This is a genomic window from Halomonas garicola, from assembly GCF_055382465.1.
The window spans coordinates 2,763,687-2,820,043 of the sequence record NZ_AP043931.1 but is presented as its reverse complement, the minus strand read 5'-3'; the positions used below and the strand labels follow the sequence as shown (position 1 = coordinate 2,820,043).

Genomic DNA, 56,357 nt, shown 5'->3' with positions numbered 1-56,357 from the left:
GGCCATGTCATCCCCAACGCCTGGATGGGGCGGGTGCTGCATCACAAGCTTGCCGGGATCGAGCTTGACTGGCACTGCCCGGCGACGGTGGAGCACATAGCGCCGACGTCCGCGGGCCACCGGCTGGCGCTGTCGGACGGCAGCACGCTGACTGCCGGGCTGACGGTGCTGGCCGACGGCGGGCGCTCGGGGCTGAAGGAGCAGCTGGGTATTCCCAGCCGCGCGGCGGACTATGATCAAACGGCTTTGATTGCCAACGTGGCGATAAGCGAGCCCCACCGCGGCGTGGCCTACGAGCGCTTTACCGCCGAGGGGCCGATGGCGCTGCTGCCGCTGCCGGGCAACGCCATGGAGCTGGTGTGGACGCACCCGGCCGGTGAGGAAAAGGCGCGCATGACGCTGCCTGACGGCGACTTTCTCGCCGCGCTGCAGCGGGCGTTCGGCGACCGCGCCGGGCGTTTTACCCGGGTGGGCAAGCGCTATGTCTACCCGCTGTCCCTGGTGACCGCGGAAGAAACCGTGCGCCCGGGGCTTGCGGTGCTGGGCAACGCCGCCCACGCGCTGCACCCGGTGGCCGGCCAGGGCTTCAACCTGGCGCTGCGGGGGGTGGTGGACCTGGTGGAAACCCTGACCGACAGCCTGGCGGCGGGGGCCGCGATAGGCGACATGGCGACCCTTGGCGCCTTTGATCGTAAGCGCGCCCGGGACCGGCGCGACGTGGTGCGCTTCAGCGACGGGCTGATCCGCCTGTTTGGCGCGCGGTTTCCGCTGCTGCCCCAGGCCCGGGCGGCAGGGCTCATCGGCCTCAACCTGGCCGGGCCGCTGCGGCGCGATATGGCCCGCCGGGCCATGGGGCTTGAGCGCTGATTTTCCTCCGCGCCCGGAGGCGGGCGCCCTGATGACGAGGCAACGCAAGTGACGACAACGGAAACAACTACGGCAAACGGGCCGCCGGCGACGACGTTCGATGCTTTGATCGTGGGCAACGGCATGGTGGGAACGGCGCTGTGTGCGCTGCTGGCGGACGCCGGCATGCGCGTCGGGCTGGTCGAGGCGCAGCCCCGGCCTCTGATTCTGGATACGCTCGGCGAGGCGCCGGCGCCTCGGGTCAGTGCGCTGTCGCCGGTCTCCGTGCGGCTGCTGGAGCACTTGGGCGCCTGGCCGGCGATGGCCCAGAGACGGGTGACGCCCTATCGCCACATGCGCGTCTGGGACGCCGACGGTAGCGGGGAAATCGCCTTCAGCGCCGACGAGGCCGGCGTGGCCGCGCTTGGCTACATTGTCGAAAACAACCTGACCACGGCGGCGTTGAACGCCCGGGTGCTCGACCACCTCGGCGTCACGACGTTTTACGGCAAGCGCGTCGCCGCGCTGCAGACCTCCGCGACCGGGCGCTGGCTAAAGCTTGACGACGGGCGCACGCTTGGCGCCCCGCTGGTGATTGCCGCCGACGGCGCGCGCTCGGCGCTGCGCGACATGGCGGAAATCGACGTCGTCGAAGACGACATGCACCAGCACGCGGTGGTCACCACGGTGCGCTGCGAGCGCCCCCACGGGGCAACGGCGCGGCAGGCGTTCGTCAACGGCCAGCCGCTGGCGTTTTTGCCGCTGACGGTGGCGGGCGACGAGCGCTACTGCTCGATTGTCTGGTCGGTGGCGCCCGAGCGGGCCCGGGAGCTTGAAGCGATGACGCCCGAAGCGCTGGGCGAGACGCTGGGGGCAGCGCTTGAGCATCGCCTGGGCGAGGTCGAGGTTTGCGACAGGGCGTATCGGCTGCCGCTGGTGCAGCGCCATGCCCGGCGCTATACGGCGCCCAACTTTGCCCTGGTGGGCGACGCCGCGCACAGCATCCACCCGCTGGCGGGGCAGGGGGTCAACCTGGGGCTGATGGACGCCGCCGTGCTCGCCGAAGAGGTGGTCGCCGCCTTCAAGCGCGGCGCGCCCTGGGGAGACGCCCGGCTGCTCAAGCGCTTCGAGCGCCGCCGCCGGGCGGATAACGCCGCGATGCTTAAGCTGATGAAGGGCTTCAAGACCCTGTTCGACACGCGCCACCCCGGCGTGCTGCTGGCGCGCAACGTCGGCATGAGCAGCCTTGATCGGCTGGTGCCGCTGAAGCGGACAATCATGCGCCAGGCGACCGGCGAGCGTGGCCGCCTGCCCGCGAGCTGCCGTTAGCGCCCCCGGCGGTCGACGACGTTGAGCGCCTTGAGCAGGTTGAGCGCCTCGCTCAGCTGGTAGTCGTCGCGCAGGCGCGACGAGCTGGCGGCGTCGGCTCCGCCGGCGCCGCCCGGGGCGTCCAGGTGGCCTTCGAGATCGGCTTCGCGCAGCTCGAAGGTGCTGTCGGCGATTTCCAGCCGCCCGCGCACCACCTTGACGTCGGGCTCGATGCCCTGGGCCTGGATCGAGCGGCCGTTGGGCGTGTAGTAAAGCGCGGTGGTGAGCTTGAGGCCTTCGTTCTCGCCAAGCGGCATGACCTGTTGCACTGAGCCCTTGCCGAAGCTTTCGGTGCCCATGATCACGCCGCGGCGCTGGTCCTGAAGGGCGCCGGCGACGATTTCCGCGGCCGAGGCGCTGCCGCCGTTGATCAGCACCACCAGCGAGACGTCGCCGGCGGGCGTGCTCGGGTTGGCGGAGAACGACATCTCGCTATTGTCCAGGCGGCCCTCGGTGTACACCACCCGGCCGTGATTGAGAAACAGGTCGGCGACGTCGACCGCGCTTTGCAGCACGCCGCCGGGGTTGTTGCGCAGGTCCAGCACCAGGCCGTCCAGGGTACGGCCGTCGCTTTGCTCCTGCATGTCGTCGATGGCCTGGAGCGCCTGTTCGGCGGTGCGCGTTTGGAATTGGCTGATGCGCAGGTAGCCGTAGCCCGACGCCAGCAGCTCGTGCTTGACGCTTTCCGTGCGGATATTTTCCCGAGTCAGGGTGAGCTGGCGCGGGCTGTCTTCGCCCTCGCGCAGCACGGTAATCTCGAGCTCGGTATCGGGTTCGCCGCGCATCAGATTAACCGCCTCGTGCAGGGAAAGGCCGTCGGTAGAGGTGCCGTCGATGCGCATGATCACGTCCCGGGACTCAAGCCCCGCCCGGGAGGCCGGGGTGTCGTCGATGGGCGTGATCACCGTGAGCCGGTCGTCCTCCATGCCGACTTCGATGCCGATACCGCCAAATTCGCCCTCGGTGGTTTCGCGCAGGCTTTTGTACTGCTCTTCGTCGAGGTAGGTGGAGTGCGGATCCAGCTCGTTGAGCATGCCGCGCATGGCGTTGCGCAACAGGGTGCGATCGTCGATGTCTTTGACGTAGGCGCGCTTGATGTGCTCGAACACTTCGGCAAAGGTCTGGATGTCTTCCAGCGGCAGCGCATCGCTCCCGGGATCCGCCTCCGGCGTGGCGGCGGCTGCCGGCGGCAGGGCCAGCATGGCGGCAGGCAGCACGGCGGCCAGAAAGCGCCGGGAAGTGAGCAGTAGCGGGAAGGCAAATGGCGTCATGGTGGCTCCGCAGGGCGAAAGGCGGCGGGGCGCCGCCGGAAAAACGTCAGTGGCGCAAGCTTATCCCCTCAGCGACGTGCAATCCAACGCCCGGGGTCGATGGGCTTGCCGCTGCGGCGGACTTCAAAGTATAGCGCGGCCCGGGGCTGGCCGCCGGTATTGCCCACTCGGCCGATGGTCTGGCCGCTTTCCACCCGGGCGCCGGGCTGTCGGTCAAACCGCTGAAGGTGGGCGTAAAGCGTCATGATGTGATCGCCGTGGTCGATGATCAGCAGGTTGCCAAAGCCGCGCATCCAGTCGGCGAATACCACCCGGCCGGCGTGGACGGCCTTGACCTCCTTGCCGGCTGCCGCGCCGATGATGATGCCGTTGTGGTGCACGCCGTCCCGGCGCTTGAAGCCCGTACGCAGCGTGCCCTGAACGGGCCAGGGGAGATCGCCCCGGGTCTCGGTCATCTGGGTGCTGGGCGTGGGGCTCGATAACCTGGCCATCTGCTCGCGGATCTCGCGCAGGCGCGCTTCGGCCTCTTCGCGGTCGCCCTTGAGCTTGGCCAGATGGTGGCTCTGGCTTTCTTCGCGCCGGCCGATGTCGGCCAGAAGCTCGCGGCGTTTGGCGGTGCGCTTGGCAAGGGTCGCGCTTTCTTCTTTCAGGTCGGCGTTGACCGCCTCCAGGCGCCGTTGGCGCTGGTCAAGCTCGGCGGCGTTTTCGCTCAGCGCCTCGTCCAGCCGGGCGATGTCGGCGAGGCGCTTTTTTCTCGCCTGGCTCAGGCGGTTGAGGTAGGCCTGCATGCGGTCAACCTTGGCCGGGTCGCCCTGGTTGAGCAGCAGCTTTAGCTGCGGCGCGTCGCCCAGGCGGTATAGCGCGGCCAGCTGCTCGCCAAGCGCCTCCACCTGGGCCTGGCGGGTGGTTTCCAGGCGTTGACGCCGTTTTTTCAGCGCCCGGTTTTCCTCGGTCAGGCGGCGCCGTTTGGCCTGGACGTCATCCAGCCGTTCGTGGATATCGGCAAGCGCTTCTTCTACTTCGCGCAGCTTGTCTTCGGCGTCGCTGCGCGCCTCGCCGGTCGCGCCAAGGCGCTTTGATGCCGTCTGGATTTCCTCGCCCAGGGCGTCGAGCTTTTCCCGGGCGGCGGCTTCGTCGGGGCGCCCGTGAGCCGGCAGGGCGAGCGCTAACAGCAGCGCCAGCGCGCCGATGGCGTAGCGCCGCCGGGTCGGCCGAAAGGGCACTCAGCTTAGCCGAATCAGCGATTTACCGGTCATCGCCGGGGGAATCTCCTGATTCATCAGGGTCAGCAGGGTCGGCGCCAGGTCGCATAGCCGGCCGTCTTCCAGCTCGCCCTGGCGCTTGCCTACGTACACCAGCGGCACGGGGAAGGTAGTGTGGGCGGTCTGGGGCGCGCCGGTGACCGGGTGCACCATCTGCTCGGCGTTGCCGTGGTCGGCGGTGACCAGGCAGGCGCCGCCGGCACGCTCGATGGCCTCGACCACGCGACCCACGCAGCGGTCGACGGTTTCGATGGCCTGGACGGCGGCCTGGTAGTCGCCGGTGTGGCCCACCATGTCGCCGTTGGCGTAGTTGCAGATGATCAGGTCATAGCTGTCGTCGTCGATGGCGCCGATCAGGCTGTCGGTGACCTCAAAGGCGCTCATTTCCGGCTTTTCGTCGTAGGTGCGCACGTCCTGGGGCGAGGGCTTTAGAATGCGGGTTTCGCCGTCGAACTCCTCTTCGCGGCCGCCGGAGAAGAAAAACGTTACGTGGGGGTATTTTTCCGTCTCGGCGATGCGCAGCTGCCTGAGGCCGCGCCGGGAGACCACTTCGCCCAGGGTGTCGGCCAGGTGGTCCGGGGGGAAGGCGATCGGGGCGGGGATGTCGTCGGCGTATTCGGTCATCATCACCAGGCCTTCGCCGGCGAGCACCGGGCGCGAGGTGCGCGCAAAGCCGTCAAAGTCGGGGTCGGCAAAGGCTCGCGCGAGCTCCCGGGCGCGGTCGGCGCGAAAGTTGGCAAAGATCGCCGCGTCGCCGTCCTCGATCACTACCGGAGCGCCGTGGACCCGCATGCTGGTGGCGGCGACGAACTCGTCGGTTTCGCCCCGGGCGTAGGCCTCGCGCAGGGCGGTTTCGGCGCCGATGGCGGTAAAGTCGGCCTTGCCCTCGGTGAGCAGCTCGTAGGCCTGGGCCACGCGCTCCCAGCGGTTGTCGCGGTCAAGCGCGTAAAAGCGCCCGATGACAGAGGCGATAAAGCCGTTGTCGGGGCCGACCAGCTCGGAAAGCCGGGCGTTGGCCCGCTCGAGCGAGGCCATGGCGCTTTGCGGCGGCATGTCGCGGCCGTCGAGGAAAGCGTGAAGATAAATGCGCTGAGCGCCGCGGCGGGCGGCAAGCTCGGCAAGCGCGATGATGTGGTCTTCGTGGCTGTGCACGCCGCCGGGAGAGAGTAGCCCCATGAGGTGAACGGCCCGGCCGTGCTCGACGGCGTCGTCGATGGGGGTGGTCAGCGCCGTGTTGAGGTCAAGGTCGCCGTTTTCCACGGCCTGGGTGATCCGGGTAAAATCCTGAAACACGATGCGCCCGGCGCCGAGGTTCATGTGGCCGACCTCGGAGTTGCCCATCTGGCCGTCGGGAAGCCCGACGTGGTGGCCGTCGGTGTGAACGAAGGCCCGGGGGCGATCGGCCCAGAGGCGGTCCATGTTCGGCGTGTGCGCGCCGGCAATGGCGTTGTGCCGGCTGTCCGGGTTGTGGCCGTAGCCGTCGAGGATGATCAGCGCCACCGGGCGCGGCGTGGGGGTAGTGTCCATGAAGACCTCTCGTCATTAGGCCGAGCGCAGGCGTGGCTCAACGTCGCGGCGGATGCAAGTTGTTCGCATCATAACGCAGGGGGGTCGCTGTCGTCATGGCGGGGCCTGCTCGTGTTGCTTCGGGGTGTGTATACTGGGGCGCTTGTCGGCAGCAAGGTCGCTGCCGGCGGTGATTTTTTTACTGTTTGTTGACCCACTATTGACCTAGAGATTGAGCGCGCGATGTCGGAGATAATCGAACGGCTACTGGAGTTTTCCCAAAACCACTTGCTGCTGGTGGGGGCCTTTTTACTGGTGTTGCTGGCCTGGGTTTTTTACGAAACGCGCCGCGCCGCCGGCAACGGCGTGACCTCCAGCGAGGCCACGCAGCTGATCAATCGCGAAGATGCCGTAGTGCTGGATATTCGCGAAGACAAGGAATTCAAGGCCGGCCATATTGCCGGGGCCCAGCATATTCCCCAGAGCAAGCTGGATGACCGTATGAACGAACTGGGCAAGGCCAAGAACAAGCCGGTGATCATCGTTTGCAAGCACGGCCAGAGCTCGGGCGTGGCTCAGGCCAAGCTTGCCAAGGCCGGCTTCGAGCGAGCGTTGAAGCTCAACGGCGGCATAGGGCAGTGGCAGGCCGACGGCCTCCCGGTAGTGAAAAAATAAGCGCATCGGCGCCGGCGTGGCCGGCACGACCTTCGTAGAACGACCCTTTCAGGAGTTTCACATGGCGGAAGACACCAACCCCCAACAGGCCGGCGCGGCGGACGACAACAAGCAGAAGCTTACGTTTTCGCTGCAGCGCATTTACGTCAAGGACATTTCCTTCGAGGCGCCCAACTCGCCCGAGGTGTTCAAGCAGCCGTTCAAGCCCAAGGTCAATCTGGACCTGAATACCACCAGCGCGCAGACTGCCGACGACCAGTACGAGGTCACCATCAAGGTGACCGCCCAGGTCAACGACAGCGAAACCGGCACCACCTCGTTTCTGGCCGAGATCGAGCAGGCCGGGCTGTTCCGCATTGCCGGCATTGAAGGCGAGCAGCTGGACCAGACCCTGGGCGCCTTTTGCCCCAACCTTCTCTTCCCCTATGCTCGTGAGTGCGTGGACAACCTCGTCAATCGCGGCGGGTTCCCTCCGCTGATGCTTGCCCCGGTCAACTTTGACGCCATGTACGCCCAGCGCAAGCAGCGCGAGGCCCAGGCACAAAGCGCCGAGTAGGCCGTGCAGGCTGCCGACTGGTACGCCGCCAACGGCCGGATGCCGCGCCTTTACGTGCCGGCGGTGCTTGAGCCCGGGGCTGACGTCACGCTGCCCGAGGGCCCGGCGCGCCATCTGACCCGGGTGCTGCGCCTGGGCCTGGATGCGCCGCTGGTGCTGTTCGACGGTGCGGGGGTGGAAGCCGGCGTGCGGCTGATCGAGGTTACGCGCAAGCAGGCCCGGGTGCGCGTGGAGGCCGTGTGGCCGGGGGCGGGCGAGTCGCCGCTGGCCGTGCATCTGGGCCAGGCGATCTCCAAGGGCGACCGCATGGACTACGCGATCCAGAAAGCCGTCGAGCTTGGCGTCGCGGCGATTACCCCGCTTTATACCCCCCGGGGCGACGTGCGCCTGAAGGGCGAGCGCGAAGCCAAAAAGCTCGCCCACTGGCAGGCCGTGGCCGCCAGCGCCTGCGAGCAGTGCGGGCGGGCGACGCTGCCGCCGGTACACCCGCCCCAGCGCCTGGGCGACTGGCTTAAGGCGCGCGACGAGCCGCTGCGGCTGATGCTGCACCCGGCAACGGACAGCGCGCTTGAGGCCGCTGTTGCCCCCGCGACGGCGGCGCTGCTGATCGGCCCCGAGGGCGGGCTTTCGGCCGAGGACGTCGCGGCGGCAGAGGCGGCGAAGTTTGCCCCGCTGACGCTTGGACCGCGCATTCTGCGTACCGAAACCGCCCCCGTGGCCGCGCTTACGCTGTTGCAGTACCGCTTCGGCGACCTTTGAGAAGGACGTTTTTGCTATGCCCAACGAGACTCCTGGCCCCGCTTATAGCGCGACGGATACCGCCGCCCGCATTGGCGAGGTGGCGTATCTGCCGGTGACGGCGGTCACCCACGTCGGCGCGTTTTTGCGCTGGGGGCAGCCCAAGGACGTGCTGCTGCCGTTTAGCGAGCAGCTGTTCCGCCCTGACCCGGGCAAGCGCGTGCTGGTCATGCTGTATGAGGATGATCAGGGGCGGCCGGTGGCGTCCATGCGCCTCGAGCGCTTTCTGAGCGACGACGCCTGGGCGCTTCAGAGCGGCGAGGCGGTGACCCTGGTGGTGGCCGAGCGCACCGACCTGGGGATGAAGGTGGTGGTCAACCACCGCTACTGGGGCCTGATCTACGCCGACGACGTCAGCCAGCCCCTGCGCCGGGGTCAAACGCTGCCCGGCTTCGTCAAGCAGCGCCGGGACGACGGCCGTGTGGATATTTCCCTGCTGCCCCCGGGCAGCGCGCGGCTGGACGTGGTCGGCGACAGGGTGCTCAAGGCGCTGCGCGAAAGCGGGGGCTATCTGCCGCTGGGCGATAAAAGCGCCGCGGCGGACATCAAGGCGCGGCTGGGGGTGAGCAAAAGCGCCTACAAGCAGGCCATCGGGCGGCTGTACAAACGCCAGCTGATCACCCTTGAGCCCCATGCCGTGCGTCTGGTGCCCGGCGCGCTGGACTGATCCGGCCGCCGCTTGGTGCCGCGCGCGGCGTCAGGCATACTGCAGGCCTGTCATTTACCCACGGGCGCGCCGGCCCGGCGCGCTCTATCCCGAATGGTTGTTGCGATGAGCCAGTCAAACCTGCATCTGGGTGTGGTGATGGATCCCATCATCGACGTTGCCTACAAGAAAGATACCACCATGGCCATTCTGTGGGCCGCCCAGGACCGTGGTTATCAGCTGCACTACATGGAGCAGGAAGACCTGTTTCTCAACGCCGGGCAGGCCTACGCGCGGATGCGGCCGCTGACGGTGCATCGCGACCCCGACCACTGGTTTGATCTGGGCGAAGCCGATTCCCGGCCGCTGGCCGAGCTCGACGTCATTTTCATGCGCAAGGATCCCCCGGTCGACGCCGACTTCACCCACGCGGTGCATTTGCTGGGCTTTGCCGAGCGCGAAGGCGTGCTGATCGTCAATCCCACCCAGGCGATTTTGACCTGCAACGAGAAGCTGTTTGCCCAGCAGTTTCCCCAGTGCTGCGCGCCGACGCTGGTTTCCGCCCGGGACAACGTCCTGCGGGCGTTTCACGCCGAGCACGGCGACGTCATCTTCAAGCCGCTCGACGGCATGGGCGGCAGCGGGATTTTCCACATCGCGCCGGACGGCCGTAATCTGGGCTCGGTGATCGAGCAGCTGACCCTGGACGGCACGCGCCAGGTCATGGCCCAGCGTTACCTGTCTGCGATCAAGGACGGCGACACGCGCATTCTATTGATCGACGGCGAGCCGGTGCCCTACGGCCTGGCGCGCCTGCCTCTGGCGGGGGAAACCCGGGGCAACCTGGCCGCCGGCGGGCGCGGCGAAAGCCGTGAGCTGACCGACCGCGACCGCTGGCTGGTCGATCAGGTCAAGCCCGCGATTAAAAAGCTGGGGCTGCTGTTTGTCGGCCTCGACGTCATCGGCGACTACATCACCGAAATCAACGTCACCAGCCCCACCTGCGTGCGCGAAATCGACAATCAGCGCGGCACCCGCATCGCCGATCAGCTGCTGGATGCGGTAGCCCGGCGTCTGGACGCGATGCGCTGAGACCACCGCCCGGTCATCGACAAACGTTTAGCCGCCGGCGCCCCCGGCGGCACTAGGAGATCCATGCAAAGCCTGAAGAATCATTTCCTGTTGGCCATGCCGCATATGGACGAGTCCCACTTCGCCGGCAGTCTGGTGTATCTCTGCGACCACGACGACAACGGCAGCATGGGGGTCATCGCCAACCGGCCGCTGGATATCACCCTCGACGCGCTGTTCGAGCAGCTGGAGCTGGGCGGCGGCCAGAGCCTGCATCGCAGCGCGCCGGTGTACTACGGCGGCCCCATGCACAAGGACCGCGGTTTCATCCTTCACCGCGGCAAAAGCGATGACTGGGACTCGAGCGTTCAGGTGACCGACGAGCTGGCGCTGACGACCTCCATGGACATGCTGCAGGCGCTGGCCAATAACGAAGGCCCCGAGCGCTTCATTGTCTGCCTGGGCTGCTCCGGCTGGGACGTGGGCCAGCTGGAAGACGAGATCAAGGATAATGCCTGGCTGATCGTCGAGGGGGAGTCCAGCGTGCTGTTCGAAACGCCGCCGGCCGAACGCCTGGGCGCCGCCGCCGGCATCCTCGGCGTCGATCTTAACCTGATGACCCCCGATGCCGGGCACGCCTGATGGCCGCTGAAGGCCAGCGGCTGGTGCTGGCGTTTGATTTTGGCGCCCGGCGGATTGGCGTAGCGGTCGGCAACGAAATGCTGCAAAGCGCCCGGGAGCTTGAGCCGCTTGTCGCCCGGGACGGGATTCCCGACTGGAACCGGGTATCCCGTCTGCTGGACGAATGGCAGCCCGACCTTCTGGTGGTTGGCCTACCGCTGCACATGGACGGCAGCGAGTCCGAGATGAGCGCACGCGCGCGCAAGTTTGGCAACCGGCTTCACGGCCGCTACGGCAAGCCCTGCCGGATGGTGGACGAGCGCGGCTCAACCCGGGAGGCCAAGCAGATTGCCCGGGAGGCCGGCCACAAGGGCGACTATCGTCACGACAGCGTCGATGGCATTGCCGCCGTGCTGATTCTGGAAGGCTGGTTTGCCCACCGGGAAGGGTTGCCCGGCGGGCGCGTGTCCGACTAACCCTCGCCCCAGGCGGTTCAGTCGTCCCGGGTGCCCAGCCGCTCGGGCACAAACCAGCGCACCGGGCGCATGTCCTTTTCAATCAAGTCTTCTACCTGCAGCAGCGTGGCAAAAATTGCCATGCGCATGGGGATGCCGTTGTCGGTCTGGCGAAAAATGGCAAGCCTGGGGTCGCCGTTCAGGTCCACGTCCAGGTCGTTGGCATCGGGGCGGCTGTCCCGAGGCAGCGGGTGCATGACGATAGTATCCGCGGTGCAGCGCTGATCCATGAAGCCCTTGTTGACCACGAAGTCGGCGGACACGCCGTCGAAGGCCTCGCTCAGCTCGCTGGTAAAACGCTCCTTTTGAATGCGCGTGGTGTACACCACGTCCAGGTCGCCAAAGTCGCTGGCCAGGCTGTCGCGCTGCTCCACCTGATGCCCGCGGGAGGCCACCAGTTCCACTAGTGCCGGGGGCATGGCAAGCCCGGGCGGGGCGACCAGGGTGATACGCATCGGCGGGTACAGCGACAAAAGCTTGATCAGCGAATGCACCGTGCGGCCGTGGAGCAGGTCCCCGGTGAGTAGGATATGCGCGCCCGAAAGCGATTTCCCCCGCCGGGTAAACTCCTTGTCGATGGTGTAAAGATCGAGAAGCGCCTGGCTGGGGTGCTCCCCCGGCCCGTCGCCGCCGTTGACTACGGGCACGTTGGTGGCGTTGGCAAACTCGGCCACCGAGCCCTGCTCGGGGTGGCGCATCACGATAGCGTCGCAGTAGCCGCTCATGACCCGACTGGTGTCGTACAGCGACTCGCCCTTGGCCATGGACGAGAAGGTAAAGCCGGTGGTGTCGCAGACGCTGCCGCCCAGGCGGCAGAACGCGGCGTTGAAGCTGACGCGGGTGCGGGTGCTGGCCTCGAAAAAGAGGTTGCCCAGCACCGCCCCTTCCAGTATCCGGGTGACCTGGCGGCGGCTGGCGATGGGCTCCATGCGGCCGGCCACCTGCAGCAGATGGTCGACGCGGCCGCGGTCCAGCGAGTCAATGGAAAGCAGGTGCGGGTTCATCAAGGGGCTCCCTAAGTAAGGCAGGCAAGCGGTAGCCTGGGTTAAGCTAGCGCAGTGTATGAATAACGGTGGGCCCAGTTTACTCGCAAGCGCTCCCCAAGCCGATATGCTTTTTCGCGCCTCGCCGATGGCGGCTTTTTGATTTCTTTTTGGCACCCCCTTGCGTAAGCTCTCCTCAGGCCGTACAGTACGCATCCGCTGCCGGCGACGCCAAGCGTCACCGGCGGTGATAGGGCCCAAAAAAGGCCTTGTTTGTCAGTCAGTTACGCGGTTTAATTCAAGCCGTTGACAAGCGCTTCAAGGCGTGTAAAATACGCCTTCCTCGCAGCCGCCGCGGCAGGTCATCGCCGGCGAGTGGTGTTAGCGAGACGCTCTTTAACAAGTTGATCAGGTAATTCATGTGGGCGCTTGCCTGGGTGGGTGACAAATCACCTACTATCAAGGCAAGCGACTCGTCAGAATTTGGAAATCTCGATTTCTGGATTTTTTGAGAACGTTTGAAACCTTGAGCCAAGTTTGATCCGCTTTTTCCAATGCCCTCGGGCAGCGGAAAGCAAGGATCACAATGATCGTAAACCGAAGAGTTTGATCATGGCTCAGATTGAACGCTGGCGGCAGGCTTAACACATGCAAGTCGAGCGGAAACGACAGGAGCTTGCTTCTGGGCGTCGAGCGGCGGACGGGTGAGTAACGCATAGGAATCTGCCCGGTCGTGGGGGATAACCTGGGGAAACTCAGGCTAATACCGCATACGTCCTACGGGAGAAAGGGGGCCTTGGCTCCCGCGATCGGATGAGCCTATGTCGGATTAGCTGGTTGGTAGGGTAACGGCCTACCAAGGCAACGATCCGTAGCTGGTTTGAGAGGATGATCAGCCACACCGGGACTGAGACACGGCCCGGACTCCTACGGGAGGCAGCAGTGGGGAATATTGGACAATGGGCGGAAGCCTGATCCAGCCATGCCGCGTGTGTGAAGAAGGCCCTCGGGTTGTAAAGCACTTTCAGTGAGGAAGAACGCTGTCGGGTTAATACCCCGGCAGGGAGACATCACTCACAGAAGAAGCACCGGCTAACTCCGTGCCAGCAGCCGCGGTAATACGGAGGGTGCAAGCGTTAATCGGAATTACTGGGCGTAAAGCGCGCGTAGGCGGCGCGATCAGCCGGTTGTGAAAGCCCCGGGCTCAACCTGGGAATCGCATCCGGAACTGTCGCGCTAGAGTGCAGGAGAGGAAGGTGGAATTCCCGGTGTAGCGGTGAAATGCGTAGATATCGGGAGGAATACCAGTGGCGAAGGCGGCCTTCTGGACTGACACTGACGCTGAGGTGCGAAAGCATGGGTAGCAAACAGGATTAGATACCCTGGTAGTCCATGCCGTAAACGATGTCGACCAGCCGTTGGGGTCCTTGAGACCCTTGTGGCGAAGTTAACGCGATAAGTCGACCGCCTGGGGAGTACGGCCGCAAGGTTAAAACTCAAATGAATTGACGGGGGCCCGCACAAGCGGTGGAGCATGTGGTTTAATTCGATGCAACGCGAAGAACCTTACCTACCCTTGACATCCTGCGAACCCGAGAGAGATCTCGGGGTGCCTTCGGGAGCGCAGTGACAGGTGCTGCATGGCTGTCGTCAGCTCGTGTTGTGAAATGTTGGGTTAAGTCCCGTAACGAGCGAAACCCTTGTCCCTATTTGCCAGCACGTAATGGTGGGAACTCTAGGGAGACTGCCGGTGACAAACCGGAGGAAGGTGGGGACGACGTCAAGTCATCATGGCCCTTACGGGTAGGGCTACACACGTGCTACAATGGCCGGCACAAAGGGCTGCTAACTTGCGAGAGTGAGCGAATCCCATAAAGCCGGTCTCAGTCCGGATCGGAGTCTGCAACTCGACTCCGTGAAGTCGGAATCGCTAGTAATCGTGCATCAGAATGGCACGGTGAATACGTTCCCGGGCCTTGTACACACCGCCCGTCACACCATGGAAGTGGACTGCACCAGAAGTGGTTAGCCTAACTTCGGAAGGCGATCACCACGGTGTGGTTCATGACTGGGGTGAAGTCGTAACAAGGTAGCCGTAGGGGAACCTGCGGCTGGATCACCTCCTTAACCGATGCGTCTACCCGCCCGGCAAGTGCCCACAATGAATTACCTGATCAAACTTATCGAGCAAACGGTAGTTTTTTGACCGTTCTTGTGGCGATGCTTCGTCGTCATGAAAGCGGTGAAAAGACCGGAACTGTAGCTCAGTTGAATTGAGTCGCAGTTGCACGGTACCGGGTCTGTAGCTCAGTTGGTTAGAGCGCACCCCTGATAAGGGTGAGGTCGGCAGTTCGAGTCTGCCCAGACCCACCAAATTTTCGTAATGCGGCGTTAAAGCACAGCTCGTATAGCAGGCTATACGTCGCTGCACTTTGCCTAGCCTTACAAAAATTCTGGTGAAAACAGTGTGGTAGCAAAATAGCAAGACGATTTGGGGCCTTAGCTCAGCTGGGAGAGCGCCTGCCTTGCACGCAGGAGGTCAGCGGTTCGATCCCGCTAGGCTCCACCAATACGCCCGCCGGGTTGACTGACCGTTTGTTGTTCCGTGACCACTGATAAGAACCGGCCGCAGGGCCGTGCTTATCACTGTTCATTGAACAGTCGCTCTTTAACAAGATATATCATGCTGATAAAACGATCTTCCTTGGGAAGATCATGTGATACGTCTCAAGCGTATCCGGCAATATCGTTGTCATTGCGACCCCGACTCCTTCGGGTTATAGGGTCAAGCAATGAAGCGCACACGGTGGATGCCTAGGCAGCCAGAGGCGATGAAAGACGTGGAAGCCTGCGATAAGCGTCGGCGAGGTGGCAAACACCCTTTGACCCGGCGATCTCTGAATGGGACAACCCACTCATCACAAGATGAGTATCGTATCCTGAATCCATAGGGATACGAGGCGAACCGGGGGAACTGAAACATCTCAGTACCCCGAGGAACAGAAATCAACCGAGATTCCCCCAGTAGCGGCGAGCGAACGGGGAGTAGCCCTTAAGCGCGTGACCGATTAGACGAAGGCCCTGGGAAGGGCCGCCATAGTGGGTGATAGCCCCGTAGTCGAAAATCCGATCGCGTGAAATCGAGTAGGTCGGGGCACGAGAAACCTTGACTGAAGACGGGGGGACCATCCTCCAAGGCTAAATACTCCTGGCTGACCGATAGTGAACCAGTACCGTGAGGGAAAGGCGAAAAGAACCCCAGTGAGGGGAGTGAAATAGATCCTGAAACCGTGTGCGTACAAGCAGTGGGAGCCCCATCACTAAGCTTCTTCGTGATGAGCTCATCATTAATCACATCCGCTTGAGGGTTAACGTTGCCTGCAACGTTAACCCAAAAATCAAGCAGAGGTGGCTTAGTGATGGGGTGACCGCGTACCTTTTGTATAATGGGTCAGCGACTTATTTTCCGTAGCGAGCTTAACCGTGTAGGGGAGGCGTAGCGAAAGCGAGTCTTAACAGGGCGACAAGTTGCGGGGAATAGACCCGAAACCGGGCGATCTACCCATGGCCAGAGTGAAGGTTGAGTAACATCAACTGGAGGCTCGAACCCACGTATGTTGAAAAATGCGGGGATGAGCTGTGGGTCGGAGTGAAAGGCTAATCAAGCCCGGAGATAGCTGGTTCTCCTCGAAAGCTATTTAGGTAGCGCCTCACGTATCACCACCGGGGGTAGAGCACTGTTTCGGCTAGGGGGTCATCCCGACTTACCAACCCGAGGCAAACTCCGAATACCGGTGAGTGCCAGCGTGGGAGACACACAGTGGGTGCTAACGTCCATTGTGGAAAGGGCAACAACCCAGACCGTCAGCTAAGGTCCCCAAATTCTGGTTAAGTGGGAAACGATGTGGGAAGGTTTAGACAGCTAGGAGGTTGGCTTAGAAGCAGCCATCCTTGAAAGAAAGCGTAATAGCTCACTAGTCGAATCGGCCTGCGCGGAAGATGTAACGGGGCTAAACCAGATACCGAAGCTACGGACATGCCTGCATCACTCAAGACTATTCGCTTGGCGTCGCCTGCGACGTCCAAGCGCTCCCCGAACAGTGAGTCGGCGAGCGATAAACGAGTGGTTTTCAGGATGCAGGTATGTGGTAGAGGAGCGTCGTGTAAGCCGATGAAGGGAGGCTGAGAGGCCTGCTGGAGGTATCACGAGTGCGAATGCTGACATGAGTAACGATAAAGGGCGTGAAAAACGCCCTCGCCGGAAGACCAAGGGTTTCTGTTCGACGCTAATCGGAGCAGAGTGAGTCGGCCCCTAAGGCGAGGCCGAAAGGCGTAGTCGATGGGAAACGGGTCAATATTCCCGTACCTCACAGTATTGCGATGGGGGGACGAAGAAGGCTAGGTGAGCCAGGCGACGGTCGTCCTGGTGAAAGTCCGTAGGCTGAACCATCAGGGAAATCCGGTGGTTCAAGGCCGAGAGACGAGACGAACAGCCCACGGGCTGGAAGTCATCGATGCCACGCTTCCAGGAAAAGCCTCTAAGCCTCAGATACTGCGAGACCGTACCCCAAACCAACACAGGTGGTCAGGGTGAGAATCCCCAGGCGCTTGAGAAAACTCGGGTGAAGGAACTAGGCAAAATGGTGCCGTAACTTCGGGAGAAGGCACGCCGCCGGTACGTGAACCCCCACGCGGGGGGAGCGGAAGGCGGTCGAAGATACCAGGTGGCTACAACTGTTTACTAAAAACACAGCACTCTGCTAACGCGCAAGCGGACGTATAGGGTGTGACGCCTGCCCGGTGCCGGAAGGTTAAGTGATGGCGTTAGCTTCGGCGAAGCGCTTGATCGAAGCCCCGGTAAACGGCGGCCGTAACTATAACGGTCCTAAGGTAGCGAAATTCCTTGTCGGGTAAGTTCCGACCTGCACGAATGGCGTAATGATGGCCACGCTGTCTCCACCCGAGACTCAGTGAAATTGAAATCGCCGTGAAGATGCGGTGTACCCGCGGCTAGACGGAAAGACCCCGTGAACCTTTACTATAGCTTCACACTGGACGCCGATGTTGCTTGTGTAGGATAGCTGGGAGGCTTGGAACCCCGGTCGCCAGACCGGGGGGAGCCACCCTTGAAATACCAGCCTGGCATCATTGGCGTTCTCACTCCGATCCGTGATCCGGATCGAGGACCGTGTGTGGTGGGTAGTTTGACTGGGGCGGTCTCCTCCCAAAGCGTAACGGAGGAGCACGAAGGTACCCTCAGCACGGTTGGACATCGTGCAGTGAGTGCAAGAGCACAAGGGTGCTTGACTGCGAGACAGACACGTCGAGCAGGTGCGAAAGCAGGTTCTAGTGATCCGGTGGTTCTGTATGGAAGGGCCATCGCTCAACGGATAAAAGGTACTCCGGGGATAACAGGCTGATACCGCCCAAGAGTTCACATCGACGGCGGTGTTTGGCACCTCGATGTCGGCTCATCACATCCTGGGGCTGAAGTCGGTCCCAAGGGTATGGCTGTTCGCCATTTAAAGTGGTACGCGAGCTGGGTTTAGAACGTCGTGAGACAGTTCGGTCCCTATCTGCCGTGGGCGCAGGATGTTTGCGAAGGGCTGCTCCTAGTACGAGAGGACCGGAGTGGACGCACCTCTGGTGTTCCGGTTGTCACGCCAGTGGCATTGCCGGGTAGCTAAGTGCGGACGGGATAACCGCTGAAAGCATCTAAGCGGGAAGCCCCCTTCAAGATGAGACATCCCCGAGGCCTTGAGCCTCCTGAAGGGCCCAGCAAGACGAGCTGGTTGATAGGCCGGGTGTGGAAGCGCTGCAAGGCGTTGAGCTAACCGGTACTAATGTGCCCGTGAGGCTTGACCCTATAACACCCAAGGGGTCGGGTCGCAGGACAACGATGAAGATGTCAAACAAGACAGACGGATACGCGAGACGATCACGAACAGCATGATATATCACCGGTTACGCCTGACGGCCATAGCGAGCGGGAACCACCTGATCCCTTGCCGAACTCAGCAGTGAAACCGCTCAGCGCCGATGGTAGTGTGGGGCCTCCCCATGCGAGAGTAGGACATCGTCAGGCACCAATACGCAAAGAACCCGGCCAAGCGCCGGGTTTTTTGTGTGCGGCTGTGTCATGGCGAGGCGTTTTGACGTCGTGGCGATCTCAGGCTCGCGGTGATGCATAGGGCATACGGCGGCACGCCAAGGCGCCCGAGGTGTAATATGGGGAGCTTAGGGGCTTACCCCTGACTAACACGCGACGTTTACGGAGACGGGCTCAATGACGATGATGTGCTGGGAGAGGCTGCTGTCCCCCCGGCGTTTGCACGACAAGCGGCTTGATATTTCACACGAGATCGGGCGCACGCCGTTTCACAAGGACCACGATCGGATTGTCTTCTCCGGCTCTTTCCGCCGCCTGGGACGCAAGACTCAGGTGCATCCGCTCACCGAAAACGACCATATCCACACCCGGTTGACCCATTCGCTTGAAGTCGGCTGCGTTGGCCGTTCGCTGGGCATGATCGTGGGGGAGCTGCTGCATGATCGCCTGCCTGACGCCATCACCCCGGCGGACCTGGGGGTGATTGTACAAACCGCCTGCCTGGGCCATGACATCGGCAATCCGCCTTTTGGTCACGCCGGCGAGTACGCCATACGCGACTGGTTCAAGCGGGCGGCCAAGGCCGGCTTGCTCGAGGGCCTGACCCCCGCCGAGCGCGACGACCTCCTTACCTACGAAGGCAACGCCCAGGGCTTTCGGGTGATTACCCAGATTGAATACAACCAGTTTAACGGCGGCATGCGCATGACCGCCGCGACGCTGGGAACGCTGCTGAAATACCCCTGGGCGGTTACCCATAAAAGCACCGGCGGCAAGTTCGGCGCCTATCAGTCAGAGCTTTCCCTGCTGCGCGAGGTAGCGGAAAGCCTGGGACTGCTCGCCCACGGGCAGGATCGCTGGTGTCGGCATCCGCTGGCGTGGCTGGTGGAGGCCGCCGACGATATCTGCTATGCCCTGCTGGATCTGGAAGACGGCCTGGAAATGGGTATTCTGCGCTACGAAGAAGTGGCGGATATTTTGCAGCGCATTGCCGGTGAGACGCCGCCCGAATATGCCGAAATGCAGCAGCGCGGCGCCTCCCAGCGTCGCCGCATTGCCCTGTTGCGGGGGGCGGCCATGGAGCGCGCGGTCAACGAGGTTGGCGAGGTATTCGTGCGCCACGAGCCGTCGCTGCTGAAAGGCGCTCTGGACCGCGATCTGCTGTCCCTGTGCCATGCGGACCTGAGCGGTGGGGTGGGCGCGGCCAAGGCGCTTGCCCGGGAGCGCATTTTCCAGAACGAACGCAAGGCCAAGCTGGAGATCGGCGCCTATACGACGCTGGGTATCTTGCTGGAGGCGTTCATCGGGGCAGCCCATGAGCTGCATCACGACGGCGAGCTGTCCTTTAAGCACCAGCGTGTTCTGGCCCTGATCGGGGAAAATACGCCGCAACAGGAGTGGCCGCTGTATGCCAGCTACCGTCGTATGCTGGACTTTATCGGCGGCATGACCGACCACTATGCGGTGGATTTGGCCCAGGAAATGGGCGGCAGGCTCAAGGGTGACGGCTGAGTCAGGCGGAGGGCTGACGCAGGTGCCTGTCCGACTGCTGTGAGCGCTCGAGCAGCAGGTAGATCACTTTGTCGTGGACGGCCCTGTCAAGCTCGCCAAGCGTCATATCGGCAAGCCCGGTGGCCAGCCTTTCGCCGCTGACGACCGTGATGTCGCTGGCGGCCTCCCGGGTGTCGATCTCCCAGCCCGGGAGTACCAGAATGCCGCGCACGGGCACCGCTATACCGCACTGGCGCTCCAGCCAGTCGCTCAGCCAGCTGACGGCCTGACGAGTCTTGTACAGCGGCCGACGCTCCTGCCAGTGAGGAAAGCGCAGCCGCTCTTGCTCCACATACACCCAGTTCAGCGCGCGGCTGTCGACCCCCAGAGCCCGGGCGCGGGTTTCCACGACAAAAACCCCGCTGGGCGTGACGACCACGTGGTCAATGGTAAAGCGCCCGGCGGGCACGTCGTGAAACACCGCGTAGGGGTGCGCTTCGGGGTGAACCAGCCGCTCCAGCTCCTGGCCGACGGCAAGCTCGCAGGCAAGGCCCAGCTTGAGGCGGCGAATGCGCTGGTAGTCGCGTACCAGCAATAGGGAAAAAATCAGCACCAGCGCCGTGCTCAGCAGGCCGTAGAGCGCCCACTCGACCCAGAACTGCCGCTGGGTAAAGAGCATGCGACCCATGCCGTAGACCAGCGGCGCCAGGCTAACCAGCGGGCCCAGCGAGCCGTTGAGAAAGAGCGTGGAAAAGGCCTGGTCCAGCCGCGTGCGCAGCGCCTGGCCCGGCCCGCGCAGGAGGTCAGCATCAAACGGCGAGCGCACGCTGGCGTCGTGCAGGCTGCGCAGGGCCAGCACCACGGCGCCGAGGGCAGCCATGGGAAAGAGAAAGATGAGCGGTAACAGGTATTCCAGCCAGACCATGAGGGACCTTTGCCGTGGTGTTATAGGGCGCTGCGGCTTGCCCGTGGCTTAGCCGCCGGCGTGTTTGACCGTATAGTCCAGCTCGACCAGCGCCTGGTAAAGCGTATCGCGGTGATCGCCCTGTATTTCGATGACGCCGTTTTTCACCGCACCGCCGGTACCGCAGCGCTTTTTCAGCCGCTTGGCCAGCTGTTTCAGCTCGTCGGCGGGCAGCTTGATCCCGCTCAGAGTCGTGACCCCCTTGCCTTTGCGCCCGCTGGTTTCGCGGCGGATACGCACCGTGCCGTCCAGCGCCGCGAGGCGCTGCTCGTCGGCCACTGCTTCGCAGCGGCATTGGTCCAGGGCTTCGCGGCAGTGAGGGCAGGTGTCGCCCTGTTCGGTAGAGTAAACCAGCCCGCCGAGCTGGTCGCGCAGCGATGCCATTAGCGTCCTCCTGTGGCTGCCTTGGGTAGTGGCGTTGCGGGCGTGTCATCAGCCGCCGGGGCAGGGTGGCGCGCCCGGGTCAGCTGCTCCACCACGTCGGGGAGCTCTTTCATGTGGCGTATCATAATGGCATTTGCCGGCGTCGTCTCGATCCGTGGAAAGCGATTGAGGTGAATCACCGTCATGCCGGCGGCAAGCGCGGCCTGAACGCCGACCAGGGCATCGTCAATGGCGATGCAGTCGCCGGGGGCAAACCCCATGGCGCGTGCGGCATGAAGGTGCAGGCAGGGCTCGGGTTTCCAGCAGTTGACGCTATAGCCGCTGAACAGGGCGGTCTGAAAGTAGCCGTCAAGCCGGGTGGTGGCAAGGGCCGTGCGAATTTTTGCCGCCGCGCCGTTGGACACCACCGCTCGGGGGTAGGCGATGAGCTGCTCGAGCGCTTCCCGAGTACCGGCAATGGGCACAAGCTCGGTGGCAAGGCGTTGGGCCAGCTTGACCCGCATGGCTTTGTCTATGCGCTTGAGCTTACGGGCAGGTACGTGACCGTGCTGCTTCTGCAGCTGTTTGATGATATGGCGAAAGCGTACGCCGCGGTACTTGGTCAGATAATCGGCGGTGGTAAATGGCAATCCTGCCGCGTTGAGACCGGCGGCCATTTCTTCTGCCAGCAGCGGTTCGCTATCGACCAGGGTACCGTCGCAATCAAACAGTAAAAGAGGCAGAAACATGGTGAATCCTTGCAGCGGATGACGCCTCAGTGTGGCACAAAGCCCCTGACCCGGCTACTGGCTCATGGCTCGCTCGGGCGCGATGAGGTCGCGGCGCTGCACCATGAAAAAGGCGGCCCGGTGGCCGCCTCTTGTGCGCATGCTGCTTGCCCAGCCGGGTTTGTCGGCGGGCTGCGTTGGCTAGGGTTACTTGACCTTGGGCGCCATCTCGCCGCGTTCGTAGCGCTGGTACATGTCTTCCAGGCTGATCGGCTTGATTTTGCTGGCGTTGCCCGCGGCGCCAAAGGATTCGTAGCGGTTAATGCACACGTCGCGCATGGCGCCGATGGTTTCCTTGAGGAACTTGCGCGGATCGAATTCGGCCGGATTCTGCGCCAGGAAACGACGCACCGCGCCGGTGGACGCCAGGCGCAGGTCGGTGTCGACGTTGACCTTGCGCACGCCGTGCTTGATGCCTTCGACGATTTCCGCGACCGGCACGCCATAGGTTTCGGGGATGTCGCCGCCGTACTGGTTGATCACGTCGAGCCACTCCTGGGGCACCGAGGAGGAGCCGTGCATCACCAGGTGGGTATCGGGGATCCGCGCGTGGATCTCCTTGATGCGCTGGATGGAGAGCGTATCGCCGGTGGGCGGCTGGGTGAACTTGTAGGCGCCGTGGCTGGTGCCGATGGCAATGGCCAGGGCATCAACGTGGGTGGCCTTGACGAATTCGGCCGCTTCTTCGGGGTCGGTGAGAAGCTGCTCGCGGTCGAGCTTGCCCTCGGCGCCAATGCCGTCTTCCTCGCCGGCCATGCCGGTTTCCAGGCTGCCCAGGCAGCCAAGCTCGCCTTCCACGGAAACGCCGCAGGCGTGGGCCATTTCCACGGTGCGCCGGGTGACGTCGACGTTGTAGTCGTAGTCCATCGGCGTCTTGCCGTCTTCCCCCAGGGAGCCGTCCATCATTACCGAGGAAAAGCCCAGCTGGATGGAGCGCTGGCACACCGCAGGGCTAGTGCCGTGGTCCTGGTGCATGGCCACCGGAATATGCGGAAACTCTTCCACCGCCGCCAGGATCAGGTGGCGCAGAAAGGGCGCGCCGGCGTATTTGCGCGCGCCGGCGGACGCCTGGATGATCACCGGCGAGTCGGTCTGGTCGGCGGCTTCCATGATGGCGCGCATTTGCTCGAGGTTGTTGACGTTGAATGCGGGGATGCCGTAGCCGTGTTCGGCGGCGTGGTCCAGCATCTGGCGCATGCTGATTAGTGCCATGAAGTCACCTTAGTATCGGTAGCGGGGATGAAATGTACACCGGGCTTCGCCTGGAAGCGTAGAAAGCGGGTGTCGTATACACTGATTGAGATCATGTCTCCACAAGGCGCCTGTTACAAGCGCCGGGCCTATCTCGCCGCCGCTTCCAGCGCGCTGACGGCAGGCAGCGTTTTGCCTTCGACGTATTCCAGAAAGGCGCCGCCGCCGGTGGAGATATACGACACCTGATCGGCGATGGCGTACTTATCGATGGCGGCCAAGGTATCACCGCCGCCGGCAATCGAGAAAGCGCTGCTTTCGGCAATGGCCCGTGCCAGGCGCCGGGTGCCTTCGCCGAACTGGTCGATTTCGAACACGCCTACGGGCCCGTTCCACAGCACGGTACCGGCTTCCTTGAGCAGGCCGGCAAGGCTCTCGGCGCTGTCCGGGCCGATGTCGAGGATCAGCTCGTCGTCGGCGACTTGATCCACCGGCTTGACCGTGGCTGCGGCGGACTCGGACACTTCGGTAGCCACCACGACGTCGGTGGGCAGGGGAATATCGACCTTGTCCATCAGGGCTTTGGCCTGATCGACGAGGTCTGCCTCGTGGAGCGACTTGCCGACGTTATGGCCGGCGGCGGCGATAAAGGTGTTGGCGATGCCGCCGCCGACGATCAGCTGGTCGCACTTGTCGGCAAGGGCAGTGAGGACCTCGAGCTTGGTCGAGACCTTGGCGCCGCCGACGATCGCCGCCATGGGGCGCGCCGGCGCGGCAAGCGCGGTTTCCAGCGCGGCAAGCTCGGCGGCGAGCAGCGGGCCGGCGCAGGCCGCCTTGGCAAATCGCGCGACGCCGTGGGTCGAGGCCTGAGCGCGATGCGCGGTGCCGAAGGCGTCCATGACGAAGACGTCGCACAGCGCGGCGTAGCGGCGGGCAAGTGCTTCGTCGTCCTTTTTCTCGCCGGCGTTGAAGCGCACGTTTTCCAGCAGGGCCACTTCGCCGTTGGCAAGCTCGGGGGCGCTGTCCAGGTAGTCGGTGACCAGCGTAATCGGACGCTCAAGCAGCTCGCCCAGGCGCCTGGCCACCGGCGCCAGGGAGAATTCGTCCGCCGGCTCGCCCTCGACGGGGCGCCCCAAGTGGCTCATCAACAGCACCTGGGCGCCGGCCTCAACGGCTGCGCGGATGGTCGGCAGCGCCGCGCGCAGGCGGGCGTCGCTTGTTACCCGGCCCTGCTTGATAGGCACGTTCAGGTCTTCACGGATCAGTACGCGCCGGCCGCGAAGGGAAAGGTCGTTCATGGTCTGCACGTTCATGGCAAAACGTCCTCGTCGTCTCTAGTCAGTCGTTGGGGCATGGAAGGTCAAGTCGTCGTGACGCAGCCGCGCTAGCCGCTGGGTGATATCCAGCATGCGGTTGGCAAAGCCCCACTCGTTGTCGAACCAGCATAAAAGCTTGACCAGCCGCGCCCCGGCGACCCGGGTCTGGGTAGCGTCGATGACCCCCGAGCGCGGGTCGTGGTTGAAGTCGCTGGAGGCGGTGGGCTCTTCGGTATAGCCCAGCACGCCGTCGAGCCGGCTGGTCACGGCCGTTTGCAGCAGCGCGTTGACCGCGGCGGCATCGGTATCGCGGCGCATCGTCAGCGCCAGGTCCATGGCCGACACGTTGATGGTGGGCACCCGCACGTGCAGGCACTCAAAACGCCCGGCAAGGCTCGGCATCAGCCGGCTGATGCCCCGGGCCAGGCCGGTATCCACGGGGACAATGGACTGCATCGCCGAGCGCGTCAGGCGCAGGTCGGTCTGATGGTAGGCGTCGATCACCGGCTGATCGTTCATCGCCGAGTGAATGGTGGTGGTCACGCCGTGCTCCACGCCCAGCGCTTCGTCAAGCACCGTCAAAAGCGGCACCAGGCAGTTGGTGGTGCAGGAGGCGGCGGAGATCACCGGCTGGTCAAGCGTCAGCGAGTCCTGGTTGATTCCCCATACCACGGTTGCGTCGACGTCGCTTTCCGCCGGCTGGGAAAACAGCAGCTGTTTGGCCCCGGCGTCGATGTGCTGCATAGCGGTGGCGCGATCCTTGAAGCTGCCCGAACACTCCACCACCAGGTCCACGTCGAGCTTGCGCCAGGGAAGCCGGGTAGGGTCCGGCTCGCTAAGCAGGCGGATGCGCCGGCCGTTGACGATCAGGTCGCCGTTGTCGCTTTCCACCGTCCCCGGAAAGCGCCCGTGGGTGGTATCAAAGCGCGTCAGGTAGCTGATGGTAGCGGCGTCCGAGAGCTCGTTGATGGCGACGATATCGATGGGTATCGGGTCGATATGGGTCGGGTCGGTGCTGGCCGTCTCGCGCTCTACCAGCGCGCGCAGCACGCACTGGCCGATGCGGCCGTAGCCGTTGATGGCAATGCGGTACCGGTAAGCCTCGTCCGCCATGGTGTGATGTCCTCCGCAATGCTGAAGTGAGATGCGCGGCCGCCGGCAGCCGGGCTCAGGGGGCTATTGGCGTCAGCTTAACAGCTGCCAGGCCAGCGGCAGCAAAAGCGCGGTGAAGATCCCCGTCAGGCTCATCCCAAGCGAGGCAAAGGCGCCGGCGGTGGAGCCGATTTCAAAGGCGCGTACCGTGCCCAGCGCGTGGCCGTTGACGCCCAGGGCAAAGCCGATCAGGCGCTCGTCGGTAATGCCCATCAGCCTGGCAACCAGGCTGACAAAGGCAATGGCGGCCACGCCGGTGATCAGCAGCGCCCCCAGCAGCAGCGAGACGTTGCCGCCGATCTGCTCGGCAATGCCCATGGCGATGGGGGCGGTAACCGACTTGGCGGCAAGCGAGGCGATGATCTCGCCAGGCGCGCCCATGAGCCAGGCGATGCCCAGCGCGTAGACAATGGCCATGACGGCGGACACCGGCAGGCACACGGCCAACGGGCGCCACAGCTGGCGAATGCGGGGCAGCAGTTGGTATAGCGGCATGCCCAGCGCCACGGTCGCCGGGCCCAGCAGCACGGTAAGCCAGCGGGCGCCGTCCTGGTAGGCCGTGTAATCCATCCCGGTGAGCACCAGCGCTCCGGTCAGCAGAACGGTGGCGAGCAGAATGGCCGGTAGCCAGGGCGGCCGGCCAAGGCGCTTGAGCAGCGCCATGGCGACCAGGTAGGCAGCCAGCGTAAGCGCCACGGCGAACAGCGGCGTGGCGGTCAGTCGCTGCAGCAGTGCCTCACTCAGCATGGTCATCCTGCATCAGGCGCTTCAATAGCCAAAGCGTAGTAAACACGCTGAGCAGGGTGCCCACGACCAGGCTTAGCATGATCGCGGTCCACTGCCCGGCCAGCTCGTCGATCATGAAAAACACGCCGGTCACGCCGGGCATGATCAGCATCGCCAGCATGGCGATCAGCGGCTGGGCGGCGGCGGCCACGCTGTCCGGCACGCCGCCGTTTATCGCCAGGGCGCCGCACAGCAACAGCATGCCGATTACGCCGGAGGAAATGGGGATGCCGGTGTAGTAGACGATCAGCTCACCGGCAAGCCAGCACAGCAGCAGCCACAAAAAACCGTTCAGCGCAGGCATGAGGTCACCGACAAAGGCATTGACTCCAGCAGCTCTCGGGCCTGCTCGACCACGTGATCGACGGTAAAGCCGAAGTGCTTGAACAGATCCTCCGCCGGGGCGGATTCGCCGTAGGTGGTCATGCCGATCACCCGGCCCTCAAGGCCTACGTACTTGTACCAGTAGTCGGCGTGGGCGGCTTCCACGGCAATGCGCCGGGTAACCGCTGCCGGCAGCACGCTGTCGCGGTATTCGGCGCTCTGGTCATCGAAGCGCTGGGTGGACGGCATGGAGACCACGCGCACGGCGGTGCCGCCGGCTTCAAGCTCGGCGGCGGCGTCCATGGCCAGGCCGACCTCGGAGCCGGTGGCGATCAGAATCAGCTCCGGTGCGGCCTCGCTGCCTTTAAGCGAACTGTCTTTGAGGACACTATCCTTAAGAACGTAGCCGCCGCGCTGAATGTTGGCCAGCTGGGCCCGGGTGCGCGGCTGGTGGACGAGGTTCTGGCGCGAGAACACCAGCGCGGTGGGGCCGGAAGTGTGCTTGATCGCGGCGTCCCAGGCAGCGGCGGTTTCCACCGCGTCGCAGGGGCGCCAGGCACAAAGATTGGGAATGGTGCGCAAGCCGGTCAGCTGTTCGACGGGCTGGTGGGTGGGGCCGTCTTCGCCAAGGCCGATGGAGTCGTGGGTGAAGACGTAGATGGCCTGCTGGTTCATGATCGCCGACATGCGGATGGCGTTGCGCATGTAGTCCATAAAGGTCAAGAACGTCGCGCCGTAGGGCACAAAGCCGCCGTGCAGGGCGATGCCGTTCATGATCGCGGCCATGCCGAATTCGCGCACGCCGTAGTGCAGGTAGCTGCCGCCGGGCGCGTCGGGCGTGATGGTCCTGGCGCCGTCCCAGAATGTCAGGTTCGACGGCGCCAGATCGGCGCTGCCGCCGAGCAGTTCGGGCAGCTGGGGACCAAGCTCGTTGAGCACGGCAAGCGATGCCTTGCGCGACGCGGTGGTCTTGGCCTCCTGCTGGGCCTTTTCCACCAGCGCCAGGCTGGTGAGCGTGCGCGGCAGCTCGCCCTTCAGGCGGCGCTTAAGCTCGGCGGCGTCCTCGGGGAAGGCGTCGGCGTAGCGCGCAAAGCGTGCGTCCCACTCGGCCTGGCGCGCCTTGCCCGCCTCCCGAGCGTCCCAGCCGACGTAGATGTCTTCGGGAACGTGGAAGGGGGCGTGATGCCAGCCCAGCTGCTCCCGGGCGGCGGCGACTTCGTCGTCGCCGAGCGCGGCCCCGTGGGAGGACGCCTTGCCCTGCTTGTTGGGCGCGCCAAAGCCGATCACGGTCTTGCACACGATCAGGCTGGGCTTATCGTCCTGGGTCAGGGCAAGCTCAATGGCTGCCTTGATCTCGTCGGGCTTGTGGCCGTCGACGTTGGCCACTACGTGCCAGCCGTAGGCGTCAAAGCGCTTGGCGGTATCCTCGGTAAACCAGCCGTCGACCTCGCCGTCGATGGAAATGCCGTTATCGTCGTAAAACGCCACCAGCTTGCCCAGCTTCTGGGTGCCGGCAAGGGAGGCCACCTCGTGGGAGATGCCTTCCATCAGACAGCCGTCGCCGAGAAAGCACCAGGTGCGGTGATCGACGATCGCGTGGCCCGGGCGGTTGAACTGGCCGGCCAGCGTTTTCTCGGCAAGCGCCATGCCCACGGCGTTGGCCAGCCCCTGGCCCAGCGGGCCGGTGGTGGTTTCGATCCCCGGGGCGTAGCCGTGCTCCGGGTGGCCGGCGGTAGCGGCGTGGAGCTGGCGGAAGTTTTGCAGCTGCTCGAGGCCGAGGTCGTAGCCCGTAAGGTGCAAAAGCGAGTACAGCAGCATCGAGCCGTGGCCGTTGGAGAGCACAAAGCGATCGCGGTCGGCCCACTGGGGGGCCTCAGGGCTGTGCTTGAGGTAGTCATTCCACAGCACTTCGGCGATGTCAGCCATGCCCATGGGCGCGCCGGGGTGGCCGGAATTGGCCTTTTGTACGGCGTCCATGGAAAGCGCGCGAACGGCATTGGCCAGCTCAAATCGGGACGGCATGGGGTGCTCCTCGCCTGCAAACGGAAATCAAAGCCGTTATTATCGCTGACTTCGCCCATGGCGGCAAATCCTAGGAAGCCGTGCGGGCAGGGTGTAAACTCCAGCCCTTTGGCAACAATTTTCACTCCTGCCACCAGAACAGAGGGTCGAGAGCGCGATGAGCGAATATTCCCTGTTTACTTCCGAGTCGGTTTCCGAAGGTCACCCCGACAAGATCGCCGACCAGATTTCCGATGCGGTGCTGGATGCCATTATTGCCCGCGATAAACAGGCGCGCACAGCGTGTGAAACCCTGGTCAAGACCGGCGTGGCGATCATTGCCGGGGAAGTGACCACGTCTGCCTGGATTGATCTTGACGCGCTGGTGCGCGAGGTGATCAACGGCATCGGCTATACCTCCTCGGAAGTCGGTTTTGACGGCGATACCTGCGGCATCATCAACCTCATTGGCAAGCAAAGCGTGGACATTGCCCAGGGCGTGGACCGCGTCAAGCCCGAAGACCAGGGCGCCGGCGACCAGGGGCTGATGTTTGGTTACGCCACCAACGAAACCGACGATTACATGCCCGCGCCGGTGTACTACGCGCATCGGCTGGTGCAAAAGCAGTCCGAGCTTCGCCGCGAGGGGCTTTTGCCCTGGCTGCGCCCGGATGCCAAGAGCCAGCTGACGTTCCGCTACGACGCGCACGGCAAGCCCTGCGGCGTCGATGCCGTGGTGCTTTCGACCCAGCACGACCCCGATATCGATCAGGAAGAGCTGCGCAAGATCGTCAGGCGCGAAATCATCGAAGCGGTGATCCCCGCCGAATGGCTGGACGAGGCTACCCAGTATCACATCAACCCCACCGGCAAGTTTGTCATCGGCGGGCCGGTAGGCGACTGCGGGCTCACCGGGCGCAAGATCATCGTCGATACTTACGGCGGCATGGCGCGCCACGGGGGCGGCGCGTTTTCGGGCAAGGACCCGTCCAAGGTCGACCGCAGCGCCGCCTACGCCGGGCGCTACGTGGCCAAGAACATCGTTGCCGCGGGGCTTGCCGACAAGTGCGAAATCCAAATTTCCTACGCCATCGGCGTGGCCGAGCCGACGTCGGTGTCGGTCGATACCTTCGGCACCGGCAAGGTGAGCGAGGCCGCTATTGTGCGCCTGGTGCGCGAGCACTTCGATCTGCGCCCCTACGCCATTACCCGGATGCTCGACCTTGAGCACCCCATGTATCAGCTCACCGCCGCCTACGGCCACTTCGGCCGGAAACCGTTCGAGCACAGCTACCGCTGGACCGACGACCGGGGCCAGGAGCACGTGGAAACCTTCACCGCTTTCCCCTGGGAGAAAACCGACCGCGTTGATGCCCTGCGTCAGGCCGCCGGTATGGCGTAGCCTCGCCTCGCCGAATAATCGTGCGGTGTGACATTTCAATGTGTCAGCACCGTGCCAGGTAGCCCATCGTTTAAAGGCCCCGGTATACCGGGGCCTTTTTATGTTGCAGAGTGTCACGGTAACGTTAAAACGGCTGCCTTACCGGGCAGCGACGTGGGCAAATCGCCATAACAAGAGGAGAGGTACGATGACCAAGCGTATTTGGGTACAGGCGGCGGCGCTGGGACTATCCGGCGCCTTGCTGGCAGGCTGCGGTGACGATGCCGAAGAGACGGCCCAGGAGAGCGACACGAGCACGCAGCAGCCGGCCGGCGACGCCGGGACCAAGAAAGCCGAGGTGGAAACGCCGGAAGACGCTAGCGACCAGGCGGACGATGCCCAGGGCGGCGATGACCAGACCGATACCGACGATACCGACCAGGCCAAGGATACCGACCAGGCCAAGGATACCGACCAGGCCGACGATGCCGATCAAACCAGCGATGCGGCCGCCAACGGCGAGCCGGTGAGCCTGATCTTCGGCACCGGCGGCACCGGCGGCACCTACTACCCCATCGGCGGCGCGCTCAAGGGCGTGTTTGAGCAAAGCGACCTGGTGGAAAACGTTCAGGTGGTCTCCACCGGCGCCTCCGTGCAGAACATCAACAATATCAGCGACGGCCTGAACCATATCGCGATTGTGATGAGCGACGTGGCCTTTGATGCGGTCAACGGTGACAACCAGTTCGACGGCGAGCCGGCGGATATCAGCGCGCTGGCGGGGCTCTACCCCAACGTGGTGCAGATCGTTGCCACCGAGGACAGCGATATCGAGAGCATCGCCGACCTCGAAGGCAAGCGCGTTGGCGTAGGCAAGGTGGGCTCGGGCGTTGAGCAGAGCGCAACCAAGGTCATCGAGTCCGCGGGCATGAGCTACGACGACCTGGCCCAGATTAGCCATACCGGCTACGCCGACAGCGTGACCGGCATGAGCAACGGTAACCTGGACGCCGCCTTCTTCACCTCGGGCGTGCCCAACTCGAGCATTACCGGACTTCAGCAGAACACCGATATCACCTTCGTCCCGGTCGACGGCGAGGTGGCCGATAAGCTGCTGGAGCAGTACCCCTACTACGAGTCCTACACCGTGCCGGCCGGCGCCCCGGAGCGCTACGACCTCGATGAGGAAGTGGACACCGTGGCGATCCGCAACATGCTGATCGTGGGTAGCGACATGCGCGACGACGTCGCCGAAGAGCTGACCCAGCGCTTCTACGACTACCTCAACTCCGACAAGGTCTCGGTGAGCGCGCTCAAGCAGATTGATACCGATACCATGAATGAGGACCTGGTCGTACCGGTGCATCCCGGCGCCGAATCGGTGTACGAGTCCGTGTCCGGCGGCGCGACGGACGACGAGGATAGCCAGCCGGCAGATGCCGATAACAACAGCGACGATGCACAGCCCGACGACGCCGAGGCGGAAAAAGAGAGTGCCGACAGCCAGTCGTCCTGATGTAGCCTCTGACATCCGTTTTGGATGGCATCCATGGCGCCGCGCGTAGCGCCCGGCGCCATCGGGATCACCCTTGTCGCGGCGGCCATAATGGCCGCCGCGCTTGCGTGGCCGCTCCCCTGGCTAACGGTGCACGACGGGGGTGATCTGCGCTATGCCTTCCCCGGCGGTGAGGGCGCGCGCTTTACCCTGCGCTGGATGCACTCGGTGGAGAAGGAAGACTGGGAGGAGTGGTTCGAGGTAGGGAAGAGCGGCGCCATCATGCTCACCGGCACGCGCTTCAAAACCTTCGGCGCCGGCGTGCCGGCCGCGGCGGGCACGGCCACCAGGCTTGATAACGGCTGGGTGGTGATGACCGGCATTGATCGCGCGGTAGACCCTTTGGCCGTGCAGGCGGCCGCCGCCGAGCGCTACCGCATGCGCTATCATCTCGGCCCGTTCGAACCGACCTTTGCGCTGTCCCGGGCCGAGCCTCCCCCGGTACTGACGTTCAGCGTTAAGCGCGCGCCGCTGTGGCGGGTGCTGCCGGCGCTGGTGCGACCCTGGCGGCTGGCCTATTCTTTTGAGCGGGATACCGGGGCCAACAGCCAATAATCATCAATGCAAGAGATCAAGGCAAGAGAGAGGGGCGCTATGTCCGACGACAAGCACGCATCATCGGGGCAGGCCCCGGCCGGCGCAGCCGACGATCCGGCGGTGAAGGAAGCGCTGGAAAAATACGACCGCGAAAGCCTGGTGCGCGACAGGCTGCCAAGTGCCGTGATCAAGGGCGTCACGGTAGTGGCGGTGCTGCTGGCGCTGTTTCACCTCTACACTTCCTTTTCCGGTCCGCTGGTCGACGTCGCCCAGCGCAGCATCCACCTCTATACTCTGCTGGGGCTGACTTTCGTCCTCTACCCGCTGACCCGCACCGGCGCGCGGGATCGCGTGCCCTGGGGCGACGCCGCGCTGGCGATTTTGGCCTTCGGCGTGGGCGTTTACATGCTGGCGGTGGCCGACCGCGTTATCGCCTCGGCCGGGCGCATCAACGATACCGATATGCTGGTGGGCATACTGGCGGTGGCCCTGGTGCTGGACGCCACCCGGCGGGCCACCGGCTGGGGGCTGACGCTGCTGGCCACGCTGTTTCTGGCCTACGGCTTTTACGCCAAGCTGTCGTTCTACCCCGCGCTTGACGCCACTATCGTGCTGGCCACCTGCCGCCAGATCGTCTCGCACCTGGTGTTTATCACCGAGGGGCTTTTGGGTACCGCTACCGGCGTCTCGGCGAGCTACATCATCCTGTTTATCCTCTTCGGCGCCTTTCTCGGCAAGTCGGGGCTGGGGCAGCTGTTCAACGACCTGGCGCTGGCCGTGGCCGGGCATACCCGGGGCGGGCCGGCCAAGGTCGCGGTCATTGCCAGCGGCTTTCTCGGCTCGATCAACGGCTCGGCGATTGCCAACGTGGTGACCACCGGCGCCTTTACCATTCCGCTGATGAAGCGCACCGGCTACAAGCCCAACTTTGCCGGCGCCGTCGAGGCCTCGGCGAGCGTCGGCGGGCAGATACTCCCGCCGATCATGGGGGCGGCAGCCTTCATCATGGCCGAGGTGCTGTCGGTGCCGTATACCCAGGTGATTCTGGCCGGCATTATCCCCGCGCTGCTGTTCTATCTGGGCGTGCTGTTTCAGGTACACCTGCGCGCGCTGCGCGACGGCCTGGAAGGCATCGATCGCGCCAGGCTCACGCCGCTCAAGGCCGTACTGCTCAAGCGCGGGCACCTGCTGATTCCCATGGCGGTGCTGCTGTGGCTGCTGTTCGAGGGCCGCGCGCCGTTTTTCGCCGCCTTCTGGTCCATCGCCGCCACCGTGCTGATCTGCGGTACCTGGCGGGTCACCCTGGGCACCAGCGCCATTCTCGCGCTGCTGATTGTCGAGCCCCAGTGGCAGGCGCTGCTGGCGGGCAACGCGATGCCCGGGCTGCCCGCCAGCCGGCTGATGCTGTTTGGCATCGTTGCCCTGCCGGTGGCGATTAACGCGCTGCGGGCGAAGCTTGGCCTGGTAGCGGAAAAGATGGACGTCGCCGACTGCCGGGACGCCATGCACGACGGCGTGCGCAACGCCATTCCCGTGGCCATTGCCTGCGGCGCGGTGGGCATTATCGTCGGCGTGGCCACGCTCACCGGCATCGCCCTGGAGGTGGCCGATGCGGTGGTGACGCTTGGCCAGCAGATTCCCTACCCCACGGTGCAGCTGCTGGTGACGCTTGCGCTCACCATGCTCGCCTCGATTGTGCTGGGTATGGGGCTGCCGAGCATCCCTACCTACATCATCACCAGCACCATGGCGGCGCCGATCCTGCTCAACCTGCCGCTGTTTCGTGAGCTGGCCGGCAGCAGCGACACCGCGATCTTTGTGGCGCACATGTTCGTGTTCTACTTCGGCATCTTTGCCAACCTCACGCCGCCGGTGGCGCTTGCCGCCTATGCCGGCGCCGGTATCAGCGGCGGCTCGCCCAACGCCACCGGCTTTCAGGCCATGCGCCTGGCCGTTGCCGGGTTCGTGGTGCCCTACATGTTCGTGTTTGCCCACAGCATGCTGATGATCGACGCCACCGTCGGCGACATTCTGCTGGTGGTGGTCACCGGCGTGGTCGGCGTACTGCTGCTGGCCGTGGCGGTGGAAGGCTATCTGCGCCGGCCGCTCAACGTCTTCTGGCGCCTGCTGGCCGGGGTCGGGGCGCTGACGCTGATTTTCCCCGGATTGATCAGCGACCTTATCGGCGCGCTGATTGCCGCCGGGCTGTTGTTGCTGGCCAGAAAGGAAGCCGAGTAATGCCGCGGGGGCGGTGGGAGGCGCCGGCGATAGTAATAGCGGCGGCGCTGGCGCTGTGGGCCGGGCCGGCGGCGGCAAGCTGCCCGAGCTGGAGCGAGGCGCGGCTGGGTCAGGAAGTCCGGGCCCTGGAGGCGCGGCTGGCCGAGTGGGACCGCGCCTACTATCAAGGCGGACGCTCGCCCGTTGACGACGAGCTGTACGACCAGGCGGCCGCGCGGCTGGAAGCCTGGCGGACCTGCGCGGGAACGCCCCGGCGCCATGCCCCTGAACTCAGCGCGAGCGCCGGCCCACCGGCGGGTAAAAACAGCGTGCGCCGTCACCCGGTAGCCCAGACCGGGCTCGAGAAGCTTGATGAAGCCGGCGTCGAGCGCTGGGCCAGCCGCCGGGACGACCTCTGGGTGCAGCCCAAGGTGGACGGCGTGGCGGTCACGCTGCGCTACGCGGACGGCAGGCTTGTTGACGCCGTGAGCCGCGGCGACGGCGAGCGCGGCCAGGACTGGACGGCCCGGGCCCGCCAGCTGCCGGCCGTGCCCGATACCCTTCCCGAGCCGGCGTCGGCGGTGCTCCAGGGCGAGCTTTACTGGCGCCTTGCCGACCACGTTCAGGCTAAGCCCCGAAAGCCCCTCGCGCGCAACAAGGTGGCCGGCGTTATGCGCCAGGCCGCGCCTTCCCGGGCCGAGCTTGGACGCGTGGGCCTCTTTGTCTGGGGCTGGCCCGACGGCCCCGCGACCATGCCCGAGCGCCTTGAAGGACTTGGCGCGTTGGGGTTTGCCACCGCCGACTATACGCACAGGCTCGATGATCGCCGCGGCGCTGCCCATTGGCGGGAGCACTGGTATACCGCGCCGCTGCCTTTCGCCACCGACGGCGTGGTGCTCAAGCAGGGCAAGCGGCCCGGCGGGGCGCACTGGCGCCCACGCCCGCCGGACTGGACGGTGGCGTGGAAGTACCCCGAGCAGCGGGCGCTTGCCGGGGTGCGCGGGGTCGAGTTTCGCATCGGCCGCACCGGGCGGGTGACGCCGCTTTTGCACCTTGACCCGGTGCGCCTGGACGGCCGGCGCATCAGCCGGGTGTCGCTTGGCTCGCTCGAGCGCTGGCGGCGCTTTGACGTCCGCGCCGGCGACCAGATTGCCGTGGCACTGGGCGGGCTGACGATTCCGGCGTTCGAGCAGGTGGTCTGGCAGGCCGTCGAGCGCGAGCCGCTGACGGTGCCCGCGGCAGACGATTACCATCGCCTCAGCTGTTTTTCGCTGTCGGCGCCAAGTGAGCGACGTCCGCTGGGCTGCGAGGGCCAGCTCCTCGCCAGGCTCGACTGGCTGGGCGACGCGCTTCGCATGCGCGGCGTAGGCGAGGGCACCTGGCAGTCGCTGATGGACGCAGGCGCGGTGGCTGGGCTACTGGACTGGCTAACGCTTGACCGGGCCCGGCTGGAGCGGGTGCCGGGGATCGGCGCGGCCAGGGCGCAACTCCTCACGCAGCGCTTTACCGCGGCGCGAGCGCAGCCGTTTTCCGCCTGGCTCGAGGCGCTGGGGGCGCCGACGGGTAGCGAAAAGGCAAGCGGCGACTGGGCCGCGCTTGCCGGCTACAGCCGGCAGCAGTGGCGGGCGCTACCCGGCGTCGGCGCCACCCGCGCCGAAGCGCTGACGGCGTTTTTCCGCGCGCCCGGGGTGCAGGCGCTGGCCGACCGTTTGCGAGCGGCCGGCGTCGACGGGTTTTAGGCTGCTCAGGCGCGCCCCGGTATCAGCCGGCGGCCCCGGGTCGGGCGCATGCCGGGGAAGCGCTGTTCGAGCTGGCGCAGCACCAGCGTCAGCACCACCGTCATGGCCAGGTAGATGCCGGCGATGAGCATCAGCGGCTCGTAGACCAGAAACATCTCGTCGCGGATGATGTTGGCCGCCTGGAGCAGGTCCATCATGGCGATGGTTGACACCAGCGGTATCGATTTGAGCAGCAGGACCATCTCACCGGTGAGGGTGGGCAGGCAGGTCTGGATGGCCCGGGGCAGCCACAGGCGGAAGAAGACCTGAACCGGCGAGAGACCAAAGGCGCGGCCGGCCTCGCGCTCGCCGGCGGGCACGCTGAGCAGAGCGCCGCGGATTACCTCGCCGGAATAGGCGCCGACGCTGAGGATGAAGGTGAGCGCGCCGTAAAAGAAGGGGTCGCGCAGCACCGGCCAGATCAGGCTTTCCTGGATACCGGGGATGCCTTCGAGCAGGCGCCCTACGCCGTAGTAGAAAAAGAACAGCTGCACGAGCAGCGGCGTGCCTCGCATCACCGTGGTGAAACCGTGGATCACCCAGGCTAGCGGCCGCGGTCCCTTGAGCCGCGCCATGGCTAGGGCGACGGCCAGCGCCAGGCCGCCAACGGCGGACACGGCGATGAGCAGCAGGGTATTGATAAAGCCTTCCATGAGATAGGACTGATAGAAAGGGTCGTTCAGCCAGGAAAAATCCATGTCAGCCCTCCTCGTTGGCCGGCTGGCCGCGACGGACGTAGCGCTCCAGGCGCGCGAACAGCGCGGTGGAGGTGAGCGTCATGGCCAGGTAGATGACGCCAGCCACGGAGTAGAACAGAAATTGGGCGCGGGTGCTGGCGGCGGCCTGCTGGACGGTGAAGAACAGCTCGCTGAAGCCGATCACGCTGATCAGGGCGGTGTCCTTGATCAGGATCAGCCAGAGGTTCGACATGCCGGGAATGGCGTTGGGCAGCATGCCCGGGATGACAATGCGGTGAAAGCGCGTCCAGGCGGAGAAGCCGAAGGCATCGGCGGCTTCCAGCTGCCCCTTGGGGATGGCCAGAATGGCGCCGCGCAGCACCTCGGTCATGTAGGCGCCCTGGACAAAGGCCAGCACGCCCACGGCGGTGACAAAGCCGCTGATGGCGACCTGGCCGGGCAGGCCCAGCGCCTGGGTCAGGGCGGTCAGCGCCTGAGAGCCGGCATAATAAAGCAGGATGATCAGCAAAAGCTCGGGGATGGCGCGCACCGCGGTGGAGTAAGCGGTCGCCAGGCCGCGCAGCGGCGCCCAGGGGCTGAGCCGCGCGCTGGCGCCTATCAGGCCCAGCACCAGGCCAATGGCGTAGGACAGCACGGCGATTTCCAGCGTCGTCAGCGCACCCTCGGCGATGGGGCCGGCCCAGTCGAGCAGCCCCTCTTGGGAAACGTCGTTCATGGCAGTGTGAGGTCCCTGTTGAGGCAAAAGGGGAGGCGCCGCTGGCGCCTCCCGGGGAGCGTCGTTAAGGACGGGGGTCAGGTGCAGATATCGGTATCGAAATACTCGTTGGAAAGGCGGGTGCAGGTGCCGTTTTCCAGCACCTCGGCGATCGCTTCGTTGAGCTCGGCTTCCAGGGCGTCGTCGTCCTGGCGCAGGCCGATGCCAACGCCGTCGCCGTAGGCCGGGTGATGCGGCGCGGTGCCCTTGATCTCGAAGCCTTCGGCGGCGTCGCGCTCGACCAGCTCAAGCATGGCGATCTGGTCGGCGAGTATCACGTCCAGACGTCCGGAGAGCAGGTCGCGGTTGACCTGCTCGGCCTGGTCGTAAAGGCGCACTTGGGCGCCGCTGTCGCGCAGGGCGCGGCGGGTGTAGGTGGCGTTGGTCGTGGCGCTCTGTACGCCCAGCACCTGGCCGTCGAGGTCGTCCGGCGGGGTGAGCGTCATATCCTTGGCGGCCACGTAGGCGCCCGGCGTGAAGTAGTAGGGGTCGCTGAAGTCGATGACCCGCTGGCGGGCCTCGGTAATCGACATGGAGTTCATGATCATGTCAATGCGGCCGGCCTTGAGCGACGGGATAATCCCGCTCCAGCCGGTGGGCTTGATCTCGCATTCCCGTTCCATGGCCTCGCAGAAGGCCAGGCCCAGCTCGACTTCAAAGCCGGACCAGCCGCCGTCGGCGGAGGTGTAGGTAAAGGGCGGGTAGGGCTCGGCCGAAATGCCGATTTTCAGCGGCTCGTCTGCCGGGGTAATAGTGGAAAAGGTCAGCAGGGCAAGGGCGGCGGCGGTCAGTAGATTGTTTTTCATGGTGATCTCCGTAACGAGGGTAGAAGCAGGAGCGGTGACGGCGTCAGGCCGCCGGCGCGACGAAGCGGCGGCAGCGCTCGTTGTCATTGCTCTCGAAGACGACCCGGGGAGTGCCGGCAACGCCGACCACGCCGCGGTCGAGGAACACGATCTGGTCGGATACCTCCCGGGCAAAGGCCATCTCGTGGGTCACCAGCACCATGGTGCGCCCTTCATCGGCGAGGCTGCGGATGACGCTGAGCACCTCGCTGACCCGCTCGGGGTCGAGCGCCGAGGTGGGCTCGTCGAACAGCAGAACCTTGGGCTCCATGGCCAGTGCCCGGGCGATGGCCACGCGCTGCTGCTGGCCGCCGGAGAGAAAGGCGGGATAGCTATCGCGCTTATCGGCCATGCCGACCCGCTTCAGATAGTGGTCGGCGCGCTCGACGGCGCGCTTGCGCGACAGCTTCTGGACGCGCATGGGCGCTTCGATGATATTGCCCAGCACCGTGAGGTGCGGCCAGAGGTTGAACTGCTGAAACACCATGCTGACTCTGGCGCGCAGCCGCTGCAGCTGGCGCCGGTCCAGGCCGACAATGTCGCCCTGGCGATTGCGGTCGAAGCGAATCGTTTCATCCGCAATCGTCAGTTCGCCTTGCACGGGGCGTTCGAGCAGGTTCAGGCAGCGCAGCAGGGTGCTCTTGCCCGAGCCACTGGCGCCGATAATGGAGGTGACGCTGCCCTCGCTGACCTCAAGGGAGACGTCGCGGAGTACCTCAAGATCGCCGAAGCGCTTGACGAGGTGGCGGGCTTCCACCGCCAAAGCGGTGGAAGAAGACGAAGTAGCGTTAGACGATGTCGTCATAGGCAACTCATTGGACGGGGGAAAGAGAGGCAGCCTCGGCCCGGGCCGCCGTGGCGGTCTGTGCCAGGCGCCGGCTGGCCGCGCGCAGTTGCGCTTCGTCGACGGTCAGGCTGAGGCGCACAAAGCCCGCGGCGGAGGGGCCAAAGGCCTCGCCGGAGAGGACCGACACGCCCTGCTCGTCGAGCAGACGGTCGGCGAAGGCCTGGGACGAAAGCCCCGTGGCGCGCACGTCGACCATCATGAACATGCCGGCCGCGGGCTTGACAACCTCGACTGCCGGGCAGTCGCCGAGGGCGTCGCAGACGGCGTCGCGGCGGGCGCGGTAGGCCTCGCGCATGGCGTCGAGCTGGGGCGGCTGTTGCTCGAGGGCGCTGCAGGCGGCGTCCTGGACGAAATCCGGGCAGCCGTAGAGCATGCACAGCGCCAGGTGGCTCAGATGGCCGATCAGAGCTTCGGGGCCGAGGACCCAGCCCAGCCGCCAGCCGGTCATGGCGTGGGACTTGGAGAGGCTGTTGACGACCACGGTGCGCTCGGCCATGTCGGGCAGGCCTGCCGCGCAGAGGTGATCGCCTTCAAAGATCAGCTCGGCGTACACCTCGTCGGAGATCAGCCAGAGGTCGTGGCGGCGGCAGAGCGTCGCCACGGCCTCCCACTGCTCGGCGTCGATCAGCTGGCCGGTGGGGTTGTGGGGGCTGTTAAGCATGATCGCCCGGGTGCGCGGGGTGATGGCTGCTTCGATGTCGGCGGGTTCCAGGCGAAAGCCGCTATCGCCGGACAGGGGAATGCGCACCATGGTCGCGCCGGTGGACTCAAGCACCGCTTCGTAGGTGACATAGCTCGGCTCGGCGACGATGACTTCGTCGCCGGGGTCGAGCAGGCACTGGGCGGCGGCGTAAAGGCCGCACTGGGCGCCGGCCATGATGATCAGGTTGTCCGGCGAAATATCTACCCCGCCCGCCTGATAGCGGCGCGCAATTGCCTCGCGCAGGGCCAGTTTGCCCTGGACGTCGGGGTAGTGGGTGGCCCCGGCGCGCAGGCTTTCCACGGCGCTTTCGACGATCGGCGCCGGGGTATCGAAGTCCGGATCGCCGACGGAGAGCACGGTGATGTCTTCGCCGTCGGCCTGGCGGGCCAGCGCGCGGTTGTGAATGTCCCAGGCCGCCGCGCCTTCGCCGGCGATGCGCTCGGTGAGTCGGGAATATCGCATGTTAGCCCTCAGTGTTCAGGAGAGGTGTCGTTGTCGTCGGGCAGGCGGCGGCGTTCGGCCTGCCAGGCGCACGCGGTGCCGTGGGGGCTCTCGGCCCAGGCTTCGTACTGGCGGGCGACTTTTTCGGCAAGCTCGGGGGAAGCCAGCCGCAGCGGGCGCCCCGTGGCCTGGGCGGCCAGCTGGGTCTGGCAGCTGCGCTCCAGGTCGCGCATGCGCAAAAACGCCTCGCCGACGCTGCTCCCGCAGGTCAAAAGGCCGTGCTGGCGCAGGACCATTGCCGAGTGGTCGCCGAGATCGGCGGTCAGCCGCTGGCGTTCGTCGAGATCCAGGGAGATGGCTTCGTAGTCGTGGTAGGCCAGGCGGTGGTGAAACTGCAGCGACCACTGATTCAGCGGCAGCAGGCCTTCCTCAAGGCACGAAAGCGCCACGCCGGCAACGGTGTGGGTGTGCAGCACGCAGGCGACTTCGGGGCGCGCCGCGTGGACGGCGCTATGGATGGTGAAGCCGGCCGGATTGATGCCCAGCCCCGCAGGGTCGTCGAGCACCTTGCCCTCGGCGTCCACGGTCACCAGGCTGTCGGCGCGGATCTCTTCGAAGCGCAGGCCGAAGGGGTTGAGCAGGAAGCGCTCGCCGGGCAGGCGAGCGGAGATGTGGGTCGAAATGCCGTCGTCCATGCCGTCCAGGGCGATGAGGCGGTAGGCGGCGGCCAGGTCATGGCGGATCGCTGCTTCGGACTCGGGGGGTGCGTTCACAGGCTCTCCTTGACCGCTGCCAGGCCGTCTTCGCCGTCCCGGGTGGTGACGCCTTCGAGGAAGGTGGCAACGCGCTCGGGGTGGTCGGCCAGCCAGTCGTGGGCCACGGTTTCAAGGTCGCCTTTTTCCAGACCGAAGGCGCGGATGAACTCGCTCTGCTCGTCGGCGGAGAGAACGAACTGGTCGAGGAGCTTGAGCATGTTGGGGTTGGCGTCGGCGTAGCGTTGGGTGACGATGGTCTTGACGGCGCTGCTGCCGTTATCGTCGCCGTAGACGCCCTCGGGGTCCTCGAGAATCACGGTGTCGTACTCCGGCACCATCCAGTGCGGCGTCCAGCCGTAGAAGATGATCCAGCGCTCTTGCCTGGCCGCGCCCTCGACCTCGCTGAGCATGCCGGGCGTCGAGGAAGGCTTGCCCTCCCAGTCGCCGAGCCCGTAGACGTCGGCGTCGATGGCGTCGTTGAGCATGTCGGTGACCGTGGAGCCGTTTTCGATGCTGTAGACGCTGTGCTCAAAGCGTTCGGCAACGTCGGGGTCGGCCAGCTGCTCGGCGCTGGTGATGCCGGCATCGGCGACGTAGCCCGGCACCGCAAAGCCCATCCGCGCGCCGTTGACGTTGTTGCCCAGATCGACAACGGCGCCGCTTTCCATGGCGGCGTCGTAGCTTTCCTGCTGGGCGGGCACCCAGCCGGCGAGAAAGGCGTCGCTGTCGCCGTTTTCCAGGGTGGAGTAGCCCACCGTCGAGCTGAGCTGCTGCTTTTCGGTGGTGTAGCCAAGCGGCTCGATAAGCTGGGAGAGAATCTCGCTCTTGACGGTGACCCCTGGCCAGGGCGGAACCACCAGGCGCAGGCTGTCGTCTTCATCGGTGGCGAGGGCGGAGCCGGACAGGCTCAGCCCGGCGATCAGGGTCAGGGTCGTGGCGGTGCGTTGTAGTGTCGTATTCATGCGTCAGACGCCTCCTTATCAGGGGTGAAAATCGGACGATGTCGAGCGCGGTGTCAGAGCGACGCGGCCCAGGCGGCTGCATCGATCTCGATCAGCAGCGGTGAATCGGCCTCGCTGAGCCGGCCAAGCGCCGCGTGCAGGCTTGTCGGGCTGCCGGCATGAGTATGGCGGCAGCCGTAGGACAAGGCGAGAGCCGAGAAGTCCGGCGCGGTCAGGTCGACGCCGAGGTGCGGGACCTCGCTGAGCGACATGTAGCGGCGGATTTCCTCGTAGCCGTCGTTGTTCCAGATGAGCACGGCCACCGGCCGGCCGAGATCCCGGGCGGTGCCCAGCTCGCCGAGCACAAACTGCAGCCCGCCGTCGCCGACCAGTGCGACCACCGGCAGATCGGGCTGCGCCAGAGCGGCGCCCAGGGCAGCGGGCAGGCCGTAGCCGAGCGTGCCAAAGCCGGTGGCGGCGTTGAACCAGCGCCGCGGGGCGGGCATCGAGGCGAGGAAGTTGCCGGCGTAGACCGGGCCGGTGGAATCGCCCACCAGGATGGCCTCGGGCAGCGCGTCGTGAAGCGTGGTGAACAGCGGCGCGTAGGGCGCCAGCTGCGGATCATCCGCCAGCGCCAGGTGGCGACGCAGGGTGGCGGCGCGCCCGGCGCCGTCGCGCGCGGCGCTCGCCGGCAGATGCTCGGCGAGCCCGCGCATGGCCTCGCCGGCGTCGGCCTGGATGGCGAGATCGGCGGCCTGGTTGCGGCCCAGCTGCTCGGCGTCGATATCGACCCGGATCAGCCTGCCGTCGAGGTGAAAGTCGTCTTCGGCGTCCAGCTCGTAGTCGGTTTCGCCGATCTCGGTGCCCAGCGCCAGCACCACGTCGGCCCCGGCGGCGAGGCAGCGCGCGGCGGGCAGGCTCATGGTGGCGCCCAGGTCCAGCGGATGCTCCCGACCGAGTACGCCCTTGGCGTTAATGGTGGTAAAGGTCGGCGCGTCGAGCTGCTCGACCAGCGCCCGGGCCGCCTCGGGGTAGGCAGCGGTACCGCCGCCGAGCAGCACCAGCGGGCGCTCGGCGCCGCCGAGCCAGTCGCCGGCAAGCTCAAGCGCGGCGGGAGCCGGCGCGGGAGGAAAGACCTGCGCCGGCCGCGTGGGCTCCGCCGGCGCCGGGGCGTCGATGACGTCAAGGGGGATCTCGATGTGCACCGGCCCCGGGCGCGCGCTGCTGAAAATCGCAAAGGCGCGCGCCAGCACCTCGGGCAGCGCCGCCGGGTCGTTGAGGCTGTGGCTGAGCCGGCTGACCCCGGCGAGCGTCTCGCTCTGGTGGGGCATTTCGTGCAGCCGGCCCTGGCCGCGGCCCAGCGTCGGGCGGTGGTTGGCGCTGGAGATGACCAGCATGGGCACCGAGTCGGCCAGCGCCTGGCCCATGGCGGTGGCGATGTTGGTCATGCCCGGGCCGGTGACGATGAAGCAGGCAGCGGGCCTGCCGCTGGCGCGGGCGTAGCCGTCGGCCATGAAGCCCGCGCCCTGCTCGTGGCGCGGGGTATGGTGGTCAAGCTGACTCTGCCCCAGGGCGCGGTACAGCTCGATGGTGTGAACGCCGGGAATGCCGAACGCGGTGTCGACCCCGTAGGATTCGAGCTGCTGGATCAGTAGCCGGGCACAGTTCATGAGCTTGCCTTCGCGTCGGTCACCGCCGGCAGGCCGCCGAAGGGCTCGCGACTCAGCACGCGCTCGACCATGGGCACGAAGTGCTCCAGGGGCAGGGTGTCGTAGTTGGGGTCGAAGCTGGCCTGATCCCAGCGGTCGCAGAAGCGCACCGTGCGCGCGTAGGCCGGGTGATCGCGGAACTGCTCCCGGGCGTGGCGATCGAGGCCGAAAAAGTGGAGGTAGTGGTAGCCCTGGAAAAGCTCGTGGTGGCGGATCATCCAGGCGTTGAGCGGATCGATGAAGGGCTCGAGGATCCCCGCGGCGATCTCGGCGTGGTTGGCCGGCGAGAGGTCGTCGCCGATATCGTGCAGCAGCGCGCAGACGATCATCTCTTCGTCGGCGCCGTCGCGCAGCGCCCGAGTGGCGGTCTGCAGGCTGTGCTCAAAGCGGTCGACCGGGTAGCCGTGGTTATCGCCGGACAGGCGGTGCAGGTGCGCAAGCACCCGCTGCGGGGCGTCGGCGACGTAGTCGCGAAAATGATCGTCGATCAGCGCCCACTCGTCGCGGCTGGCTTCGCCGAAGTGGCGGAACTGGGCCTGGGAAGGATTCTGTTCCTGGCTCATGCAACCTCCTCGCTTGCGGAATGGGTTAGCTGGCGGCGCAGCACCAGGCGACGGCTGGCGGTGCTGTCGCGGTCTACGTAGCCCTGGCGCATGTGGCGGACGCCGCCGGCCAGCTCGTAGGCGCGCCGGCCGTGGAAGAGGCGGTAGTTGTCCATGACCAGCATCTGGCCGGGGTTGAGCTTGAGGTGCACGGTCAGCTCGTCGCCGGTGATCAGCTCATAAAACTCCCGCCGCGCGGCGTAGTAGGCCTCGAGCTCGTCGGCGGGCAGCGCCGGCACCCGCTCGGTGCGGTTGGAGTAGCGCACCCGGACGGTTTCGCCCCGGCTGTTGAGCTCGATCAGCGGCCCTTCGCTTTCCAGGTGGGTGGTGTCGTCCTGGTAGCGGAAGGTGGGCCAGACCCGGGTCAGGGCGTCAAAGGCGTCCGGGTTGCGCTCGCGGAGCACCTCGGCCGCGCGATAGCCGTCGACCAGGGTGTTGTCGCCGCCGTCGGCGGCGTTGGTCAGGCAGTGCAGCCAGATGTAGCCGGGAATCGGATCGCGGTAGGGGTTGTCGGTGTGGGGCTCCAGGCCGCGCTGGGTCATGGTCAGGTCGTAGGCGTTGGCCACCGACTTGACGTCGGCAATGCCGCCCCAGTTGGTGCGGCGCAGCGGGCCGACGCGCTCGATCAGCGCCTGCATGCCGTCCTCGGTGGTGGGGACGTTGGACACCAGCACGAAGCCGTAGCGGTGCAGCCCCTCGAGCATGTCGAGCAGCGCGCTGTCATCGTCCAGGGCGGCGTTGAAATCGGCCTGGGGTGCTTGCTCGAGGGTGGCGTCCCAGAGCGGCTTTTCCGCCTTCTCCGAGGATGTCTTGAGCAGCGCGTCCAGATCGAACTCGGCCTGATGGCCGTCGCTGAAGCGTACCGAAAGCTGCTTGCCGTCGACGTCGGCCTGCTCGATGCGCAGGTCCAGCGGCAGAGCGGCGGCCTCGATCAGGCGCTGGCCGGTGCGGGGATCCAGGGTGTCCTCGGCAGGGCTGCGCTCGCGCAGCCAGAGAGCTGTGAGCTCCCGGGGCTGGTCCTGGTAGTCAACGACCAGACGATGATTGTCGGCAACGGTTTTGACGTGAGTCATGGCGGCATCTCCACAAGCGTGCTACGGGTGACGGGCATCTACCCTAGTCCGGGGCGGCGGATATGACTTGATAAAAATAGACTTTTTGTTGATCATTTTAGCCATGAGCGACAACTTCGACCCCGTTTGGCCTTATCCGCGCCCCGACTCGCCGCCGCTTCTCGACCCCGAACAGGCCGAGTACACCCTGGATGTCTGGGTGGTGCCCAGCTTCTCGATGCTGACGCTGTTCTGTCTGTTGGAACCATTGCGGGTGGCCAATCGCTTCGGCAGCGATCTCTTTGCCTGGCGGCTGCGCTCGCTGGACGGCGAAGGCGTGGTGGCCAGCAACGGCGTGCGCATCGAGGTGGACGGCGAGCTGGACGGCGTGGCCGACGATGCCAGCCTGATGGTGGTGTCCTCCTATCAGCCGGAGGCCGCCGTCAGCGCCCCGGATCGTGCGGTGCTGCGCCGGGTCGCGGCCCACGGCGGCTGGCTCGGCGGGCTGGATACAGCACCTTTCATCCTCGCGCGCGCCGGGGTGCTGGAAGGCTATCAGGTAGCGCTGCACTGGGAGAGCGTGCCCGCCTTTCGCCGGGAGTTTCCCCAGCTTGAGGTCAGCTCGTCGTACTACGAGCTCAACGCCAGGCGACTGACCGGCGGCGGCGGCGTGGCAAGCATCGACATGATGCTCGCCTGGATCGGGCTTGCCTACGGGCCGGCTCTGGCCGACGCCGTCGGCCGCCAGCTGATCTATCAGCGCCACGAGCGCTCGCCGGTGGATCTTGACGTGCGCTATGCGCATCTGCCGCGCAGCGTGGTCAAGAGCCTGACGGTGATGGAGGCCAACATGGCCCGAACGCTGCCGATCCCCGAGATCTGCCGGCTGGTGGGCCAGTCCCAGCGCCAGCTGACGCGCCAGTTCCGGGCCCATTTCGGCGAGACGCCCAAGCAGTGCTACCTGGGGATGCGGCTGGACCGCGCCCAGCAGCTGCTCGCCGGCAGCGGCTGCCGGACAACAGAAGCCGCCGTAGCCACCGGTTTTCAGCACCTGGCGCACTTTTCGCGCGCCTACCGCGCCCGCTTTGCCGAATCCCCCCGGGAAACTGCGGCCCGGGCGGTGGAATAAGCGGCGTCAGTCCTCGCCGGCGGATCGCCGAGGCAGCAGCTGCCTTGAGGCGGCGCGCTGACTATGCCTCCCCGGGCCGATCCGCCTCCAGGGTACGGCGCAGGGTGTCCAGTCTGTCACGCTGCCACCGATCATGGTCGTGCAGCATGTCGGCGCCAAACCGGTGAGCCTGCTGCGAGGATAGGGTTTCCGCGAAGCGGCGGATATCCAGGTCCTCCAGCGGGAAGCGCTGGTGTAATGGGACCCACGCCGCGCCGTCGCGAAGCTTCAGGGCCGGGTTGAGCACGTAGTGGCCGCGTTTCACTCGCAGGAACAGCTTGCGATTGTAGCGGTCTTCGCGCCGGATCTCGTTCTTGGCGAGGATGCTGGAGAGATATTGTCGGCGCTTGCGGCGCGGCGGCAGGACCCGGTCGGGAAGCCGGGCCACCCAGGCCTCGATATCCTGGGCGGTGTAGCCTTGGTGCCATACCATGGCCGGGCCGAGATGGCGATAGAACATGGCCTGAAGCAGTTCGAGAAGGAAGGTCTCCATGAGCCGGCGATCGAGCTTCACCAGGCGCTCGTCGACCTGCACGCTGAGGCTCGTCGGCGCCAGCAGGGGATAGAGACCGGCCAGGCGCTGGCGGGCGAAGGCGTCGTCGAGCACCGCCTGTTCCAGGGCGAAGTGCAGGGCGGTGAAGCCGTTGTTGGCGGTCAGCGTGGGGTCGGCGCCGCGCTCGATCAGCTGCTCCACCAGGGCGGCGTTGCCCAGCCGCGCCGCGAGCATCAGGGGCGTGAGGCCGAAACGGGTGCGATGGTCCACGCCGTAGCGCTGGGTATCCCGGAACACCGCCGTGGGATGCTTCATCTCGTAGCTCATGAAATGGTTACGATGGAGCTGGCGCACCGCCTTGTTCTCGGTATCCAGGGCGGGCTTGAAGCCGGCCTCGGCGAGGGCGTTCAGAGTGGGACGGTGATGGTGGAGCAGGGCGTATTCGAAGACCTCGAGGCGCGCCTTCTTGCCGCCTTCGGCGAGCACCCGGTCGCGTAGCGCCTCGAAGCCGGCATGGTCCAGCACCGTCCAGGGCACCGGCTGTTCCTCCAGTATCCGCTCGCGAATTGCCTGGGCCTGCTCGTCCTTGCCCTGGAGCTCGAGGCGCCTGGCCTCGTGCTGCCAATCCTCGAGGGAGGAGTCGTCCTGCTCCAGCTGAAGTTCGCCCTCCAGGCTTTCTACCTGCAACAGCCGTAGCAGCGGATGGTCGAGCCGCGTCTCCACCAGGTAAACGTGGCGCACCGCCCGGGTCACCGCCACGTAGAGGGCATTAATGAAGAACTTGTAGATCTCCAGCGATTTGTCGCGCTTGTCCTTGGCGCGGCGGTAGCTGAGCTCCTCGCGTTCCAGCGCCTCGGGGTCCACGCCCCTGGCGATCTCCTGAAACATGTCCGCATCGTCGCTGACCACGTTGTAAAGGATGACGCTGTCGTATTCGAGTCCCTTGGCCTCCTGGATCGAGAAGACCAGCGGGGTGCGGAACCAGCGCCGGGCCTCCGCCTTCTGCGCCGGATGCAGCACCACCACCGCGAACCGCGTGGAGCGGGCGGTGCGGCTATCGAGCTCGCGCTTGAGCGCCTCCCGGTTCTCCAGCAGCTGTACCTGCCCCGACTGCTCGACGGCGCTGCGCACCAGGTAGTTGCTCTCGCGATCCACCGAGCCGAAGCGCGCATGCTTGAGCTTGAGGATGCGGTTGGCCAGCGCCGTGACCAGCGGCGCGTTGCGATAGTTGGCGTGCAGGATGCGCACCACCTCGCCGTGGCCGGTCAGATCGCGCTCGTGGAAGAACAGCGACTTGACGCTGGCCCAGGAGAAGAAATTGGGATGCACGATCTGGTTGGCGTCGCCGCTGAGCAGGAACTGACCGGGCTCGCGCAGGGTTTTCAGGATCAGGTAGAGCTGAACGTTGGTGATATCCTGCACCTCATCGACCACCACGAAGTCATAGCCGGGCTGCACCAGGGCGAGGTGATCGTGGGCGACCAGGTTGGGGTCATAGAGCCCTTGTTCCTCGAGAAAGGCGAGGTAGCGCTCGAAGAGGTCATAGACCCGGGGCCGCTCGGCCTCGGGGAAGATCGACTGCTTGACGCCGAGTTCCAGGTACTCCTCCCGCGATCGCCAGCCGCTCTCGGTCACCGGCCCGGTGATCACGCCGCGGATCTCCTCGTGGAGCTTGTGCGGGTCGCTCAGGCCGCTGCCCTGGCGGTGGCGCTGGAACCAGGCCTGGAAGTCGCGGTTCTCGACCTGCCGCCCCTGCGGCACCTGGATGCTTTCCAGCAGCTCCTGGAACGACAGGAAGTCCACCGACTGGTCGGGGTTGTCGTAGCCGTGGGCGTAGTAGAGATCCCGGGCGCTGGTCACCAGATAGGATGAAAGGCTGACATAGAGCACCTCACCGATGGCCTCCTTGAGCTTCTCGAGGATCAGCGCCGTCTTGCCGCTGCCGGCGGAGCCGACCACCACCAGCGGCGGCGACGAGGCGAAGATATCCTCCTGCTCGTCGTCGAAGGTCAGGATCTTGTCGAGCAGGTGGAAGCGCTCGCGGGTCGGGTGCAAGTAGCCCAGGGCCTCAACGTCCGCCTCGTCCGGGGCGTCAAGGCGCGGAATCTTGTCCTCGTCGATCACCGCGTCGCCGGCCAGGAAGCGCGATCGATCGTAGGCGTGATTGCGCAGGTATTCGAGTATCAGGCAGCAGGTCTCGCCCGCGTGCCGGTAAAGCGAGAACAGTATCCGGTCGCGCTTGTTGAGCCGTGCCCGATAGAGGTTGTCGCCGATCTTGCGGACATCGGCCTGCCGAAAGTTGTCCGCTTCCAGGGCGGTGCGCAGCTTCTTGAAGCCGGGGATCGATTCCGTGTCTAGATCGCTATACAGCAAGACTCGCATGGGGTAAGGGCCGTGTTCGTTTGGCGGTTACGCCAAGGTGCTGAGATGTCCTGCCGCGCAGGAGCGTTGACCGTTGCAGAGCACGATTATTGCAAAGGTCCGAACAGAGAGCAAAGAGGGGTAAGCAAAGCCCAGCTACCAGCGCAGCAGAAGGCGCTCAAGGTGCTTATACTACGCCACGATTACTACGCCACGATTTTCAGGCCAACGGCGCCACAGATGATAAAAGTCAGGAATACAAGACGCAGACGGCTCATGGGCTCCCGGAAGAACATTACTCCCATGATGACGGCGCCCGTGGCGCCAAGCCCGGTCCAGATGGCATAGGCGGTGCCCAGAGGGATCTCGCGCATCGCCAGGGCAAGAAAGTAAAAGCCCAATGAAAAGACGACGATAACCGTCAGCAGCCATTTCCATGAGTTTCTTTTCAGGTACATGTTGATGCTGGCAACGCCGAAGATCTCGCCGAAACTGGCAATAAACAGGTAGATCCAGGCCATTTATGCACGGTCTCCCTTTGGGCTCGGAGCCTTTTCAAGTGGCTTCCTGTCAGCTTCAGTGGTCAGCTGAACCCCGACAACCCCAACAATGATAGACAGGATAAACAGCCCCTTGAGGAAGGTAAACGGCTCGCCCAGCAGGGTAAAGTCGATGATGGCGATGGCGGCTGCGCCGGTTCCGGTGAAGGTCGCATAGACCGCCCCGGAGGGCAGCACGGCGCAGGCCTTGATGATGAAATAAAAGCTGAAAACGAGCGCAATGACCGTTCCCGACCACATCCAGAGATTGTCTGAATACTTCAAGCCCAGAACCCAGAAGATTTCGACAAATGCCGCCCAGAAAACATAGGCCCAACCCATTAATCGCACCCTGAAAAGTTAACTAACCTTTAAGCGTAGTGAGAATTCATACTACATGAACGAAGATGTTACCGTGTCATGAAGACATTTATTCAGTGTTTTCCTGACTTGTTATGCCACTATACTACTTGAACTCAGGGGGCATGAGGAAATCATGACGGCTCATCCTGCACCGCTTGCCGCTGATCGGCTCTACCGACATTGCGACCCCGATTCGCTGGATTTCGAGACCAGCGACGAACTCAGGGCGCTTGATCAGCTGATTGGTCAGGAGCGAGCGCTAGAGGCGCTGCGTTTCGGCACGGGCATCCAGGGGCAGGGCTACAACCTGTTCGTGCTGGGGCCTTCCGGGGCGGGCAAGCACGAGATCGTGCAGCGCTTTCTACACGAGCGTTCCCGCCAGGCGCTGACGCCTTCCGACTGGTGCTATCTGCACGATTTCATGCAGGGCAGGCATCCACGTCTTATCGAATTACCCGCGGGAAAGGGCGCGCGGTTTCGACGTGATCTCGAGCAGCTGGTCGAGGAGCTGCAGCACGCCATTCCTTCCACCTTCGAGAGCGACGAGTACCAGAGCCGCCTGCATGAAATCCAGCAGGAGCTGGGTCAGCGCCAAAGCGAGGCGTTTCGCGAGATCGGCAAGGAGGCCGAGCAGGATCACATTGCCCTGATCCAGTCGCCCCATGGCTTCAGCTTTGCGCCGCGCAACGACGAAGGCGAGGTGATGGACGTGGAGGCGTTCCAGGCGCTGCCCGAGGAGCGTCGCCAGGCCATTCAGCGCACCATCGCGGTGTTGCAGGAGAAACTGCAGAAGACGGTTCAGCAGATGCCGCGCTGGCGCAAGGAGGTGCAGCAGCGCATCCAGGAGCTTAACGAGGAGATGGCTGCGGCCTCGGTGGGGCCGCTGCTCGAGGAGCTGCGCGAGGCCTATCGTGACCACCCCCGAGCGGTCGAGCACATCAATGCCATCCAGAAGGACGTGACCGAGAACGTCAATGCGCTGATCAGTCAGGAGGCGCCCGGCAATAGTTCCATGGCCTCGGTCTTCAGTCGCTATCAGGCCAACCTGCTGGTGGACAGCGCCGAGCAGCAGGGGGCCGCGGTAGTTTACGAGGACATGCCGACTTATCAGCATCTGGTGGGGCGGGTAGAGCATCAGGTGCACCAGGGCGCGCTGCTGACCGACTTTCGCCTTATCCGGGCCGGCGCGCTGCACCGCGCCAACGGCGGCTATCTGATCCTCGACGCCGTCAAGGTGTTGACCCAACCCTTCGTCTGGGAGGGCCTCAAGCGTGCCCTCTACGGGGCGCGGGTCAAGATCGAGTCCCTGGAACAGCTCTACAGCCTGGCCAGCACGGTGTCTCTGGAGCCCGAGCCCATGCCGCTGGATCTAAAGGTCGTGCTGATCGGCAATCGCATGCTGTACTACCTGCTGTGCGCCTACGACCCGGACTTCCTGGAGTTGTTCAAGGTACAGGCGGACCTCGAGGAAGACGTGCAGCGCGACGCGGATACCCAGCGGCTCTATGCGCGCCTGTTCGCCACCCTGGCCCGGGAGGCGAATCTCAAGGCTTTGGGGCGCGACGCCGTGGCGCGGCTCATCGAGCATGCCAGCCGTCTCGCCGACGACAGCGAGCGCCTTTCCGTCCAGCGCCGCGCCTTTCGCGATCTGCTGCGCGAGGCGGACTACTGGGCCGCCGAGGCGGGAAGCGATCAGGTCACCGCCGAACATGTGCAAGAAGCCATCGACCAGCAGATCTATCGCGCCGCGCGGGTGCACGAGAGCCTGGAGCGCTCGATTCTGCGCGACATCATGCTCATCGACACCGCCGGGGAGGCGCTGGGCCAGGTCAACGGCCTGTCGGTGATCCAGCTCGGCGGCCATTCCTTCGGGCGTCCCACCCGCATCACCGCCACGGCGCGGCCCGGGCGCGGTGGCCTGGTGGATATCGAGCGCGAGGCCAAGCTGGGCGGCAACATCCACTCCAAGGGGGTGATGATCCTGTCGCGCCTGCTGGCCTCGCGCTACGCCGGTGAATCGGCGCTGTCGCTGTCGGCGAGCCTGGCCTTCGAGCAGTCCTACGGCATGGTCGACGGCGACAGCGCCTCCGTGGCCGAGTTCTGCGCCTTGCTTTCGGTGCTCGCCAGGGCGCCGCTGCGGCAATCCCTGGCGGTGACCGGTTCCGTCAACCAGCACGGGCAGGTGCAGGCGGTGGGCGGCGTCAACGAGAAGATCGAGGGGGTTTTCGACATCTGCCGGGCCCGGGGGCTGAATGGCAGTCACGGCGTCCTGCTGCCCAGGGCCAACGCGGTGCATCTCATGCTGCGCAGCGATGTAGTCGAGGCGGTACGGGCCGGGCAGTTCAGGGTGTATGCGCTTGATAGCGTCGATGAGGCCATCGGTCTGCTGACTGGCCTGGTTGCCGGTGAGCGCCAGACAGACGGCTCCTTCCCCGCTGGCACTGTCAACCGGCGCGTCGCGGATTGCCTGAACGAGTTCGCCGACATTGGCCGCCGGCAGAGCAGCGGCGACAACCGACAGGATGCGAAGCGCGATGACGATACATGACAGTGGTCGCCTGATTTCGCGGGTCGTGGTACTGCTCGACGGCAATCGTCGCGCCCAGCGGATGCTCGACGAGGCCACGCGGCTGGCCAAGCGCGAAGACGCGGAGCTCGTGGGACTGTTTGTCGAGGACACGGAGATGCTCGGAGAATGATACCGCGCTGATCGCTGTTCCTTGAGCCTGGATCGTCTCCAAGCGGCTGGCCATGACGTGGGATAGGTGGGTCAACGCAACACGGTGAAAGAGGGAGAAATCATGACACGACAAGTGAAGCTGGTGATTCTGGGCGCCGGCACAGCGGGGCTGACTGCCCTCAGCGAGGCGCGGCGCTACACGGACGACGTGCTGCTGATCAACGCCGGCCCTTACGGCACGACCTGCGCGCGGGTTGGCTGCATGCCCTCGAAAGCGCTGCTCGAGGTCGCCCATGCCTACGGGCGCCGGGACTGGCTGGGAGAGAGCGGAATACGAGGCACCGACACCCTTGAAGCGGATCTGGTCACGATCATGGCGCACGTGCGCACCCTGCGTGATCGCTTCACTGCCGGTCCGATCGACACCGCCGAATCCCTCGGCGAGCGCAGCATTCACGGACAGCCGCGCTTTCTCGACCCCACCACCCTCGAAGTCAACGGCGAGCGGATTGAAGCCGAGAGCGTAATCATCGCCACCGGTACTCGGCCCAACCTGCCCGAGGCTTGGCGCTCTCTCGGCGATCGCGTGGTGACCTCCGACGATGTCTTCGAGCTCGAGGCGCCGGGCAGGCGCCTGGGCGTGGTCGGCCTGGGGCCGATCGGCGTGGAGCTGGGCCAGGCGTTTGCCCAGCTCGGCTGCGAGGTGCACGGGTTCACTCGCGGGTCCAGCGTGGCGGGACTGAGCGACCCGCAGGTCAATGCCAGCCTGCTCGAGGTGCTCGAGCGCCAGATGACGGTCACCACTGAGGCGGATGTGTCGCTGCACCAAAGTGATACTGGCGTGATGGTTCAGGGCGGCGGGAAAGCAGTGGAGGTCGACTGGGTGCTCGCCTCCCTGGGGCGGCGGCCCAACGTCGAAGGGCTGGGTCTCGAGAAACTGGGGGTAGAACTCGACCAGCGGGGCGTGCCGTTGTTCGACGAATCGACGCTGCGTATCGGCGAGCTGCCGGTTTTTATCGCCGGCGACGTGGACGGGCTGCGCCCGCTGCTGCACGAGGCGGCGGACGCGGGAAGAATTGCCGCCTATCACGCCCTGCATCCGGATGCCCAATGTCTTGCTCGACGCACGCCCCAGGGGATCGTCTTCACTGAGCCGGGCGCGGGCCATGCGGGTCTGACGTCGCGGCAGCTGCCCGACACCGGCATCGTCACCGGCAGCGTCGATTTCAGCAAACAGGCGCGAGCGCTGATGGCTGGGCGCAATGCGGGCTGCCTCAAGCTCTACGCCGACGAGAGTGACGGGCGCCTGCTCGGCGCAGCGCTGGTCGCCTGATGCTTGATTCGATTTGCCGAATTAACAGGCCGTCAGTCCTGCGGCTCCGCCTCGGCCGCGGCATCCGGCGCCGGGTCGAAATCAAGCTCGAGCTGGGTCGGCTCGCTCGCCGCTTCTTCGACCCAGGTGGCGCCGAGGGTCGCGGTCCCGGCGGGAACCGCCACATAGCGGCCTTGATCGTCGGCGACCGTCGCCGGGTGGCGTACGAGGCAGTAGCCGCCGAAGGCGACGATAGCGGCGTGGATCAGCGCCAGATCCCAGAGAAACCCCGCGGGGCCGAGCCACTCCATGAGTAGCCCGGTGCTCAAGGGGCCAAGGATGGCACCGATCCCCAGCGCCAGTACCAGGCTGCTGCTGGCGGCCACGGTCTGCGACGGGCTGAGGACGTCGTTGGCGCAGGCGAGAAAGAGCGAATAGAGGGTCAGGGTGGTGCCGCCGAGCAGCACGCCGAGCAGGGTCAGCTGGCCGGCGCCGTCGACGAAGAGGCCGAGTAGGGCAAGCGCCGTTGCCAGGCCGGCGACGATCATGATGACAAGCTGGCGGTCGGTCTTGTCCGAGAGCTTGCCCAGGGGCCACTGCAGCAGGGCACCGCCGAGAATGAAGGCGCCCATGAAGGCCGCCACCTGGTCGAAGGCCAGGCCGCGGGCATTGGCGAAGACCGCTCCCATGCCGAAGACGCTGCCGTTGGCGATGCCGGTCAGCAGGCAGCCCATGGTGCCCAGCGGCGACAGCCGGTAGAGCCGCCTGAGGCTCATGGATTCCGGCTGGCCGGTATCCGGCTGGGGCGTGTAGCTGAGCAAAATCGGCACCAGCGCCAGCGACACCAGAATTGAGACCACCAGAAAGAGGATGATGCCGTTGGGGTCGGCCAGGTTCAGCATCAGCTGGCCGCCGCCCATGCCAAGGTAAGTGATCACCATGTAGAAGGCCAGCAGCCGGCCGCGCAGGTGGTTGCCGGCATGGCCGTTCAGCCAGCTTTCGGTGACCACGTAAAGGCCCGCATAGGTGAAGCCGGTGAGCGCGCGCATGGCGGCCCATACCCAGGGGTCGACGAACAGCGCGTGCACGAGAATGGCAACCGAGGTGACCGAGGCCAGGGCGGCGAAGACCCGTACGTGGCCGACGTCGCGCAGCTTGCGCGGCGCCAGGGTCGAGCCCGCCAGAAAGCCGACGAAATAGGCCGACATCACCACGCCGGTCACGGTATTGCCGAAGGCCTCTTCGGCGGCGCGCACGCCAAGCAGGCTGCCCTGCAGGCCGTTGCCCAGCATCAAAAGGCCCACCCCGAGCAGCAGCGCCCAGAGGCTCCAGGCCGCGGAAACGGCGGTAGCGGGTGGCTGGGCGGTGGCGGTCATGGTGAGCCTCCGGCGAGGGGCCTATTTAGGCAGCGTCGTCCAGGCGACGCTGGCGGCGGGCGCGCTCAATCATGCGATAGCGCGAACGCACCTCGTCACGCTCCATGTAGCAGCCCTGCAGCCAGCGGCGGCCGGTGCTGTTCTCGAAGGCGTCCCGGGCGTGCAGCAGGCGGCGGTTGTCGAAGATGACCACGTCGCCGGGATGATAGGTAAAGCGGATGGAAAACGCCGGGTCGCGCAGCAGCTGCTGCAGCGTCATCAGCGCTTCATAGGCCGGCTCGACGTCTTCAAAGGCGGTCTGCAGCGGGCCGCGCAGGAAGTCGGCAATGCGCACCTCGAGCAGCTCGCCGCGGGCATCGAGGCGAATCATCGGCTCGAACCAGACGTAGTCGGTGGTGCGCGCGGTATTGGCGTAGCGCCAGCGAACCCGGGTCAGCGTTTCCCAGGCGTCGGGGTGGCGGTCGCGCAGGGCTTCGGCGATGGCAAAGCCGTCCATCATCACCGCTTGACCGCCTTCCACGCTGTTTTCCAGGCAGTAGAGCATTTGCAGGCCCGGGTGATACTCGCGGGTGGGCAGGTCGACGTGGGGCGGCAGGGCGATGGAGGTATAGGCGTTGGAGTCCGGGTCGGGCTTGGCCTTGACGTCG

The 56,357-nt window shown here is 65.2% G+C and carries 47 protein-coding genes, 2 tRNA genes and 3 rRNA genes (2 of these 52 cut by a window edge); 24 read left to right on the top strand and 28 right to left on the bottom strand.

Going from position 1 to position 56,357, the window contains the following annotated elements:
* Nucleotides 1-867: the 3' portion of a 2-octaprenyl-6-methoxyphenyl hydroxylase gene (gene ubiH, locus ACZ46Y_RS13470; protein WP_311956472.1), read on the top strand. 351 nt of this gene lie to the left of the window's left edge; 867 of the gene's 1,218 nt are visible here — the last part of the coding sequence; the start codon falls outside the window, past its left edge; it ends in the stop codon at nucleotides 865-867.
* Between the two features lie 123 nt (nucleotides 868-990).
* Nucleotides 991-2,175, top strand: coding sequence for a UbiH/UbiF/VisC/COQ6 family ubiquinone biosynthesis hydroxylase (locus ACZ46Y_RS13465; RefSeq protein ID WP_464380094.1), 1,185 nt, complete (start codon nucleotides 991-993; stop codon nucleotides 2,173-2,175).
* Here ACZ46Y_RS13465 and ACZ46Y_RS13460 read toward each other — a convergent pair.
* The 3 genes from ACZ46Y_RS13460 to gpmI all read right to left on the bottom strand — a co-directional run bounded on the left by ACZ46Y_RS13460 (nucleotide 2,172) and on the right by gpmI (nucleotide 6,274).
* A complete protein-coding gene (locus tag ACZ46Y_RS13460; RefSeq protein ID WP_311956470.1) occupies nucleotides 2,172-3,485 on the bottom strand; it encodes a S41 family peptidase in 1,314 nt (437 codons plus the stop codon). The two genes, ACZ46Y_RS13465 and ACZ46Y_RS13460, sit on opposite strands and share 4 nt — an antisense overlap.
* Nucleotides 3,486-3,553: 68 nt before the next feature.
* On the bottom strand, nucleotides 3,554-4,708 hold the full coding sequence (locus tag ACZ46Y_RS13455) for a murein hydrolase activator EnvC family protein (protein ID WP_311956469.1): 1,155 nt from the start codon (nucleotides 4,706-4,708) through the stop codon (nucleotides 3,554-3,556).
* Entirely contained in the window at nucleotides 4,709-6,274 is a 1,566-nt protein-coding gene (gene gpmI, locus ACZ46Y_RS13450; RefSeq protein WP_311956468.1) for a 2,3-bisphosphoglycerate-independent phosphoglycerate mutase, read from the bottom strand. It abuts the gene before it with no gap.
* A gap of 231 nt (nucleotides 6,275-6,505) precedes the next feature.
* Here gpmI and ACZ46Y_RS13445 point away from each other — a divergent pair, with 231 nt between their 5' ends.
* From ACZ46Y_RS13445 to ruvX, 7 genes are all read left to right on the top strand, one after another.
* The gene (locus ACZ46Y_RS13445) at nucleotides 6,506-6,928 is read left to right on the top strand and encodes a rhodanese-like domain-containing protein (RefSeq protein ID WP_311956504.1); all 423 of its coding nucleotides are present in this window, start codon (nucleotides 6,506-6,508) and stop codon (nucleotides 6,926-6,928) included.
* Nucleotides 6,929-6,989: 61 nt separating this feature from the next.
* The gene (gene secB, locus ACZ46Y_RS13440; protein ID WP_311956467.1) at nucleotides 6,990-7,484 is read left to right on the top strand and encodes a protein-export chaperone SecB; all 495 of its coding nucleotides are present in this window, start codon (nucleotides 6,990-6,992) and stop codon (nucleotides 7,482-7,484) included.
* Nucleotides 7,485-7,523: 39 nt separating this feature from the next.
* Nucleotides 7,524-8,243: a 16S rRNA (uracil(1498)-N(3))-methyltransferase gene (locus ACZ46Y_RS13435; RefSeq protein WP_311956503.1), complete on the top strand. Its 720-nt coding sequence runs from the start codon at nucleotides 7,524-7,526 to the stop codon at nucleotides 8,241-8,243.
* Nucleotides 8,244-8,259: 16 nt separating this feature from the next.
* A complete protein-coding gene (locus ACZ46Y_RS13430) occupies nucleotides 8,260-8,949 on the top strand; it encodes a CvfB family protein (protein ID WP_311956466.1) in 690 nt (229 codons plus the stop codon).
* Between the two features lie 105 nt (nucleotides 8,950-9,054).
* Entirely contained in the window at nucleotides 9,055-10,020 is a 966-nt protein-coding gene (gene gshB / locus ACZ46Y_RS13425) for a glutathione synthase (protein ID WP_311956465.1), read from the top strand.
* Between the two features lie 63 nt (nucleotides 10,021-10,083).
* Entirely contained in the window at nucleotides 10,084-10,641 is a 558-nt protein-coding gene (locus ACZ46Y_RS13420; protein WP_311956464.1) for a YqgE/AlgH family protein, read from the top strand.
* Nucleotides 10,641-11,096, top strand: coding sequence for a Holliday junction resolvase RuvX (gene ruvX / locus ACZ46Y_RS13415; RefSeq protein ID WP_311956463.1), 456 nt, complete (start codon nucleotides 10,641-10,643; stop codon nucleotides 11,094-11,096). The genes ACZ46Y_RS13420 and ruvX overlap by 1 nt, the downstream gene beginning before the upstream one ends.
* Nucleotides 11,097-11,113: 17 nt before the next feature.
* Here the strand turns inward: ruvX and pyrB are convergent, their stop codons facing one another.
* The gene (gene pyrB / locus ACZ46Y_RS13410) at nucleotides 11,114-12,139 is read right to left on the bottom strand and encodes an aspartate carbamoyltransferase (RefSeq protein WP_311956462.1); all 1,026 of its coding nucleotides are present in this window, start codon (nucleotides 12,137-12,139) and stop codon (nucleotides 11,114-11,116) included.
* A 573-nt stretch (nucleotides 12,140-12,712) separates the two neighbouring features.
* Here pyrB and ACZ46Y_RS13405 point away from each other — a divergent pair.
* From ACZ46Y_RS13405 to ACZ46Y_RS13380, 6 genes are all read left to right on the top strand, one after another.
* Nucleotides 12,713-14,245 (top strand): 16S ribosomal RNA (locus ACZ46Y_RS13405).
* A gap of 169 nt (nucleotides 14,246-14,414) precedes the next feature.
* Nucleotides 14,415-14,491 (top strand) — tRNA-Ile (locus tag ACZ46Y_RS13400).
* A 120-nt stretch (nucleotides 14,492-14,611) separates the two neighbouring features.
* Nucleotides 14,612-14,687, top strand: a tRNA-Ala gene (locus ACZ46Y_RS13395).
* 214 nt (nucleotides 14,688-14,901) lie between these two features.
* Nucleotides 14,902-17,984: ribosomal RNA gene (locus ACZ46Y_RS13390) — 23S ribosomal RNA — on the top strand.
* A gap of 103 nt (nucleotides 17,985-18,087) precedes the next feature.
* Nucleotides 18,088-18,203: ribosomal RNA gene (gene rrf / locus ACZ46Y_RS13385) — 5S ribosomal RNA — on the top strand.
* Together the 16S, 23S and 5S rRNA genes with 2 tRNA genes alongside form the textbook arrangement of a ribosomal RNA operon.
* A 201-nt stretch (nucleotides 18,204-18,404) precedes the next feature.
* Nucleotides 18,405-19,739, top strand: a complete 1,335-nt coding sequence (locus ACZ46Y_RS13380; RefSeq protein ID WP_311955696.1) for a deoxyguanosinetriphosphate triphosphohydrolase — start codon at nucleotides 18,405-18,407, stop codon at nucleotides 19,737-19,739.
* Between the two features lies 1 nt (nucleotide 19,740).
* Here the strand turns inward: ACZ46Y_RS13380 and ACZ46Y_RS13375 are convergent, their stop codons facing one another.
* The 9 genes from ACZ46Y_RS13375 to tkt form a co-directional block, all read right to left on the bottom strand.
* On the bottom strand, nucleotides 19,741-20,643 hold the full coding sequence (locus ACZ46Y_RS13375) for a nuclease-related domain-containing protein (RefSeq protein WP_311945611.1): 903 nt from the start codon (nucleotides 20,641-20,643) through the stop codon (nucleotides 19,741-19,743).
* 48 nt (nucleotides 20,644-20,691) lie between these two features.
* A complete protein-coding gene (locus ACZ46Y_RS13370) occupies nucleotides 20,692-21,066 on the bottom strand; it encodes a translation initiation factor Sui1 (RefSeq protein ID WP_311955698.1) in 375 nt (124 codons plus the stop codon).
* Complete coding sequence (locus tag ACZ46Y_RS13365) at nucleotides 21,066-21,794, bottom strand: HAD family hydrolase (RefSeq protein ID WP_311955700.1); 729 nt, start codon at nucleotides 21,792-21,794, stop codon at nucleotides 21,066-21,068. The genes ACZ46Y_RS13370 and ACZ46Y_RS13365 overlap by 1 nt, the downstream gene beginning before the upstream one ends.
* 186 nt (nucleotides 21,795-21,980) lie before the next feature.
* A complete protein-coding gene (gene fba / locus ACZ46Y_RS13360) occupies nucleotides 21,981-23,045 on the bottom strand; it encodes a class II fructose-bisphosphate aldolase (RefSeq protein WP_311955702.1) in 1,065 nt (354 codons plus the stop codon).
* 128 nt (nucleotides 23,046-23,173) lie between these two features.
* A complete protein-coding gene (locus ACZ46Y_RS13355) occupies nucleotides 23,174-24,337 on the bottom strand; it encodes a phosphoglycerate kinase (RefSeq protein ID WP_311955704.1) in 1,164 nt (387 codons plus the stop codon).
* Nucleotides 24,338-24,358: 21 nt separating this feature from the next.
* A complete protein-coding gene (locus ACZ46Y_RS13350; protein ID WP_311955706.1) occupies nucleotides 24,359-25,453 on the bottom strand; it encodes a type I glyceraldehyde-3-phosphate dehydrogenase in 1,095 nt (364 codons plus the stop codon).
* A gap of 72 nt (nucleotides 25,454-25,525) precedes the next feature.
* Nucleotides 25,526-26,239 (bottom strand): LrgB family protein, encoded by a 714-nt coding sequence (locus ACZ46Y_RS13345; protein ID WP_311955708.1) that lies wholly within the window; start codon nucleotides 26,237-26,239, stop codon nucleotides 25,526-25,528.
* Complete coding sequence (locus ACZ46Y_RS13340; RefSeq protein ID WP_311945621.1) at nucleotides 26,229-26,582, bottom strand: CidA/LrgA family protein; 354 nt, start codon at nucleotides 26,580-26,582, stop codon at nucleotides 26,229-26,231. The genes ACZ46Y_RS13345 and ACZ46Y_RS13340 overlap by 11 nt, the downstream gene beginning before the upstream one ends.
* Nucleotides 26,570-28,624 (bottom strand): transketolase, encoded by a 2,055-nt coding sequence (gene tkt, locus ACZ46Y_RS13335; RefSeq protein ID WP_311955710.1) that lies wholly within the window; start codon nucleotides 28,622-28,624, stop codon nucleotides 26,570-26,572. Before tkt ends, ACZ46Y_RS13340 begins: the two co-directional genes overlap by 13 nt.
* Before the next feature lie 157 nt (nucleotides 28,625-28,781).
* On the opposite strand from tkt, the gene metK reads away from it, so the two are divergent.
* The 5 genes from metK (at nucleotide 28,782) to ligB (ending at nucleotide 36,032) form a co-directional block, all read left to right on the top strand.
* A complete protein-coding gene (gene metK / locus ACZ46Y_RS13330; protein ID WP_311955712.1) occupies nucleotides 28,782-30,005 on the top strand; it encodes a methionine adenosyltransferase in 1,224 nt (407 codons plus the stop codon).
* A 187-nt stretch (nucleotides 30,006-30,192) separates the two neighbouring features.
* Entirely contained in the window at nucleotides 30,193-31,500 is a 1,308-nt protein-coding gene (locus ACZ46Y_RS13325) for a TAXI family TRAP transporter solute-binding subunit (protein WP_311955714.1), read from the top strand.
* Between the two features lie 33 nt (nucleotides 31,501-31,533).
* A complete protein-coding gene (locus ACZ46Y_RS13320) occupies nucleotides 31,534-32,094 on the top strand; it encodes a DUF1850 domain-containing protein (protein ID WP_311955715.1) in 561 nt (186 codons plus the stop codon).
* Nucleotides 32,095-32,133: 39 nt separating this feature from the next.
* Complete coding sequence (locus ACZ46Y_RS13315) at nucleotides 32,134-34,314, top strand: TRAP transporter permease (RefSeq protein ID WP_311955716.1); 2,181 nt, start codon at nucleotides 32,134-32,136, stop codon at nucleotides 34,312-34,314.
* Nucleotides 34,314-36,032, top strand: coding sequence for an NAD-dependent DNA ligase LigB (gene ligB / locus ACZ46Y_RS13310; RefSeq protein ID WP_311955718.1), 1,719 nt, complete (start codon nucleotides 34,314-34,316; stop codon nucleotides 36,030-36,032). Before ACZ46Y_RS13315 ends, ligB begins: the two co-directional genes overlap by 1 nt.
* Nucleotides 36,033-36,037: 5 nt before the next feature.
* On the opposite strand, the gene ACZ46Y_RS13305 is transcribed toward ligB, so the two are convergent.
* From ACZ46Y_RS13305 to tmpA, 10 genes are all read right to left on the bottom strand, one after another.
* Nucleotides 36,038-36,769, bottom strand: a complete 732-nt coding sequence (locus ACZ46Y_RS13305) for an ABC transporter permease (protein WP_311955719.1) — start codon at nucleotides 36,767-36,769, stop codon at nucleotides 36,038-36,040.
* A 1-nt stretch (nucleotide 36,770) separates the two neighbouring features.
* Nucleotides 36,771-37,484 carry an ABC transporter permease gene (locus ACZ46Y_RS13300; RefSeq protein ID WP_311955721.1) on the bottom strand — a complete coding sequence of 238 codons (714 nt, stop codon included), beginning with the start codon at nucleotides 37,482-37,484 and terminating at the stop codon, nucleotides 36,771-36,773.
* A gap of 77 nt (nucleotides 37,485-37,561) precedes the next feature.
* Nucleotides 37,562-38,329: a transporter substrate-binding domain-containing protein gene (locus ACZ46Y_RS13295; protein WP_311955723.1), complete on the bottom strand. Its 768-nt coding sequence runs from the start codon at nucleotides 38,327-38,329 to the stop codon at nucleotides 37,562-37,564.
* A 43-nt stretch (nucleotides 38,330-38,372) separates the two neighbouring features.
* A complete protein-coding gene (locus ACZ46Y_RS13290; protein ID WP_311955724.1) occupies nucleotides 38,373-39,173 on the bottom strand; it encodes an amino acid ABC transporter ATP-binding protein in 801 nt (266 codons plus the stop codon).
* Nucleotides 39,174-39,180: 7 nt separating this feature from the next.
* A complete protein-coding gene (locus ACZ46Y_RS13285; RefSeq protein ID WP_311955726.1) occupies nucleotides 39,181-40,380 on the bottom strand; it encodes a pyridoxal phosphate-dependent aminotransferase in 1,200 nt (399 codons plus the stop codon).
* 8 nt (nucleotides 40,381-40,388) lie between these two features.
* The gene (locus ACZ46Y_RS13280) at nucleotides 40,389-41,132 is read right to left on the bottom strand and encodes a class II aldolase/adducin family protein (RefSeq protein ID WP_311955728.1); all 744 of its coding nucleotides are present in this window, start codon (nucleotides 41,130-41,132) and stop codon (nucleotides 40,389-40,391) included.
* Nucleotides 41,129-42,076 carry a glycine betaine ABC transporter substrate-binding protein gene (locus ACZ46Y_RS13275; RefSeq protein ID WP_311955730.1) on the bottom strand — a complete coding sequence of 316 codons (948 nt, stop codon included), beginning with the start codon at nucleotides 42,074-42,076 and terminating at the stop codon, nucleotides 41,129-41,131. Before ACZ46Y_RS13275 ends, ACZ46Y_RS13280 begins: the two co-directional genes overlap by 4 nt.
* 53 nt (nucleotides 42,077-42,129) lie before the next feature.
* Nucleotides 42,130-43,725, bottom strand: a complete 1,596-nt coding sequence (locus tag ACZ46Y_RS13270; protein WP_311955733.1) for a 5-guanidino-2-oxopentanoate decarboxylase — start codon at nucleotides 43,723-43,725, stop codon at nucleotides 42,130-42,132.
* A complete protein-coding gene (locus ACZ46Y_RS13265) occupies nucleotides 43,722-44,327 on the bottom strand; it encodes an HD domain-containing protein (RefSeq protein ID WP_311955734.1) in 606 nt (201 codons plus the stop codon). Before ACZ46Y_RS13265 ends, ACZ46Y_RS13270 begins: the two co-directional genes overlap by 4 nt.
* Nucleotides 44,324-45,439, bottom strand: coding sequence for a 2-trimethylaminoethylphosphonate dioxygenase (gene tmpA / locus ACZ46Y_RS13260; RefSeq protein WP_311955738.1), 1,116 nt, complete (start codon nucleotides 45,437-45,439; stop codon nucleotides 44,324-44,326). Before tmpA ends, ACZ46Y_RS13265 begins: the two co-directional genes overlap by 4 nt.
* Before the next feature lie 103 nt (nucleotides 45,440-45,542).
* Here tmpA and ACZ46Y_RS13255 point away from each other — a divergent pair, with 103 nt between their 5' ends.
* Nucleotides 45,543-46,547 carry a GlxA family transcriptional regulator gene (locus ACZ46Y_RS13255; RefSeq protein WP_311955741.1) on the top strand — a complete coding sequence of 335 codons (1,005 nt, stop codon included), beginning with the start codon at nucleotides 45,543-45,545 and terminating at the stop codon, nucleotides 46,545-46,547.
* Between the two features lie 61 nt (nucleotides 46,548-46,608).
* Here the strand turns inward: ACZ46Y_RS13255 and ACZ46Y_RS13250 are convergent, their stop codons facing one another.
* The 3 genes from ACZ46Y_RS13250 to ACZ46Y_RS13240 all read right to left on the bottom strand — a co-directional run bounded on the left by ACZ46Y_RS13250 (nucleotide 46,609) and on the right by ACZ46Y_RS13240 (nucleotide 50,321).
* Nucleotides 46,609-49,461 (bottom strand): ankyrin repeat domain-containing protein, encoded by a 2,853-nt coding sequence (locus tag ACZ46Y_RS13250; RefSeq protein WP_311955743.1) that lies wholly within the window; start codon nucleotides 49,459-49,461, stop codon nucleotides 46,609-46,611.
* A gap of 185 nt (nucleotides 49,462-49,646) precedes the next feature.
* Entirely contained in the window at nucleotides 49,647-49,961 is a 315-nt protein-coding gene (locus tag ACZ46Y_RS13245) for a DMT family transporter (protein ID WP_311883527.1), read from the bottom strand.
* Nucleotides 49,962-50,321 (bottom strand): DMT family transporter, encoded by a 360-nt coding sequence (locus ACZ46Y_RS13240; RefSeq protein WP_311883525.1) that lies wholly within the window; start codon nucleotides 50,319-50,321, stop codon nucleotides 49,962-49,964. It abuts the gene before it with no gap.
* Between the two features lie 154 nt (nucleotides 50,322-50,475).
* On the opposite strand from ACZ46Y_RS13240, the gene ACZ46Y_RS13235 reads away from it, so the two are divergent.
* The 3 genes from ACZ46Y_RS13235 (at nucleotide 50,476) to ACZ46Y_RS13225 (ending at nucleotide 54,355) form a co-directional block, all read left to right on the top strand.
* Entirely contained in the window at nucleotides 50,476-52,890 is a 2,415-nt protein-coding gene (locus ACZ46Y_RS13235) for a Lon protease family protein (protein ID WP_311955746.1), read from the top strand.
* Nucleotides 52,877-53,041: a universal stress protein gene (locus ACZ46Y_RS13230; RefSeq protein WP_311883521.1), complete on the top strand. Its 165-nt coding sequence runs from the start codon at nucleotides 52,877-52,879 to the stop codon at nucleotides 53,039-53,041. The genes ACZ46Y_RS13235 and ACZ46Y_RS13230 overlap by 14 nt, the downstream gene beginning before the upstream one ends.
* A gap of 102 nt (nucleotides 53,042-53,143) precedes the next feature.
* A complete protein-coding gene (locus ACZ46Y_RS13225; RefSeq protein WP_311955749.1) occupies nucleotides 53,144-54,355 on the top strand; it encodes a dihydrolipoyl dehydrogenase in 1,212 nt (403 codons plus the stop codon).
* A 32-nt stretch (nucleotides 54,356-54,387) separates the two neighbouring features.
* Here ACZ46Y_RS13225 and ACZ46Y_RS13220 read toward each other — a convergent pair whose 3' ends face one another.
* Together ACZ46Y_RS13220 and ACZ46Y_RS13215 are read right to left on the bottom strand one after the other, a co-directional pair.
* Nucleotides 54,388-55,710, bottom strand: coding sequence for an MFS transporter (locus ACZ46Y_RS13220; RefSeq protein ID WP_311955752.1), 1,323 nt, complete (start codon nucleotides 55,708-55,710; stop codon nucleotides 54,388-54,390).
* Between the two features lie 25 nt (nucleotides 55,711-55,735).
* Nucleotides 55,736-56,357: the 3' portion of a TauD/TfdA family dioxygenase gene (locus tag ACZ46Y_RS13215; protein WP_311955754.1), read on the bottom strand. It continues 605 nt past the right edge of the window; 622 of the gene's 1,227 nt are visible here — the last part of the coding sequence; the start codon falls outside the window, past its right edge; the stop codon is at nucleotides 55,736-55,738.

Bases quoted from the DNA above. Each gene is read 5' to 3' on its own strand.
- gshB (WP_311956465.1), top strand. From the start codon at position 9,055: ATGAGCCAGTCAAACCTGCATCTGGGTGTGGTGATGGATCCCATCATC.
- tmpA (WP_311955738.1), bottom strand. From the start codon at position 45,439: ATGACTCACGTCAAAACCGTTGCCGACAATCATCGTCTGGTCGTTGAC.
- tkt (WP_311955710.1), bottom strand. From the start codon at position 28,624: ATGCCGTCCCGATTTGAGCTGGCCAATGCCGTTCGCGCGCTTTCCATG.
- ACZ46Y_RS13250 (WP_311955743.1), bottom strand. From the start codon at position 49,461: ATGCGAGTCTTGCTGTATAGCGATCTAGACACGGAATCGATCCCCGGC.
- ACZ46Y_RS13220 (WP_311955752.1), bottom strand. From the start codon at position 55,710: ATGACCGCCACCGCCCAGCCACCCGCTACCGCCGTTTCCGCGGCCTGG.
- ACZ46Y_RS13365 (WP_311955700.1), bottom strand. From the start codon at position 21,794: ATGTTTCTGCCTCTTTTACTGTTTGATTGCGACGGTACCCTGGTCGAT.
- ACZ46Y_RS13255 (WP_311955741.1), top strand. From the start codon at position 45,543: ATGAGCGACAACTTCGACCCCGTTTGGCCTTATCCGCGCCCCGACTCG.
- ACZ46Y_RS13340 (WP_311945621.1), bottom strand. From the start codon at position 26,582: ATGCCTGCGCTGAACGGTTTTTTGTGGCTGCTGCTGTGCTGGCTTGCC.
- ACZ46Y_RS13235 (WP_311955746.1), top strand. From the start codon at position 50,476: ATGACGGCTCATCCTGCACCGCTTGCCGCTGATCGGCTCTACCGACAT.
- ACZ46Y_RS13345 (WP_311955708.1), bottom strand. From the start codon at position 26,239: ATGCTGAGTGAGGCACTGCTGCAGCGACTGACCGCCACGCCGCTGTTC.
- ruvX (WP_311956463.1), top strand. From the start codon at position 10,641: ATGGCCGCTGAAGGCCAGCGGCTGGTGCTGGCGTTTGATTTTGGCGCC.
- gpmI (WP_311956468.1), bottom strand. From the start codon at position 6,274: ATGGACACTACCCCCACGCCGCGCCCGGTGGCGCTGATCATCCTCGAC.
- ACZ46Y_RS13275 (WP_311955730.1), bottom strand. From the start codon at position 42,076: ATGAATACGACACTACAACGCACCGCCACGACCCTGACCCTGATCGCC.
- ACZ46Y_RS13325 (WP_311955714.1), top strand. From the start codon at position 30,193: ATGACCAAGCGTATTTGGGTACAGGCGGCGGCGCTGGGACTATCCGGC.
- ACZ46Y_RS13420 (WP_311956464.1), top strand. From the start codon at position 10,084: ATGCAAAGCCTGAAGAATCATTTCCTGTTGGCCATGCCGCATATGGAC.
- ACZ46Y_RS13270 (WP_311955733.1), bottom strand. From the start codon at position 43,725: ATGAACTGTGCCCGGCTACTGATCCAGCAGCTCGAATCCTACGGGGTC.
- ACZ46Y_RS13265 (WP_311955734.1), bottom strand. From the start codon at position 44,327: ATGAGCCAGGAACAGAATCCTTCCCAGGCCCAGTTCCGCCACTTCGGC.
- ACZ46Y_RS13315 (WP_311955716.1), top strand. From the start codon at position 32,134: ATGTCCGACGACAAGCACGCATCATCGGGGCAGGCCCCGGCCGGCGCA.
- ACZ46Y_RS13300 (WP_311955721.1), bottom strand. From the start codon at position 37,484: ATGAACGACGTTTCCCAAGAGGGGCTGCTCGACTGGGCCGGCCCCATC.
- ACZ46Y_RS13370 (WP_311955698.1), bottom strand. From the start codon at position 21,066: ATGGCATCGCTGCGCGACCAGCTCGGCGGGCTGGTTTACTCTACCGAA.
- pyrB (WP_311956462.1), bottom strand. From the start codon at position 12,139: ATGAACCCGCACCTGCTTTCCATTGACTCGCTGGACCGCGGCCGCGTC.
- ACZ46Y_RS13295 (WP_311955723.1), bottom strand. From the start codon at position 38,329: ATGAAAAACAATCTACTGACCGCCGCCGCCCTTGCCCTGCTGACCTTT.
- ACZ46Y_RS13290 (WP_311955724.1), bottom strand. From the start codon at position 39,173: ATGACGACATCGTCTAACGCTACTTCGTCTTCTTCCACCGCTTTGGCG.
- ACZ46Y_RS13460 (WP_311956470.1), bottom strand. From the start codon at position 3,485: ATGACGCCATTTGCCTTCCCGCTACTGCTCACTTCCCGGCGCTTTCTG.
- ACZ46Y_RS13230 (WP_311883521.1), top strand. From the start codon at position 52,877: ATGACGATACATGACAGTGGTCGCCTGATTTCGCGGGTCGTGGTACTG.
- ligB (WP_311955718.1), top strand. From the start codon at position 34,314: ATGCCGCGGGGGCGGTGGGAGGCGCCGGCGATAGTAATAGCGGCGGCG.
- ACZ46Y_RS13435 (WP_311956503.1), top strand. From the start codon at position 7,524: ATGCCGCGCCTTTACGTGCCGGCGGTGCTTGAGCCCGGGGCTGACGTC.
- ACZ46Y_RS13225 (WP_311955749.1), top strand. From the start codon at position 53,144: ATGACACGACAAGTGAAGCTGGTGATTCTGGGCGCCGGCACAGCGGGG.
- ACZ46Y_RS13285 (WP_311955726.1), bottom strand. From the start codon at position 40,380: ATGCGATATTCCCGACTCACCGAGCGCATCGCCGGCGAAGGCGCGGCG.
- fba (WP_311955702.1), bottom strand. From the start codon at position 23,045: ATGGCACTAATCAGCATGCGCCAGATGCTGGACCACGCCGCCGAACAC.
- ACZ46Y_RS13320 (WP_311955715.1), top strand. From the start codon at position 31,534: ATGGCGCCGCGCGTAGCGCCCGGCGCCATCGGGATCACCCTTGTCGCG.
- metK (WP_311955712.1), top strand. From the start codon at position 28,782: ATGAGCGAATATTCCCTGTTTACTTCCGAGTCGGTTTCCGAAGGTCAC.
- ACZ46Y_RS13240 (WP_311883525.1), bottom strand. From the start codon at position 50,321: ATGGGTTGGGCCTATGTTTTCTGGGCGGCATTTGTCGAAATCTTCTGG.
- ACZ46Y_RS13305 (WP_311955719.1), bottom strand. From the start codon at position 36,769: ATGGATTTTTCCTGGCTGAACGACCCTTTCTATCAGTCCTATCTCATG.
- ACZ46Y_RS13350 (WP_311955706.1), bottom strand. From the start codon at position 25,453: ATGGCGGACGAGGCTTACCGGTACCGCATTGCCATCAACGGCTACGGC.
- ACZ46Y_RS13375 (WP_311945611.1), bottom strand. From the start codon at position 20,643: ATGGTCTGGCTGGAATACCTGTTACCGCTCATCTTTCTCTTTCCCATG.
- ACZ46Y_RS13465 (WP_464380094.1), top strand. From the start codon at position 991: ATGGTGGGAACGGCGCTGTGTGCGCTGCTGGCGGACGCCGGCATGCGC.
- secB (WP_311956467.1), top strand. From the start codon at position 6,990: ATGGCGGAAGACACCAACCCCCAACAGGCCGGCGCGGCGGACGACAAC.
- ACZ46Y_RS13430 (WP_311956466.1), top strand. From the start codon at position 8,260: ATGCCCAACGAGACTCCTGGCCCCGCTTATAGCGCGACGGATACCGCC.
- ACZ46Y_RS13355 (WP_311955704.1), bottom strand. From the start codon at position 24,337: ATGAACGTGCAGACCATGAACGACCTTTCCCTTCGCGGCCGGCGCGTA.
- ACZ46Y_RS13245 (WP_311883527.1), bottom strand. From the start codon at position 49,961: ATGGCCTGGATCTACCTGTTTATTGCCAGTTTCGGCGAGATCTTCGGC.
- ACZ46Y_RS13380 (WP_311955696.1), top strand. From the start codon at position 18,405: ATGACGATGATGTGCTGGGAGAGGCTGCTGTCCCCCCGGCGTTTGCAC.